This window comes from Clostridiales bacterium (genome assembly GCA_014799665.1).
In the GTDB taxonomy this organism is placed as follows: domain Bacteria; phylum Bacillota; class Clostridia; order Christensenellales; family Pumilibacteraceae; genus Anaerocaecibacter.
In genome coordinates this window covers 1-57,671 of the sequence record JAAVHP010000027.1, presented here as the reverse complement: position 1 = coordinate 57,671, position 57,671 = coordinate 1, and the positions used below count along the sequence as shown (strand labels likewise).

54 protein-coding genes (1 of these 54 running past the window's edge) are annotated in these 57,671 nt (G+C 53.3%); 41 read left to right on the top strand and 13 right to left on the bottom strand.

What is annotated here, in order from left to right:
* Both HDT28_08395 and rplQ read left to right on the top strand, forming a co-directional pair.
* Positions 1-616 carry the 3' portion of a DNA-directed RNA polymerase subunit alpha gene (locus tag HDT28_08395; GenBank protein ID MBD5132586.1) on the top strand. Its footprint begins 338 nt before the window's first position, so 616 of the gene's 954 nt are visible here — the last part of the coding sequence; the start codon falls outside the window, past its left edge; the stop codon is at positions 614-616.
* 18 nt (positions 617-634) lie between these two features.
* On the top strand, positions 635-1,147 hold the full coding sequence (rplQ, locus tag HDT28_08390) for a 50S ribosomal protein L17 (GenBank protein MBD5132585.1): 513 nt from the start codon (positions 635-637) through the stop codon (positions 1,145-1,147).
* Positions 1,148-1,439: 292 nt separating this feature from the next.
* Here rplQ and HDT28_08385 read toward each other — a convergent pair whose 3' ends face one another.
* Positions 1,440-1,655 carry a helix-turn-helix transcriptional regulator gene (locus tag HDT28_08385; protein MBD5132584.1) on the bottom strand — a complete coding sequence of 72 codons (216 nt, stop codon included), beginning with the start codon at positions 1,653-1,655 and terminating at the stop codon, positions 1,440-1,442.
* Positions 1,656-1,769: 114 nt separating this feature from the next.
* Between HDT28_08385 and HDT28_08380 the strand changes: the two genes are divergently transcribed.
* Positions 1,770-2,042 carry a hypothetical protein gene (locus HDT28_08380; GenBank protein MBD5132583.1) on the top strand — a complete coding sequence of 91 codons (273 nt, stop codon included), beginning with the start codon at positions 1,770-1,772 and terminating at the stop codon, positions 2,040-2,042.
* A 293-nt stretch (positions 2,043-2,335) separates the two neighbouring features.
* Here the strand turns inward: HDT28_08380 and HDT28_08375 are convergent, their stop codons facing one another.
* Positions 2,336-3,697 carry an aminopeptidase gene (locus HDT28_08375; protein ID MBD5132582.1) on the bottom strand — a complete coding sequence of 454 codons (1,362 nt, stop codon included), beginning with the start codon at positions 3,695-3,697 and terminating at the stop codon, positions 2,336-2,338.
* A gap of 162 nt (positions 3,698-3,859) precedes the next feature.
* Between HDT28_08375 and HDT28_08370 the strand changes: the two genes are divergently transcribed.
* From HDT28_08370 to HDT28_08310, 13 genes are all read left to right on the top strand, one after another.
* Positions 3,860-4,834 carry a choloylglycine hydrolase family protein gene (locus HDT28_08370; protein MBD5132581.1) on the top strand — a complete coding sequence of 325 codons (975 nt, stop codon included), beginning with the start codon at positions 3,860-3,862 and terminating at the stop codon, positions 4,832-4,834.
* A gap of 136 nt (positions 4,835-4,970) precedes the next feature.
* Positions 4,971-5,243 carry an ACT domain-containing protein gene (locus HDT28_08365; protein ID MBD5132580.1) on the top strand — a complete coding sequence of 91 codons (273 nt, stop codon included), beginning with the start codon at positions 4,971-4,973 and terminating at the stop codon, positions 5,241-5,243.
* Positions 5,244-5,466: 223 nt separating this feature from the next.
* Positions 5,467-6,819 carry a PFL family protein gene (locus HDT28_08360; protein ID MBD5132579.1) on the top strand — a complete coding sequence of 451 codons (1,353 nt, stop codon included), beginning with the start codon at positions 5,467-5,469 and terminating at the stop codon, positions 6,817-6,819.
* An 18-nt stretch (positions 6,820-6,837) separates the two neighbouring features.
* Positions 6,838-8,613 carry an oligoendopeptidase F gene (gene pepF, locus HDT28_08355; GenBank protein ID MBD5132578.1) on the top strand — a complete coding sequence of 592 codons (1,776 nt, stop codon included), beginning with the start codon at positions 6,838-6,840 and terminating at the stop codon, positions 8,611-8,613.
* Positions 8,604-9,461 (top strand): hypothetical protein, encoded by an 858-nt coding sequence (locus HDT28_08350; GenBank protein MBD5132577.1) that lies wholly within the window; start codon positions 8,604-8,606, stop codon positions 9,459-9,461. The genes pepF and HDT28_08350 overlap by 10 nt, the downstream gene beginning before the upstream one ends.
* A gap of 11 nt (positions 9,462-9,472) precedes the next feature.
* Positions 9,473-11,074: a replicative DNA helicase gene (dnaB, locus tag HDT28_08345; protein MBD5132576.1), complete on the top strand. Its 1,602-nt coding sequence runs from the start codon at positions 9,473-9,475 to the stop codon at positions 11,072-11,074.
* A 587-nt stretch (positions 11,075-11,661) separates the two neighbouring features.
* Positions 11,662-12,201: a hypoxanthine phosphoribosyltransferase gene (gene hpt, locus HDT28_08340; protein ID MBD5132575.1), complete on the top strand. Its 540-nt coding sequence runs from the start codon at positions 11,662-11,664 to the stop codon at positions 12,199-12,201.
* Between the two features lie 61 nt (positions 12,202-12,262).
* Positions 12,263-13,885: an NCS2 family permease gene (locus HDT28_08335; protein MBD5132574.1), complete on the top strand. Its 1,623-nt coding sequence runs from the start codon at positions 12,263-12,265 to the stop codon at positions 13,883-13,885.
* A 225-nt stretch (positions 13,886-14,110) separates the two neighbouring features.
* A complete protein-coding gene (locus HDT28_08330) occupies positions 14,111-14,647 on the top strand; it encodes a hypothetical protein (protein ID MBD5132573.1) in 537 nt (178 codons plus the stop codon).
* Between the two features lie 146 nt (positions 14,648-14,793).
* Positions 14,794-15,885, top strand: coding sequence for a glycosyltransferase (locus tag HDT28_08325; GenBank protein ID MBD5132572.1), 1,092 nt, complete (start codon positions 14,794-14,796; stop codon positions 15,883-15,885).
* A 17-nt stretch (positions 15,886-15,902) separates the two neighbouring features.
* Positions 15,903-16,994: a collagen-like protein gene (locus HDT28_08320; GenBank protein ID MBD5132571.1), complete on the top strand. Its 1,092-nt coding sequence runs from the start codon at positions 15,903-15,905 to the stop codon at positions 16,992-16,994.
* Between the two features lie 235 nt (positions 16,995-17,229).
* Complete coding sequence (locus tag HDT28_08315; protein MBD5132570.1) at positions 17,230-17,904, top strand: hypothetical protein; 675 nt, start codon at positions 17,230-17,232, stop codon at positions 17,902-17,904.
* A 50-nt stretch (positions 17,905-17,954) separates the two neighbouring features.
* Positions 17,955-18,707 (top strand): hypothetical protein, encoded by a 753-nt coding sequence (locus HDT28_08310; protein ID MBD5132569.1) that lies wholly within the window; start codon positions 17,955-17,957, stop codon positions 18,705-18,707.
* Positions 18,708-18,902: 195 nt separating this feature from the next.
* On the opposite strand, the gene HDT28_08305 is transcribed toward HDT28_08310, so the two are convergent.
* Positions 18,903-19,733, bottom strand: a complete 831-nt coding sequence (locus HDT28_08305; GenBank protein MBD5132568.1) for an ECF transporter S component — start codon at positions 19,731-19,733, stop codon at positions 18,903-18,905.
* A gap of 458 nt (positions 19,734-20,191) precedes the next feature.
* The gene (locus HDT28_08300) at positions 20,192-21,730 is read right to left on the bottom strand and encodes a zinc ribbon domain-containing protein (protein ID MBD5132567.1); all 1,539 of its coding nucleotides are present in this window, start codon (positions 21,728-21,730) and stop codon (positions 20,192-20,194) included.
* A 109-nt stretch (positions 21,731-21,839) separates the two neighbouring features.
* Between HDT28_08300 and HDT28_08295 the strand changes: the two genes are divergently transcribed.
* Together HDT28_08295 and HDT28_08290 are read left to right on the top strand one after the other, a co-directional pair.
* Positions 21,840-22,838 (top strand): DegT/DnrJ/EryC1/StrS aminotransferase family protein, encoded by a 999-nt coding sequence (locus tag HDT28_08295; GenBank protein MBD5132566.1) that lies wholly within the window; start codon positions 21,840-21,842, stop codon positions 22,836-22,838.
* Positions 22,839-22,892: 54 nt separating this feature from the next.
* The gene (locus HDT28_08290; GenBank protein MBD5132565.1) at positions 22,893-23,597 is read left to right on the top strand and encodes an anaerobic ribonucleoside-triphosphate reductase activating protein; all 705 of its coding nucleotides are present in this window, start codon (positions 22,893-22,895) and stop codon (positions 23,595-23,597) included.
* 213 nt (positions 23,598-23,810) lie between these two features.
* On the opposite strand, the gene HDT28_08285 is transcribed toward HDT28_08290, so the two are convergent.
* The gene (locus HDT28_08285) at positions 23,811-25,721 is read right to left on the bottom strand and encodes a hypothetical protein (protein ID MBD5132564.1); all 1,911 of its coding nucleotides are present in this window, start codon (positions 25,719-25,721) and stop codon (positions 23,811-23,813) included.
* A 292-nt stretch (positions 25,722-26,013) separates the two neighbouring features.
* Here HDT28_08285 and HDT28_08280 point away from each other — a divergent pair, with 292 nt between their 5' ends.
* The 5 genes from HDT28_08280 to tuf all read left to right on the top strand — a co-directional run bounded on the left by HDT28_08280 (position 26,014) and on the right by tuf (position 31,519).
* A complete protein-coding gene (locus HDT28_08280; protein ID MBD5132563.1) occupies positions 26,014-26,328 on the top strand; it encodes a hypothetical protein in 315 nt (104 codons plus the stop codon).
* Between the two features lie 256 nt (positions 26,329-26,584).
* Positions 26,585-26,956, top strand: coding sequence for a 30S ribosomal protein S12 (locus HDT28_08275; protein MBD5132562.1), 372 nt, complete (start codon positions 26,585-26,587; stop codon positions 26,954-26,956).
* A gap of 276 nt (positions 26,957-27,232) precedes the next feature.
* Positions 27,233-27,703, top strand: a complete 471-nt coding sequence (rpsG, locus tag HDT28_08270; GenBank protein MBD5132561.1) for a 30S ribosomal protein S7 — start codon at positions 27,233-27,235, stop codon at positions 27,701-27,703.
* A gap of 171 nt (positions 27,704-27,874) precedes the next feature.
* A complete protein-coding gene (gene fusA, locus HDT28_08265) occupies positions 27,875-29,974 on the top strand; it encodes an elongation factor G (protein ID MBD5132560.1) in 2,100 nt (699 codons plus the stop codon).
* Between the two features lie 342 nt (positions 29,975-30,316).
* Complete coding sequence (gene tuf / locus HDT28_08260) at positions 30,317-31,519, top strand: elongation factor Tu (protein MBD5132559.1); 1,203 nt, start codon at positions 30,317-30,319, stop codon at positions 31,517-31,519.
* A 336-nt stretch (positions 31,520-31,855) separates the two neighbouring features.
* On the opposite strand, the gene HDT28_08255 is transcribed toward tuf, so the two are convergent.
* Genes HDT28_08255 through HDT28_08245 form a run of 3 tightly spaced genes read right to left on the bottom strand, consistent with a single transcriptional unit; the run spans position 31,856 to position 33,553 of the window.
* Positions 31,856-32,764, bottom strand: coding sequence for a transglutaminase domain-containing protein (locus HDT28_08255; protein ID MBD5132558.1), 909 nt, complete (start codon positions 32,762-32,764; stop codon positions 31,856-31,858).
* A 42-nt stretch (positions 32,765-32,806) separates the two neighbouring features.
* A complete protein-coding gene (locus HDT28_08250) occupies positions 32,807-33,301 on the bottom strand; it encodes a hypothetical protein (GenBank protein ID MBD5132557.1) in 495 nt (164 codons plus the stop codon).
* A 51-nt stretch (positions 33,302-33,352) separates the two neighbouring features.
* Positions 33,353-33,553 (bottom strand): helix-turn-helix transcriptional regulator, encoded by a 201-nt coding sequence (locus tag HDT28_08245; GenBank protein ID MBD5132556.1) that lies wholly within the window; start codon positions 33,551-33,553, stop codon positions 33,353-33,355.
* Between the two features lie 112 nt (positions 33,554-33,665).
* Here HDT28_08245 and HDT28_08240 point away from each other — a divergent pair, with 112 nt between their 5' ends.
* Positions 33,666-34,040 carry a hypothetical protein gene (locus HDT28_08240; GenBank protein MBD5132555.1) on the top strand — a complete coding sequence of 125 codons (375 nt, stop codon included), beginning with the start codon at positions 33,666-33,668 and terminating at the stop codon, positions 34,038-34,040.
* Positions 34,041-34,218: 178 nt separating this feature from the next.
* On the opposite strand, the gene HDT28_08235 is transcribed toward HDT28_08240, so the two are convergent.
* On the bottom strand, positions 34,219-34,494 hold the full coding sequence (locus HDT28_08235) for a hypothetical protein (protein MBD5132554.1): 276 nt from the start codon (positions 34,492-34,494) through the stop codon (positions 34,219-34,221).
* Between the two features lie 91 nt (positions 34,495-34,585).
* Here HDT28_08235 and HDT28_08230 point away from each other — a divergent pair, with 91 nt between their 5' ends.
* From HDT28_08230 to HDT28_08205, 6 genes are all read left to right on the top strand, one after another.
* Complete coding sequence (locus HDT28_08230) at positions 34,586-34,792, top strand: helix-turn-helix transcriptional regulator (protein MBD5132553.1); 207 nt, start codon at positions 34,586-34,588, stop codon at positions 34,790-34,792.
* Between the two features lie 161 nt (positions 34,793-34,953).
* On the top strand, positions 34,954-36,018 hold the full coding sequence (locus HDT28_08225; GenBank protein MBD5132552.1) for a 6-phosphofructokinase: 1,065 nt from the start codon (positions 34,954-34,956) through the stop codon (positions 36,016-36,018).
* A 27-nt stretch (positions 36,019-36,045) separates the two neighbouring features.
* The gene (locus HDT28_08220; protein ID MBD5132551.1) at positions 36,046-37,032 is read left to right on the top strand and encodes a hypothetical protein; all 987 of its coding nucleotides are present in this window, start codon (positions 36,046-36,048) and stop codon (positions 37,030-37,032) included.
* Between the two features lie 17 nt (positions 37,033-37,049).
* Positions 37,050-39,098, top strand: coding sequence for a polyphosphate kinase 1 (ppk1, locus tag HDT28_08215; protein ID MBD5132550.1), 2,049 nt, complete (start codon positions 37,050-37,052; stop codon positions 39,096-39,098).
* Between the two features lie 17 nt (positions 39,099-39,115).
* On the top strand, positions 39,116-39,988 hold the full coding sequence (locus HDT28_08210; protein MBD5132549.1) for an FAD-dependent oxidoreductase: 873 nt from the start codon (positions 39,116-39,118) through the stop codon (positions 39,986-39,988).
* Positions 39,985-40,653, top strand: coding sequence for an HAD family phosphatase (locus HDT28_08205; GenBank protein ID MBD5132548.1), 669 nt, complete (start codon positions 39,985-39,987; stop codon positions 40,651-40,653). The genes HDT28_08210 and HDT28_08205 overlap by 4 nt, the downstream gene beginning before the upstream one ends.
* A 99-nt stretch (positions 40,654-40,752) precedes the next feature.
* Here HDT28_08205 and HDT28_08200 read toward each other — a convergent pair whose 3' ends face one another.
* On the bottom strand, positions 40,753-41,373 hold the full coding sequence (locus HDT28_08200; GenBank protein MBD5132547.1) for a hypothetical protein: 621 nt from the start codon (positions 41,371-41,373) through the stop codon (positions 40,753-40,755).
* Between the two features lie 123 nt (positions 41,374-41,496).
* Here HDT28_08200 and HDT28_08195 point away from each other — a divergent pair, with 123 nt between their 5' ends.
* The 9 genes from HDT28_08195 (at position 41,497) to HDT28_08155 (ending at position 52,862) form a co-directional block, all read left to right on the top strand.
* Positions 41,497-41,907 carry a Mini-ribonuclease 3 gene (locus HDT28_08195; GenBank protein MBD5132546.1) on the top strand — a complete coding sequence of 137 codons (411 nt, stop codon included), beginning with the start codon at positions 41,497-41,499 and terminating at the stop codon, positions 41,905-41,907.
* A gap of 27 nt (positions 41,908-41,934) precedes the next feature.
* Complete coding sequence (locus HDT28_08190) at positions 41,935-42,651, top strand: FAD-dependent thymidylate synthase (protein MBD5132545.1); 717 nt, start codon at positions 41,935-41,937, stop codon at positions 42,649-42,651.
* Positions 42,652-42,717: 66 nt separating this feature from the next.
* The gene (gene rlmB / locus HDT28_08185; GenBank protein MBD5132544.1) at positions 42,718-43,440 is read left to right on the top strand and encodes a 23S rRNA (guanosine(2251)-2'-O)-methyltransferase RlmB; all 723 of its coding nucleotides are present in this window, start codon (positions 42,718-42,720) and stop codon (positions 43,438-43,440) included.
* 29 nt (positions 43,441-43,469) lie between these two features.
* Positions 43,470-44,222: a triose-phosphate isomerase gene (locus HDT28_08180; protein ID MBD5132543.1), complete on the top strand. Its 753-nt coding sequence runs from the start codon at positions 43,470-43,472 to the stop codon at positions 44,220-44,222.
* Positions 44,223-44,480: 258 nt separating this feature from the next.
* On the top strand, positions 44,481-45,995 hold the full coding sequence (locus HDT28_08175) for a 2,3-bisphosphoglycerate-independent phosphoglycerate mutase (protein ID MBD5132542.1): 1,515 nt from the start codon (positions 44,481-44,483) through the stop codon (positions 45,993-45,995).
* A gap of 424 nt (positions 45,996-46,419) precedes the next feature.
* Positions 46,420-46,977: an ATP-dependent Clp protease proteolytic subunit gene (locus HDT28_08170; GenBank protein MBD5132541.1), complete on the top strand. Its 558-nt coding sequence runs from the start codon at positions 46,420-46,422 to the stop codon at positions 46,975-46,977.
* Between the two features lie 139 nt (positions 46,978-47,116).
* Positions 47,117-47,758, top strand: a complete 642-nt coding sequence (locus HDT28_08165) for a hypothetical protein (GenBank protein ID MBD5132540.1) — start codon at positions 47,117-47,119, stop codon at positions 47,756-47,758.
* A complete protein-coding gene (locus HDT28_08160) occupies positions 47,751-50,135 on the top strand; it encodes a type IV secretory system conjugative DNA transfer family protein (protein ID MBD5132539.1) in 2,385 nt (794 codons plus the stop codon). The genes HDT28_08165 and HDT28_08160 overlap by 8 nt, the downstream gene beginning before the upstream one ends.
* 339 nt (positions 50,136-50,474) lie before the next feature.
* Entirely contained in the window at positions 50,475-52,862 is a 2,388-nt protein-coding gene (locus HDT28_08155; protein ID MBD5132538.1) for a zinc-ribbon domain-containing protein, read from the top strand.
* Positions 52,863-52,920: 58 nt separating this feature from the next.
* Here HDT28_08155 and HDT28_08150 read toward each other — a convergent pair whose 3' ends face one another.
* The 3 genes from HDT28_08150 to HDT28_08140 are packed head-to-tail and all read right to left on the bottom strand — an operon-like array spanning position 52,921 to position 55,621.
* Entirely contained in the window at positions 52,921-53,754 is an 834-nt protein-coding gene (locus HDT28_08150; GenBank protein MBD5132537.1) for a hypothetical protein, read from the bottom strand.
* A 57-nt stretch (positions 53,755-53,811) separates the two neighbouring features.
* Positions 53,812-54,156 (bottom strand): hypothetical protein, encoded by a 345-nt coding sequence (locus HDT28_08145; GenBank protein MBD5132536.1) that lies wholly within the window; start codon positions 54,154-54,156, stop codon positions 53,812-53,814.
* A gap of 55 nt (positions 54,157-54,211) precedes the next feature.
* Positions 54,212-55,621: a glutamate--tRNA ligase gene (locus HDT28_08140; protein MBD5132535.1), complete on the bottom strand. Its 1,410-nt coding sequence runs from the start codon at positions 55,619-55,621 to the stop codon at positions 54,212-54,214.
* A 92-nt stretch (positions 55,622-55,713) separates the two neighbouring features.
* Between HDT28_08140 and HDT28_08135 the strand changes: the two genes are divergently transcribed.
* Positions 55,714-57,129 carry a M20 family metallopeptidase gene (locus tag HDT28_08135; protein ID MBD5132534.1) on the top strand — a complete coding sequence of 472 codons (1,416 nt, stop codon included), beginning with the start codon at positions 55,714-55,716 and terminating at the stop codon, positions 57,127-57,129.
* A 59-nt stretch (positions 57,130-57,188) separates the two neighbouring features.
* Positions 57,189-57,491 (top strand): thioredoxin, encoded by a 303-nt coding sequence (trxA, locus tag HDT28_08130; GenBank protein MBD5132533.1) that lies wholly within the window; start codon positions 57,189-57,191, stop codon positions 57,489-57,491.
* Positions 57,492-57,671 lie beyond the last annotated feature (180 nt).

Sequence of the window (57,671 nt, the reverse complement as noted above, 5' to 3'; positions counted from 1 at the left end):
TATCGACGTCGATCCCGAGATCGAAGTGCTCAATCCCGATCTGTATTTGTGCACGCTCGACGAGGGCGCCAAGCTCGATATGACGCTTTACGTCGGTAAGGGCAGGGGCTACGTCGTAGCCGATGAGCTTAAAGACCCGTCTCGCCCGATCGGCTATATCCCGATCGACGCCATATTCACGCCCGTCAAGTTCGCGTCGTACTCGGTCGAGCCCACGCGCGTAGGGCAGTCGATGGACTTCGACAAGCTCACTATAAACGTCAAGACCGACGGCAGTCTGTCCGCTAAGGACGTGCTCTCGCTTGCCGCCAAGGCGCTCGAAGACCACGTGAAACTGTTCGTAGCGCTGTCTGATACCATTTCGGGCATGGACATTTTGGTGTCGCGCTCGGAAGACCGTCAGGCAAAAGTGCTCGAAATGAACATCGAGGAAATGGATTTGTCCGTGCGCAGCTATAACTGCTTGAAACGCGCGGGTATCCATACCGTCGCCGACCTCACCCGCAAGACCGAGGAGGATATGCTTAAAGTCCGCAACCTCGGCAGAAAATCGCTCGACGAGGTTATCGCCAAGCTCCGCGGGTTTGGGCTTGATCTTAGGGCTTCGGAAGACTAATATAGGAGAAACGTAACAATTATGGAACAGAGAAAACTTTCCCTCCCCACCGACAGACGCAACGCGCTTTTGCGCAATCAGGTAACCGCACTGTTGTGGAACGAGAAGATTACTACGACCTACGCGCGTGCCAAAGAGGTCTCGCGCCTTGCGGATAAAATCATTCAGCTCGCTGTCGATACCGTGCTTGACGTCAAGAAAGAAGTCAAGACTTCGGTCGATAAGAAGGGCAAGAAGATCGAGGTCGAGACCATTCTCGACGGCGAAAAGCGGCTCGCCGCGCGTCGTAAGATCATGGCTATGGTCTACGATCCGCCCGAAACGCAGAAGCCCGGCGAGACCAAAGCGGCGTTCCGTGAGCGCACTAAGGACGTTCAGCACCCGCTGATCGAGAAGATCTTCAACGTGTACGCTATCCGCTATTCGCAGCGGAATATCGATACCAACAGCAGCGGCGGCTATACCCGCGTGCTTAAACTCGGCGCGCGCCGCGGCGACGCTGCCGAAGAAGCGCTTATCGAGTTAGTGTAATTTTTCCCTACTTCTTTGAAAAGAAGTAGGCAAGAAACTTTTACGTTTAATGCTAAGTAAAGAAAGCAACGTCTATCGTTATGATCGGCGTTGCTTTTTTGTTTCGTGTCTTCTTTCTTGTGAACAAGGAAGAAGCAAAGAAAACTTTAAGCGAATATGAATAAAGCCGTATCAAGCTTTTACTCTTGATACGGCTTTTTGTTTGATTGAAAAATGTGAAAAAGTCTGACGAACTCCCCCTTCCCCAAATGGGGAAGGGGGACCGCTTGCGGTGGATGAGGGCATTCTTAATTTATCCGTTATTATGCTTATCTCTACCGATAAGCTCATCAAGCGTTATGCCGTAGTAATCGGCTAATATAACACAAAAATCTATATTTGGCAAAACCTTGCCGTTTTCCCAGCGGCTGAGATTGGAATTGCTTATTCCCGTATCCGCTTCGACTTGCATTAGCGTTTTATTTCGCCGTTTTCGTTGGTATTTGAGTTCTTCACCGTAATTTTTCATAATATTTACCTATATGCATTTTACAACAAATATGTAGATTTTTCTTGACTTCTACAAAATTGTAGATTATAATATAATTATACATTTTTGTAGAAATTTTGATTTGGAGAAAACATGGAGAACGAACATAACCCCTGTTATAGATGCAAAAATCTTGAAAGGTTTTATACGAGGGGAGTAAAGCAGTTTAATAAAACAAAGGTCGGTTGGTGCTGTAAAAAGGTTGCAGTTGTTAATATTCATGACAGCTGTGAAAAGTACGAGCCGCGGAAACCTTGTAAAAGAATAAGCAGGGCGATCAAGTTTTGTTTGAATGACTTGCTAACGGATATATCGGCGATACGCGAAATAATAGAGGACGAGCGGCGTGAAAACGAAGAAGTGTAAAGACTGTAATTTTTGTAAGTGTGTTTACCGAAAAGCGGGGTATACGTTTTGGCGGAGGTATACGCATTATTGTACCTACCACGATAAATTGGTTAAGCTTGACGACTGTTGCGAGCATTTTAAAAGCAGAAAAACCGAAGTCGATTTGTCGCCACCTCGGTTTGATAGAGTAGAGGAAGATATAAAAAAGATTTGCGAATATTTAGCAGATACTAATTTGTAGAGTTTAACTATAACAAAAAAAGCGGTTGTATCGTTTTTAGGTACAGCCGCTTTTGAATTGCTACTTTTAATTATTTAATGAACGCCGCGAACGCCTTGTGCGCCGAGTAGATATCGGCTTTGCTTACGAGCTCGTTGGGGGCGTGCATACTGAGTACGGGAACGCCCATATCGACGGTGTCGATATTGTTTTTGGCGATATACTTAGCTACCGTGCCGCCACCGCCGAGATCGACTCTGCCGAGCTCACCGGTCTGCCATACAACGCCCGCTTTTTCGAACACGGTGCGAAGGTAGCCGATATATTCCGCCGAAGCGTCGTTCGAGCCGGACTTGCCGCGCGCGCCCGTGAACTTGTTCATCGTTACGCCGTGGCTGACGTGTCCTACGTTATTGTCCTCGAACGCGTTCTGGAAGGTGGGATCGTAGCCCGCGGTAACGTCCGCCGAAAGGCACATAGATTTGGAACGGAGCAATGCCGCGTTCACTCCGTAGCTTTTGGCGATCTCGTTGAGTAGGTCGTCGATAAGCACGCATTGCATACCCGTGTTGCCCTCGGAGCCGATTTCTTCCTTGTCGGCGAGTATAGTAAGTACCGTTTGGTCGGTTTCGGTTTCGAGCGTTGCGGTAATTTCGGGGTAGGCGCAAACGCTGTCGTCGTGACCGTAAGCGCCGATATACGCGCGATCGAGCCCGACGTCCTTCGCTTTGGCGGCGGGAACGGCTTCGAGCTCGGCGCTCAAAAAGTCTTCCTCGACAATGCCGTATTTCTCGTTGAGAATATTAAGCACGCCTTTCTTTATGGCGTTCTCGGTTTCGCCGCTTGCGGGAATACCGCCGACGATAAGATTAAGGTTTTCGGCTTGGAACGCTTCGCTCACCGACTTCTCGTCGTTCTTGTGCGAGAGGTGGGGAAGCAGGTCGGTGATATAGAACACGGGATCGGTGTCGTTCTCGCCGATAGCGATTTCGACCTTCTTGCCGTTTTTGAGCATGACCACGCCGTGGAGTGCGAGCGGGATCGTCAGCCAGTGATATTTCTTAATGCCGCCGTAGTAGTGCGTTTTAAGGTATGCGATATCCGCTTTCTCGAACAGCGGGACTTGTTTAAGGTCGAGCCTGGGGCTGTCGATATGCGCGACGAGTATGCGCACGCCGTTCTTGGCGATATCCGCTTTGCCAGCGCGGAGCAGGAACAGCGCCTTGCCGCGGTTGTTGTAATAGAGCTTGTCGCCCTTATTGATCTTGTCGCCAAGCGTGTACGGTTTGTAGCCGTTCTTTTCCGCCATGGCGATAGTGGTCGAAACCGCTTCGCGCTCGGTCTTGGCTGCGTCGAGATAAGCTTTATAGCCTTCGCAGTAGTCGAAAATGCGTTTAAGCTCGGCTTTGTCGCAGTCGGCGTAAATGTTCTTGCGTTTGTACGTGATATCCATATTTATTTACCTCTTGCCGTATATTATATTACTTTTTTCGCCAAAAAGCAATCAAATTAGCGGTTGCGAACTATTATAGGTGAAAATTTTTGACATAAACGACTTGCGGAAGCGGTGCGCTTCACATATAATATATGTGATATAAAATGAAAGGGGTATTATATGTGCACTGCCGCTAAGTATATTTCGGGTGATTTCTATTTCGGGCGCACGCTCGACAACGATTGCGGGTACGGCGAGGAAGTCGTTATCACGCCGCGCCGCCGCAGGCTCGACTTCACGACGGGCGAAACGCTGTCTGCGCACTATGCGTTTTTGGGCATTGCGACTGTCGCGGATAACTTTCCGCTGTACTACGACGCGTTCAACGAGAAAGGGCTCGCGATAGCGGGGCTTAACTTCGTCGGCAACGCCGTTTATCACGAAGCCTGTCCCGATAAGATCAACGTTGCGCAGTACGAGTTCGTGCCGTGGTTACTCGCTAAGTTTGCTTCGGTTGCCGAGGTGCGGCGCGCGCTCAAAAAGGTGAACATCACGCCCGTGCCGTTTTCCGACGTTTTCCCGTGCGCCGAGCTGCATTGGATGATCGCCGACAAGAGCGACTGCATAGTCGTGGAGAGCACGGCGAGCGGGCTCAACGTTTACGACAATCCCGTGGGCGTGCTCACAAATAACCCGCCCTTCCCCGAACAGCTATTCGCGCTGAACAACTACATGGCGCTGTCGCCGCGACCGCCTAAGAACAATTTTTGCGATAAGCTCAAACTCAATACTTACAGCCGCGGCATGGGCGCAATGGGCTTGCCGGGCGATCTTTCTAGCCAGTCGCGGTTCGTGCGCGCGGCGTTCACTTGTCTTAACTCGCCCGCGTGCGGCGATTGCAATGCGAGCCTTAGTCAGTTCTTCCATATCCTCGGCTCGGTCGAGCAAACGCTCGGCAGCTGTCTTATGGACAACGGTCATTACGAAACGACGATCTACACCTCGTGCTGTAACGTGGATAAGGGCGTGTTCTACTACACCAGCTACGACAACCGCCGCATTTCCGCTGTCGATATGAACAAGGTCAATCTCGAAGGCACTTCGCTGTTCAGGTACCCGATAGTCCACGGGGAGCAGGTGCTTTGGCAGAATTAGGAATTAGAAATTAGTAGTTAGGAATTAAAGAGGATAAATTTAATTAAAACACCCCGTAGGGGTCAATCATTACTAATTCCTAATTCACAATTTCTAATTATTCCTTGCCTTTATTCGCTCGGTATGATATAATCTTATCATGAAAGCAGTAGTATCGGTAGTAGGAAAAGACCGCACGGGCATTACCGCGGCGGTGGCGACGGCGCTTGCCGAGCGCGATATTAATATTGAAGATATTTCGCAGACGATTATGCAGCATAACTTCGTCATGATCATGGTCGTCGAAACGGGCGCGTCCGCCGTCGCGTTGGACAAGCTCGGCGAGGACCTGCAAAAAGCGGTCGAACACCTCGGCGTCGTCGTGCACGTGCAGAACGATGAGCTTTTCAATGCCATGCACAGAATTTGACCGCGTATGCATCGGCGGATACGAACTACGTTCGGCGCGCCGCCTCGGTCATGTAGGTGGGTCTACACTCCCTTCGTCGCGGCCACAGGCTGAATTGTTGCAATCTTCTCACAATAAATAAGTGAGAACGCAAGCAAAGCGTCGCGCAGCATTTGGCTGCTTGTCCGTCTGCGCCGCGCCTACGCAGTCAAAGCTTGACTCATAAACTTTTCTCTGAAAAACTATGTTTACCGAAAACGAAATTTTAGAAACCATAGATATGCTGGATAATCGGCATTTGGACGTTAGAACGGTCACGGCGTCGCTTTCGCTGTTGGACTGTATCGACGCGAACGCCGATAAGTGTGCTAAAAAGGTATACGACAAGATCGTGTGCACTTGTAGATCTCTCGTGCCCGTTTGCGACAGCCTTGCCGCGCGGTACGGCGTTAAGATAGTGAACAAGCGCATTGCCGTAACGCCCATATCGATAATCGGCGCGGCGTGCGGCGAATACGTGGCTTTGGCGCGTGCGCTCGACCGCGCGGGCAAAGCGCTCGGCGTGGACTTTGTCGGCGGGTACTCGGCGCTCGTGCAAAAGGGCGCGACAAAAGCGGAGAACGCGTTTTTGGACAGCATAGCCGAAGCGTTGTCCGTCACCGATATAGTTTGCTCGTCGGTAGCCGTCGCGTCGAGCAAGTCGGGTATCAACCTCGACGCGGTGAAAAAGCTCGGCGAGATAATCAAGGACTTGGCGTACCGCACGCGCGATATCAATTCGTTCGGTTGCGGCAAGCTGGTGGTGTTCTGCAACGCCGTTGACGACAACCCGTTCATGGCGGGCGCGTTCACGGGACTGACCGAGGGCGAATGCTCTATCAACGTCGGTGTGTCGGGCCCCGGCGTTGTCGAGTACGAGATAGAAAAGCATCCCGATTACGACATAACCGAGCTGTGCGAGCTCATCAAGCGCACGGCGTTCAAGATAACGCGGCTGGGCGCGCTCATAGGCAGCGAAGCCGCAAAAGCGCTCGGGCTCAAACAGGGCATAGTCGATCTGTCGCTCGCGCCCACGCCCGCAGTGGGCGATTCGGTCGCGCGCATACTCGAACGCATAGGACTTTCTACGGTCGGCGCGTGCGGCACGACTGCGTGCTTGGCGCTACTCAACGACGCGGTCAAGAAGGGCGGCGTGATGGCGGCGAGCCGAGTAGGCGGGCTAAGCGGCGCGTTCATTCCCGTATCCGAGGACGCGGGCATGATCGAGGCGGCACGTAGCGGCGCGCTCACGCTCGAAAAGCTCGAAGCGATGACCGCGGTGTGCTCGGTCGGGCTGGACATGATCGCCGTACCAGGCGACACGACGGCGGCGCAGATCTCGGCGATGATAGCCGACGAATGCGCTATCGGCATGATAAACAACAAGACCACCGCCGTGCGCGTAATACCCGTTTACGGTAAGACGGTGGGCGACGAAGTTGACTTCGGCGGGCTGTTCGGCACCGCGCCTATTATGAAGGTCAATGCGGGTGATCCGCAAAAGTTCATAGACCGCGGCGGCGTTATTCCACCGCCCATACACGCAAATAAGAATTAGTAATAAAAAGAGGTTTATATGAAACGCAACGAAATCCAAAACAAATATAAGTGGGATCTGTCCGCAATGGTCGACAGTGCGGACAAGTTCGAAAAGCTGTTCGCCGAGATAGAGAACTCGCTCTCCGTTATCGAGGGATACAAGGGCAAGCTCGGGAACAAAGCCGACGCGCTTGCGTGCTTAAAGCTGGAAGCGGAAATTGGCGACAAGCTCGAACTCATCTACGTGTACTCGCATATGTACAAGGACGAGGACGCGACCAATAACGAGGCGGTCGCGCTCGCTGCGCGTACCGATATGCTCGCCGGCAAAACCGCCGCGGCTACGTCGTTCATAGTCAGCGAACTCAGCGCGCTCGACAAGTCAGTGCTCGATGGGTATATCAAGGACGCAGCGTTCGCCGAGTTCGATTTCAGCCTTAAAGAGATCGTGCGGCAGAACGAGCATATCCTATCCGATAAGGAAGAAAAGCTTTTAGCGCTCGCCGCCGAAGCGCTCGACACTCCGTACCGCGTGGCGCACATGATGTTCGACGTGGATATGAAGTTCGCGCCCGTCAAGCGCGGCAAAAAGAAGATCGAGCTAACCAACGGCAGCTACGGCGAGCTTTTGGCAGACCCCGACAGGGAAGTGCGCAAGCAGGCGTTCGATAACCTTTACGACGGCTATATCGCTAATATTAACACTATCGCCGCCAACTACGCGGGCAACGTCAAGGCGGATAACTTCGTAGCCCGCGCGCGCGGGTTCAACGATTGTCTCGAACAATCGCTGTTCGGCGACAACGTGCCGACGAGCGTTTACGAAAATCTTATTGCGGCGGTCAACAAAAACTTCGCGCCGCTGCATAGGTATATCGCGCTGCGCAAGAAGCTTTTGGGCGTGGACGAACAGCATATGTACGATCTGTACACGCCTATCGTAAGTAACGCCGAAATGAAGCTTAGCTACGAGCAGGCGTGCGAGATCGTTAAGGCCGCGCTCGCGCCCATGGGCGACGAGTACGTCGGGCTTTTGAACAAAGCGATGACCGAGGGCTGGATAGATGTTATGCAATGCGACGGCAAGCGCGGCGGCGCGTACAGCTGGTCGGCGTACTGCGCGCACCCGTACGTGCTCCTCAACTACGCGCCGACGACCGAGGACATATTTACGCTCGCGCACGAGCTCGGGCACTGCCTGCACTCCTACTATTCGCAGAAGAATCAGCCGTACTCCAAATGGAACTACCAGATATTCGTCGCCGAGGTCGCGTCGATCAGTAACGAGACCCTGCTCGACGACTACCTCATGAAAAACGTTAAGGACGACAATATCAAGAAGTATTTGTTGAGCCTACGGCTTAACCGCTTCCGCACGACGTTGTTCCGTCAGGCAATGTTCGCCGAGTTCGAGTACAAAGCGCACAAGATGGATCTGGAAGGCAAGCCGCTCACCGTCGACGCGCTCTGCGAAACGTATCTCGATCTTAACAAAAAGTATTACGGCAAGGACGTTGTATCCGACGACCGTATCGCTTACGAGTGGGCGCGTATCCCGCACTTCTACAAGGCGTTCTACGTTTACAAATACTCGACGGGCATGACGGCGGCGACGAGCGTCGCGCACAACGTGCTTGCTCGTCCCGAATACGTGGATATCTACAAAACCAAGTTCTTGTCTGCGGGCGGACACAAATCGCCTTACGAGATCCTGTGTGACGCCGAAGTCGATCTTGCGACCGAAAAGCCGTACGACGACGCGTTCGCGTTCTTCAACTCCGCGCTCGACGAGCTGGAAAAGCTTTGCAAATAACGGCGCTGAAAAAACGGCTGCTTCGCGTTTTCGCGCTCGCCGTCATAATATGCTGCGGCGTGATGTTTACCGGTTGCGGCGCGCGCCTTACGGTGTACGATTACAACTCGGGCGGGTCGCGGTACAACGAGTACGAGCTGACTATCGATACGGCGACCGTCGAGCTTTTGGAGCAAACGGCGGCGGTCGATAGTAACGGCGAAAAGTACACCGTCGAAAGCTACTTTAACGCGTTGTTCGCTTCGTATGGGTACGAGCTGAAAAGCGCGACGAGGACTTCGAGCGAGTACACGGTCAGCTACGTCAAGCGCGTATCGAGCGCGTCCGAGCTAGACCTTATCGGCGCGAAACAGATTTTCGATACGACCTACGTCGGCACTCCGTTTATCCGCACGTACACGGCGTCCGCGCCCAATCCGTTCAACGGCGTCCGCGAGCAGTACGATAACGTCGATCCGTACAGGTCGACGAGCGTGCTCGAACGCATTAAGAACGGCGCGATCGCGCGCGACGAGTACGGCGAGTGGACGAGCACCTTCCCGTCCATATACGAAGCGTTCCCCGCGATAAACGCGCTCAACCCCGACGGGCTCATGCTCACGTACGCGCGAACGGGCTCGGCGCGAATGGAGAGCTCGGGCGATAAGAGCGAGATAGGCGGCGGCGCAAAGTACGAGTTTACGCGCTACTTCGACAGGGCGGAAACAACGGTCGATTTCAAGTACGACAGACCCGTGCCGTACGGCTGGTATCTCGCGGCAATCGCTATCGGCGCGGCAGTGCTCGCGGTAATGCGCGTCGCGCTCAACGAGAAAGAAAAGAAAAAACCGAGACTATTGGATAAGTAAAAGGAGACTGTATGCCTACGAAAGACGAACGTGAACAGTTCGCAAAAAAACATCCCAACTTAGTCACGCGCGAAACGCCCAACAGCTACGAGGCGGAAACCGCGCTATTGGGCGGTATGCTTATCGACGGGCAGACCGCGTCTAAGTTCATGCCCGAGCTTCGCGCCGACGATTTCTACACGCCCGCGCATAAGCTTATTTACGAAGCGATCGCCGAGCTGTTCACCGGCGCGAAGGCTATCGACCTTGTAACGGTTGTCGGCGTGCTCGAAAAGAGCGGCACGCTTGAAATGAGCGGCGGCGTGGAGTATCTCACTAAGCTTATCGCTTCGGTGCCGTCGACGGCGAACTCAGAATACTATTTCGACATAGTCAAAAAGTATACGCGCCTGCGCGCCATAATCGATATCGCCAAACGCATGGCGGACGAAGCGTATTCGCTCGATCCCGACGACACGGCATTGAGCCGTGCCGAAGCCGCGCTCTACGGCTTGGCGGAAACTAACCGCAGAGGCAAGCCCGAAAACCTTAACGGGTACGTGGACGAGGTGCTTAAAGACCTGCGCGAGCGCGCGACCGAAACCACGGTGTACCGCGGCGTGCCTACGGGGTTTGCCAAGCTCGATACAGTGCTAGGCGGCGGCTTCCAAAAGAGCGACCTTATAATACTCGCGGCGCGTCCCGGTCAGGGTAAAACGAGCTTTGCAATGAACTGCGCGGTCAACGCCGCGCGTCGCAGGAGACCCGACACGAACAAGCCGTACGTGGTAGCCGTGTTCTCGCTCGAAATGAGCGCCGTCCAGCTCGCCAAGCGTATACTGTGCTCGGTGGGCGAGTACGATATGTCGCGTGCAAACCGCGCCGTCGTAAGCGAGACCGAGTGGGACAGGCTGTACGCCGCCAAGAACGAGCTGTTAAACACTCAGCTGTACGTAGACGAGTCGGGCAATATCACGCCCGCCGAGATCCTAAGCAAGTGCCGTGCGCTCAAACATTCGGTCGGGCTCGACTTCATAATGATAGACTACCTGCAACTCATGCAGAGCGGCAAAAAGCTCGATAACTTCGTTCGCGAGGTCGCGGAGATCACGCGCGCCATCAAGCTTTCGGCAAAAGAACTGGACGTTCCCATTCTTCTGTTGTCGCAAATGTCGCGTAGCATCGAACAGCGCAAGGGCAACGACAAGGAAAGCCGTTTGTCGGACCTTCGTGACTCTGGCGCGATCGAGCAGGACGCGGATATAGTCCTGTTCATAGACAGAAAGGATACGCCGGGCGAAGGCGATAAAACTTCCAGACCCGAGGTCAGCGAGGTGTACCTCAACGTAGCTAAGCACCGCAACGGCGAAACGGGCAATATCAAGCTTTTGTGGCACCCGTCCACTACCACATTCTCAGATCCCGACATGGCGAGCCGCCCCGACGGTCCGCCGCCGTCGTACTCGGGTAGGTCGGTCGGGTTCGAGGAGTCCGCGCCCCCGCCTGACGATTACGAGCCCGCGCTCGATCCGCTCGCCGCGGTCATAGATAACGGCACGCCCATTGACGAAGGTCAGGGCGATAGTAGCGGCGCACCCGCCGACGCGGTAGACAGCGGACTGCTCGATGAGTAAAAACATATAGTATAATGAAAGCGGCAGGGCTTAGCTCAGCCGCTTTTATAATTGACGGTTTGCTTATTTAATCAATACTGCCCGTAATGCCCCCACCACCGCAAGCGGTCCACACCCCATGCCTCTCCCAAAGGGGGAGGTTATAAAGGCGTGTTTAGCTTAATCACTTGTGATCATACCCTCCCCACTGGGGGAGGGGTAGGGGAGGGGTATAACGGGAAAGTCGGTAGTTGCGATTAAAAAATTTAATAACGCCGCGTCAAATAATTGCTATATTTGTCGAAATGTGATAAAATTGATTACGGGTGTTCAATCTCAGGCGAAACACCCCAAGCGGGCTCTTTTGCGCTCTATCGGCGTTAAACTCGCTTGACGTAGCACCGAGGCTACGACTGCGCTCGTTTGCCTTGATATAGCTGCAAAATAGTCTCGCTTGGGGCGCAAGGCGTTTTTACGAGCAAAAATCACAAGGATAGACGTGCGAAACGGAGCGCGTCGTACTCTCTGCGGTACGGCAAGCGACGCTTCGCGCGTATAGACCGAAATTTTGCCGTAAAAATGTTTCTTTTGAGGTTGAACACCCGTACATGAATAAGGATCTTGAAAGTATCGTTCTTACCGAAGAACAAATAGCGCAGAAAGTTAAGGAAGCGGCGGCGTGGCTCGATAAAAAATTCGAGGGCACTAACCCGCTTGCTATAAGCGTACTCAAAGGCAGCGTAATGTTTTTTTGCGACCTCGTTCGCGCAATGCAGACGCCTGTCCAAATCGACTTCATGACAGTATCTTCATACGGCTCGGGCTCTAAGAGTACGGGCGTACCCAAAATCGTCATGGACCTTGCCGCATCGGTCGAGGGCCGTGAAGTTTTACTTGTGGAGGATATTGTCGACTCGGGCAACACCCTGGTGCGTATGCGCGACCTAATTATGGGCAGGGGCGCAAAGTCGTTCACCGTCGTGTCGCTGTTCGATAAGCCCAGCCGCAGGGTAGTGGACGTAAAAGCCGACTATTCGTGCTTTACTATCGGCGACGAGTTTATAGTAGGCTACGGACTCGACTACGCGCAGCAGTACAGAACTCTCCCGTACGTGGGAATTTTGAAAAGAGAAATATACGAAAAGTAATTCTCAATCTCATTCGTAACCGACCGAAATATCGGTTAAATATAATTTTAGGAGACGTCTAATGGAAACAGAAGACAAGCAACCCGTTACCGAGGAAGCGGAAACGCCCGAAGTAACGCAAGACGCAGCTGCGCCCGAAGAAACGGTCAAGACCGAATCAGACGGAACGGCTGTCGCACAAACGCCGTACAAAGGCTTTGCCGCTAAGCTCGATAAGTTTTTCGGCATCAGCGGTAAGGGCTCGACCTTCCGCAGGGAGATCGTCGGCGGTCTCGTTACGTTCATGGCAATGGTCTACATCCTCATTGTCAACTCCAATATGTTCTCGAACGACGTAGGCGGGGCGCTTGGAGTCAGCTTCGGCGCGATCTATATCGCAACGGCTATCTCGGCAGTCGTCGGCACACTGTTAATGGCGTTACTTGCCAGATTGCCTATGGCGCAAGCCAGTGGCATGGGGCTTAACGCATTCTTCGTTTTCACCATTTGCTTAACGCTCGGACTTTCTTACGCTAACGCGTTGATACTCGTTCTTATCGACGGTATCGTGTTCATACTTCTCACCGTCACCGGACTTCGCAGGGTAATATTCAACGCCATACCCAAGGTAGTGCGTATTGCCGTTCCCGCAGGTATCGGTCTGTTCATTGCGTTCGTCGGACTTCAAAACGTGGGACTTGTTGTTAAGGACGGTTCGACGGGTGTTGCGCTCGCTTCGTTCAACCTTCTTCCCGAAAGCCTGGGCGGCTCGGCAACCTACGGTTCGGTCATGCCCCTTATTGTCACTATCCTCGGTCTTATCGCAGTCGCGGTCATGGCTAAGAAGGGCGTTAAAGGCGCGGTGCTGTGGGCTATCCTCGGCGGCGCGACGCTTTACTGGATATTCATGGGCATCGGTTACGCTTACGGCGACGCTAAGTGCATGGGTGTTATCGACGGCTTTACTTTCTCCAATCCTATCGACGCGTTCAAGGCGTTCGGCACGGAATCGGTCGGCAAGGTCTTTACTGAGGGCTTCGATTTCAGCGCATACCTTTCGACGCATAACGGCGGCTCGCTCGCGCTCGTGATCATCACTTCGTCGCTCGCGTTCTGCATGGTCGATATGTTCGATACCATGGGCACGCTGTACGGCGCTTGCGCGCGCGGCAATATGCTCGAAGCGGACGGCGGCATTCCCAACATCAACAAGGCTATGCTTTGCGACGCTATCGCAACCACCGTGGGCGCTGTCTGCGGTACTTCCACCGTCACGACCTTCGTCGAAAGCTCGTCGGGTATCGGTGCGGGCGCGCGTACCGGCTTCGCTTCGCTCATTACTGCGGCTTGCTTCTTTGTGGCTATGTTCCTCAGTCCGATCGCCGAAATGATCCCTTCGTGCGCTACGGCTATCGCGCTTATCTATGTAGGCGTGCTTATGATGAACTGTGTGCGCGAAATCGAGTGGACGGACGTCGGTCAAGCTGTTCCTGCGTTCCTTACCATCGCCATGATGCCGTTCACCTACAATATCTCTTACGGTATTGCGTTCGGTATCATTTCGTGGCTGCTTATCAAAGCGATCTCCATGCTCCTCTGCGTTAGGAACAAGGACGCGCTCATGGAAGAAAAGAAAGAGCCTATCAGCGTTGTAACGATCGTTATCGCGGTGCTGTTCATATTGATGTTCTTCCTTACGCACTAAAAATTCTCGCTATCAATCGGGCGAAATTCGCTCGCTTGACTTTTTATGGAAGCGGCTGTTGTCGGTACGACAGCCGCTTTTGCGTTAGAGCGCGTATATGCTTAGTAAACCGTCGCGCCTAACTCGTATCTTTGCACTCGAATATGCTTGTAATTTTTATAAACTTGTTGACAAAATCAACAACTTGTGGTATTATCTTTTAAGATAATACCATCGGAGGTTAAAATGGGAAAGAAAGGTAACTCTAAAAGTGTGCTCGGCTTCGTTTTCGCCGCGCTCATTCTCGTCGGGCTCGTGCTCGTGATCGTCGGTATGTTCGTCGGTCAGGTCGCGGTGACTACGTCCAGCAAGCTCGCGGGTACTTCTGAAACGAAAATGCTCAATCTGTTCGACGGCGACGTGTGGGGCGTTGAAGAAGTGCTCGGCAAGAAGGTCGGCGTCAGCAACGTTTTCGGTATCATCTCGTTTATCGTTGCGGTTGTCGGTGCGGTCATTCTTGCGATCGATTGCGTGCTTAACGTATTCCTCGGCAAGAACGTAAAGATCATTCGCTTCGTCGGTATTGCCGTCACGTTTGTCGGCGCAGTACTCGTTCTTGTTGCCGGTCTCGTTATGGCTAGCCAGTGCGGCGAATATCTCAGCCTTGATTGGGGCTCTCTTGCGGAAATCAAGTACACGGCGGGCGTCGGCGTATGGCTCGGCTTTATCGGCGGGCTTGTAGCGGCTGTCGCAGGCGGACTTTCTCTCGCTTTCAATAAATAAGCTTTTCTTTGAGAAATAACAAAAAAAGCAGGTTGCATAATTTGCAGCCTGTTTTTTGTTGCCGTTTTTAATTAACGACTCACAATTGACAAAGTAAAAACATATCATGAAATAGACCGTAGACGGAAAGGAGAATTGGTTGATCAATGACGCTCGGGCTATGCATGATTGTTAAAAACGAAAGCGAGGTGCTCCGCCGCGCGCTTGACGGCGTAAAGAACCTATGCGACGAGATAGTTATCGTCGACACGGGCTCGACCGACGACACCAAGCAGATCGCCCGCGAGTATACCGACAAGGTGTTCGACTTTCCATGGTGCGACGACTTTTCGGCGGCGCGCAACTTCGCGCTCGGCAAGATCACGACAGACTATTGGCTGTGGCTGGACGCCGACGATATTCTTTCGCCACGAACGGCGAGCGCGATTTCTAAGTTCATGCGCGCGGGCGCGAACGGCGCGGACGTCATCATGCTGCCGTACGTTCTCTCGACCGACGGGCGCGGCAAGCCGACTTTTTCGTACTACCGCGAACGGATAATGAAAACGGACGGCGGGTTTCGCTGGGAAGGCAGAGTGCACGAAGCGGTCGCGCCGCACGGCAGGATAGAAAAACTGCCGTACCCCGTTCTTCACGCCAAGCCGAGCGGGCGGTCGAACGGCTCGCGCAACCTCGATATCTACCGTCGCGCCGCCGCGCGCGGTGATGTGTTTTCGCCGCGCGAAACGTACTACTACGCCCGCGAGCTGTACTTCAACGGCGACGAGGGCGGAGCGCGAAAGGAGTTCGAGCGGTTCTTGACCATGCCGGGCGGGTTCTACGTCAACAAGATCGACGCGTGCGTCATGCTGTCGCGCATATACCGTCAGGCGGGCGACAGCGAGAGCGCGCTCGGGTTCGCCGCATACAGCTTTATCTACGGTCCGCCGAGCGGCGAAGCGTGTTGCGAGCTCGGCGAGCTGTATTTCGACAAGGGCGATTACGCCACCGCGGCGCAGTGGTACGGGCTTGCCGTGCGGTTAAAGCCCGACGGGAAAGACGGCGCGTTCGTCGACGGCGAGCGGTACGGGTTCATTCCGCTGTTACAGCTCACGGTGTGTTACGACCGCATGGGCGAGCACAAGAAAGCGTTTCGCTACCACCTGCGCGCCGAACGCCGCAACCCCAACCACCCGAGCGTGGCGCATAACCGCGAGTATTTCGCGCGGTTAGGTATGTACAAGCAAAGAAACACTTAAACCAAAGGAGGTAAATCATGTTCTTCAATTTCTTCAACCGTCCTAACGATTGCGATTGCTGCGACGATTGCGAGATCGAGCACGGCTGCGAATGCAATCAGCCCGAACGCCCGCAATGCCCGTACCCGCCGCAGCGTCCGTGCTGCGTAGGTCCTACGGGTCCTACGGGCGCGCCCGGTCCTATCGGTCCGCGCGGCTATCCCGGCATTAACGGCGTAACCGGCGCGACGGGTGCAACAGGACCGCAAGGCGTACAGGGCGTTCAGGGCGTGCCCGGAATGATCGGTCCCACCGGTCCCACGGGTCCGCAGGGCGTTCAGGGTCTTCAAGGCGTACAGGGCGCGGTCGGTCCTACGGGTGCGACCGGCGCAACGGGTGCCGACGGCGCTGACGGCGTTACGGGTGCCACCGGCGCGACAGGTCCGCAGGGTATCCAGGGCGTAACAGGTCCTATCGGTGCTACGGGCGCGACAGGCGCGACAGGCGCGACGGGCGTCACGGGTCCCACAGGTCCTACCGGCGTACAAGGTATTCAGGGTATTCAAGGTATCCAGGGCGCGACGGGTCCCACGGGTCCGCAGGGTGTGCAAGGCGTTCAGGGCGTTACCGGTCCTACCGGTGTAACCGGCGTCACCGGCGCGACGGGCGCAACGGGTGCTCAGGGTGCAACAGGTCCGCAGGGCGTTCAGGGTATACAGGGCGTTACGGGCGCGACGGGTGCAACCGGCGTTACGGGTGTGACCGGACCGACGGGACCGCAAGGCATACAGGGTATCCAAGGTGTAACGGGTCCTACCGGCGTAACGGGTGTTACCGGTGCAACGGGCGCGACGGGACCGCAAGGTATTCAGGGTATCCAGGGTGTGACCGGTCCTACCGGTGCAACAGGCGCTCAGGGTATTCAAGGTATACAGGGCGTAACGGGTGCAACAGGCGCAACCGGTGCGACAGGTGCGACGGGCGCTACGGGCGCGACAGGACCTGCGGGAACGATCACTCCCGCGGCGGCGGTTGCGGACGTAGGCGCAACGCCCACTGCCGACGACGTAGGCACTACTCTCAACGAATTGCTCGCGTCGCTCCGTGCGGCGGGTATACTCGCAACCTAAAAACAATAAAAAATTAGGTACTATACCCCAGAGCAAGCTCCGGACTCGCGTGCTACGCACGCTTTCCGCAGCAAGCTGCGGGGTATTGCACCTAATTTGTCGTCGTCGCATTTTTGCCCTTGCAAGCAAGCAAAAATGCTCCTCGAATACGCAAGGCAAAAAAGCTCTCGGCACATCGTCGGGGGCTTTTTCGTTTGCGCTTGACAAAGTTCGACGTGCGCACTATACTATTCGTATGGATAAAAACGTATTCGAGCTTAAAAAACCTATTTTCGATAAGCTTATAGAGTTCGGCTTTTCGCTTAGCGGCGAAACGTATTCGTACATAACGCGGATATACAAAGGACAGTTCGAGCTGCGCGTAGAAGTGAGCGGGTCGAGCGGCGAGGTCAAGACCGAACTTATCGACCGCGCCACCGACGAGCCGTACACGCTTCATCTGGTTGCCGACGCGAGCGGCGCGTTCGTCGGTAGTGTCCGTGCCGATTACGAGCGCGTGCTGACCGAGATAAGCGAAAAGTGTTTCGAGCGCGACGTGTTCAAGAGCGCGGGCGCGCGTAAGGTTATAGAATACGTGCGCGGTAAGTACGGCGACGAATTGGAGTATCTGTGGGAGAAGTTCCCGACTAACGCCGTTTTCAGGAGAAAGGATAACGATAAATGGTACGGCGCGATCCTTGTCATATCTAAGCGCAAGCTAGGGCTTAAAAGCGACGAGGTCGTGGACGTAATCGATTTGCGTATCGATCCCGAAGTTCTTCCGTCCGTGGTCGACGGCAAAAGGTATTTCGCGGGCTACCACATGAACAAGAAGAATTGGTTTACGATTTGTCTCGACGGTTCGGTCGATATTGCCGAAGTGTGCGAGTGGCTGGATAAAAGCTACGCCCTCGCCTCGAAAAAGAAGTAAATAATTTTCGGTTATAAAATAACTTTAAATTTAGCGCGCATACTATCGCTATGGATAGTAAAGCGATCATTAAAAAACGTGCGGCGATAGTCGCGCTTGTGCTTGCGTTCGTGGCGACGGCGATCGCCGTGACCGCGATTTTTCTGCCGCGGCGAACGGTCGAGGCGGTGGCGAACGATAACGCGCTCGATAGTGACGCTATGCGCGTTTTGTCAGTTTGCAGGGAGTATGCTTTGAGCCATGATTTCGATACCGAAATGACGGGCGCGATAAAGGCGAAGGCGTTCTCTATACCGTTTTCGCAGTCCGTTAGCGGCGGGCGAAAGGTAAGGGGCGGCGGCGTTGTCGATACCGCCGAGAGCATTTCCACGCTTGTAAAGGCGGCGATAAAAAAGGAATGCTCCGCCAATAAGTACAGTGTGTCGCGCGGCGAGTATAAGAATGGCGCGTTCGTCTATTCGGGCGCTGTCGAGTACGACCGTGACGGGTATATAGCGGCTTACGGACTGCCGCCGACGGGGCTTGTCAAGTACGAGCTCGATAACGCGATTATCGGCGCGGTCAAGGTCGACGACCGCACGTATAAGTTTACGCTCGACCCGGGTGGCGGTTCGGTCTATTGCAAGAACGAGGTCAATACCGTGCTCGGCGCGAAAAAAACGGAGTACACCGCAATAGAGTTCACTTTGATAACGGACGGCAGTCGCGCGCTCGAAATAACCTCTACCGAGAAATTCGACGTAGAAAAATTCGGCGGAACGAACGTTACCGCCGAATATACCGAAAAGTTTATATATAATTAGGAATTGTGAATAAGGAATGATGAATTAGCGGATAGTTGTGACGTTTGTCATTCCGAGGGTGGCGAGGAAACTCTTGAAGCGGTTTTGTTGCTATGCAAGCTTTTTATGAAAATTTAACATTGAGTTTAGACAAAGAGAGTTAAAGATAACAGCTGTTTTCGAAATGTAAATAAACATAGTACGGGTTTTAAAGGGTTAGAACACGAAATATCTAAGTAACGCGAACAGCACCAGGAGAGCGAAAAGCGCCGAAGCAACGCAGATTATGATTATATCGGCTTTACCGAGTTTTCTGCGCGCGGGAGCGTCGGTTTCGCCGTCGTTATCGCTTACGTGCGGCGTGGGGTAGAGCTTGCGGTTGACCCGCGAGATAAGTCGCGAAATGCGTTTGTAAACGAGCAGGGTTATAAGGCTTGCGATAAGACAGCGCAAAAGATTGAAGGGTAGTACCGATACCCACAGATAGAAGACGTAGAACGTTTCCTGCGTGCACGACGGGAATAGCGGGGTCATCATGCCGATAAGCGGCTGCCAGTTCCCGCCGAAAAACACTTGAAGATAGAACGGTACGAGCACCAGCCAGTTGAACAGTATCGCAACGACCACTTCCAACAGCGTGCCTATCGCCATGCCGACGAGCGCGCCCTTGAACGAGCGGTGCTTGCTGTAAATAAGCCCCGCCGTCACGGCGAATACGCACGAGGTCACGAGGTCGCTCAGCTCGCCGACGAACATGGTAGACGTGCCCTTTATAACAAGCTTTATCAGTATTTCGATAACTACTATTATCGCGGCGGGCGCGGGACCGAGCGCGAACGCGCCTATAAGGATAGGCACGTCGGACAGCTTGAATTCGAGAAAGCTCGGGAACGCGAACGGAATGGAAAAGTTAAGTATATACAGCACGCCCGCGAGCGTTGCGAACATCGCTATGAACGCGATCATAGTCGAGCTGAAATAGCTTTCCTTTTTCTTGGTTGCGGCGGGCGTTGCTTCCGTCGCCACGGGTGTTGTGTTTTCTTCCATGGTAGAACTCCTTCAATTTTGTTTTAAAGTCGTTCTAAGTAAAAACCCCGAAGAAATATCCTCGGGGTGAAAAAACGAAGCCGTCTTTCTTTTAACATCCGGACTATACCGTCGGTAATGATAATTTTGATAAGCTCGTGCGCGGTATTGCTACCGATTTTGTCGCTAAGTGCGTTAGCGAATTATCGACGTAGCGCTGCTACGACTTCAATTCGCTGCCTTCTTAGCGGCTAAATCGCCGACGCAATCCCTGCGCGTCGCTTGTCAAAATCATCTCGGGAATTTCACCCGCTCGGGGTTAAGCAATCGCTCAACCTTCGTGGACTATAACCACCGGTGGGGAATTTCACCCCGCCCCAAAGAATGACTTTAATTGAATATAGTATATAGCGTTAAAATTTCATTGTCAAGTAAAATACGGTAATTGGCAAGCGATCTCGGAGATTCCTTGCTTGCGCTCAGAATGACATTGTTCTGATTGCCAGGTCGAAGATGGGCGCCCAAAACCAGCGGTCCTTGCCGAGACAGTTCCACGACCCCACGCCTTGCTTGCCGTCTATCGAGAAGATGAACATTACGTTATACACGCTCTGGTCGAGCGCGGCGGTCAACAGCTCGAACTTAAAGATATTGCGCGGAGTGGTCAGCTTTTGCGCTTCGCCGAACTTGGCGTTGGGGAACACGCTTTTCATCATGCCGAGCATTTTGCTCCCCGCGTCGAACACGTCGGTCTCGCTAAGCGCGCCCGTAAAATTAAGATTGAAATTGACCGTGCCGTCGGGCGTTGTATATATGTGCTTGGGCGCGTTGGCGTTGTACTTTATTCGCCGCATCGCCTCGGGCATGACGATAAAGCTTTCGGGCATGACCGCCGCAATCTTGTCGTCCGCCACGCTCGCGCGCACGAACTTGATATCGGGAAGAGTCGCGCCTATCGGCATATCCGCCTTGATATCCTCGTAGTTAATACCGAACACCCCTGCCGCGAGCGAACTGCCGTTGACCGCAAACGTAGTGCCGCAGTACGGACAGACCGCCGTCTTTCCGCCCGCGTCGATATTTACGGGCGAGCCGCACTGCGTGCACAGCAAGGCTTCCATGTCCTTGCTCTTGTGAATGACTATGCCGTCGTCCGTCTTTTCGTGCTTGCGCCCGCACGCCGTGCAAACGCCGTTATCGTCGAGCGTGCCGCCGCAGTGCGCGCAAACCGTTCGACCGAGCCGACCGTCGTCCGCCACGCGGATATCGACCTCGGCATTAGACAAAATATTAACGTGGTCGGGCGTGCCGTTCGTGCGCTGCGCTCCCGCGCCTCCGCCGAACCGATAGCAGGTGCGCCCGTCTATCTTGATCTCGCCGTACGGCACGCCGCATTTTTCGGCGATCTGCGAGATCTCCTCGGTGAGCTCGTCTTGTAACCGCGACAATGCTTTTCGCTCGTCCTTGCCGCGCAGGTACGCCACGTACACGTTATCGAACTCGGTCGCCCTGCCGCTCGGCTCGGTGATCGACAGCGCGACGATAAGCGCGCTTTTGTAATCGGGATACCCGCTGTCCTTCGTCATGCGTTCGGCGCGCACGTCCAGCCGCGAGGTTTTTCCGCGTATTGTTTCCGCTGCCCAAAAATCGATAGCCGTTCGCATAAGCCTCAGGTCGATCTTGTCGATAATATCCGCCGAAGCCTTGTACGACTTGGTCAAGCGTTTATGCGCCGCGCCGTCGTTGTCCTGCTCGATGATCGCGTACGAGAACAGCTCTTTTTCCTCGTCGGCGAATATCGAGCGTTTTTCGTACACCATTGCGCCCACGCACGCCGCGTTGCGATTGAGGTTTTTGAGCGGACCGTCAAGCCGCGCAACGTCGGCTTCGGTAAGCTCGCTCGCCTCGATCTTTCGCATTATGTAGAACACGCAAGCGTCGTCGTCGCCGTTCACGGCGAGATCGTCAAGCCGATCGATTGTGGCGTTCATGTAAAATTCTTCATCGTATTCGGGCATGGTCGCACCTCGGTTTTTTCTTTCCTCTATTATATATTACCGCGCGCAGGATGTCAACGGTCGGCGCAAAACGCATTGCCGCACCGATTTCGTCACATACTATGCGTATATGATATTTATCGACAAACACGGTGAAGCCGCGGGCGCGGTACTCGGCGCGCTCGACGGTTGGGATACGGTCATGCGGCTCGAACGCTACGCGGCGCGGCTGACGGGCAGGAACGCGGTCGCGCTGTCGACTGCCGACGCGGCGATCGATACCGCGCTCTTTCTGTGCGGCGCGGGGCGGGGCGATTACGTGTTCGTGCCGACCTTCACGTTCTATTCGTACATAGCGTCGGTTGCGCACGCGGGCGCGATCCCCGTATTCCTCGACTGCGACCCGACGACCCGATGCGTTTCGCCCGACGCGCTCGACGCGGCGTTCGTGTGGGCGGAGCTGCAAAACAAGCCGCCGAAAGCGGTTATTGTCGACAACGCGTTCGGCGCGGTCGCCGAGCTCGACATTCTCAAACCCATTTGCACGGCGCGTAACGTTCCGCTTATCGAGCTCGCGCTCGACGGGCGAGGCGGCGAGTACAACGGTAAACCCCTGGGCGCAAGCGGCGATTACGGAATAATCGGGCACGACAAACGCTTGCGCGGCGGCGGCAGTGTGCTGTTGCTCAACGCCGAGGATAGGCTTGCCGCGCTCGGGTTTTCGCGGTACGCGTACAGCGAGGGTGAGAATCACGACTATCGCATGAACGAGTTCCTATCCGCGCTGTGGCTCAACCAGGCAGAGGTATCCGACAAGCTAAGCGTCCGCGCGCACAAGAACCTACACGCGCTGTGCAAGGCACTCGACTGCGTTGCGCCGCCCACAAAAGGCGATTCCGCCGTGTATGCGTTCGTCAGGGCGGCGGGCATGATGAGCGAGCTGCGCAACGCCGGCTACGACGTTAAAAAGCCCCCGCCCGTGCATACGCTCGATAGGTATAAGGACTGTCACTACTTCGAGCACGAGCGCGGGTATTCGGTGAGCGACAGCCTTAGCGACTACTGCTTTATCGGCACGGATATGTCGGCGGGCAAGCGCAATAAGCTTATAAGAATGCTGAAAAGTTGACAAGCCTTGCGTAATTATGTATAATCTAATTATTAATTACGCGCAGGTATTATTTTGGATAAGTACGTTAAGATAAGCGGTCTGCAAAAACTGACCTTGCTCGATTTCCCCGAGCACACGGCTTGCACGCTGTTCGTTCCGGGCTGTAATTTCAGATGCCCGTACTGCCATAACAGCGAGCTGCTCGCCGCCGACGTAGAGTTCTACGACGAGCGCGAGGTTTTCGACTTTTTGAAAAAGCGTTCGGGCGTTCTGGAAGGCGTGTGCGTGACGGGCGGCGAACCGACGATCTATACCGATCTCGATAGACTGCTTCGCGAGATCAAGTCGCTTGGTTATCTCGTAAAGCTGGACACGAACGGGTTTTTGCCCGACAGGCTGAAAGCCTTGCTCGACGCCGAGCTTATAGACTACGTGGCAATGGATATTAAGAACTCGCCCGAGCGTTACGCCGAGGCGGTCGGGCTGTACGCCGACAGGTTTGACGTTGCGCCCGTGCAAAGATCGATAGAGCTTATTATGAACAGCGGGGTGGACTACGAGTTCAGAACGACGATCGCCGCCGAGCTGTTCGACGAAAAAAGCATAGAGGACGCGGCGCGCATGATTAAAGGCGCTAAACGGTATTTCCTGCAAGCGTTCGTAATGCGTGACACTGTTCCGTCCAAAACGCTAACGCCCCCGCCGCCGTCCGTTCTTTCGCGGTATTTGGAGATAGCAAAAAGATACGTTCCCAACGCGAAGATAAGAGGGGAGTAAGATAGAGTTAATAGTGAATAGATAATAATGAATAATTATCGACCGCTACGCGGTGATTAGAGAGTGTATGTTGAATGAACGATAGCCTTCCACAATTGGGGAAGGCGTAAATAAAGTTAAACACAAAAAGAGTGGTTCGGTCAAACCACTCTTTATTTTTTAACTTAAAGTTTTCTTTGCTTCTTTCTTGTTCACAAGAAAGAAGAGAAAAAACTATCTATGCGGGCGGGGTCTGCCCATCGGTCTGCGCCGTGCGGACGGCGAACCGGGTCTGCGCGGTGCGGGTCGACGCCGTGCGGCAGGGCGTGCGGGCGCGGCTTTTTTCTTAGCGGGCGCGGCTTTGCGCGTCGGTTCGATAGTCGGGCGTGCCGCCGCGGCATTGGACGCGGGCGTCATCACGTACACCTGCTTGTCTTTAATGGAATAGAACACGCCGTTGGCGAGCGGAATAAACTCACTGCCCGCGGGAATGCCGCCGTTGCCGACGGGCGCGATATCACGCGAATCGGACATCTGCACCATCTCGGGCCGAATATCCTTAACGCTGTTCTCCGCTTCCTTTTGCCTGCGGTCGAGCTCTTTCTCGCGATCGCGCAGATCCTTTTCGATTATCTCGCGCCGCATCCGTTCAAGCTCGCCTTCGAGCTTCTTGTACTGCTCGCGGTCGTCGTCGCCTCTCGGCTGTTGCTGTTGCATGAACTGCTGTTGTTGCATGAATTGTTGCTGTGCAGCCGTTGCGTTCGGGTTCTGCGCGATCGTGAACGTAAGCTTGTTCACAAGCTCGCGCATACCGTCAAGCTCGTTTTTGAGCCTGTCGACTTCCTTGATCGCGTACGGATCGGTGATAGGTACAGCGGTCGCGGCAGGCTGCTGCGCCTGCAACGCCGCATTGAACTGCGCCTGCTGCGCTTGCTGCTGGGCTTGGAACTGCGCCTGTTGCGCCTGCTGCATCATCAATTGCGCCTGGCGTATCATTTCGAGCGCGGCTTGCGCGCCGTTGTTCTCGGTAGGTGCGGTCTGTATGCCAGCTGCTTGCGGCTGCCGCGCCTGTTGCATCATCAATTGCGCTTGCCGCATCATCTCGCGCGCTGTTTCGAGCGTTGCGTTTTCCGCCGTGGACGGCTGTTGCGGTTGTTGTATCGGCGGTTGTTGCTGTTGCTGTAACGTTTGCTGTTGGGCTTGCTGTTGGGCTTGGAACTGCGCCTGTTGTTGCGCGGCTTCCGCCTGCTCCTGCGCAAACTTCGCTTGCTGCGCTTTCCACTCGGCTTGCTCTTGTGCGAGCTTCGCTTGTTCCTGCGCCAAGCGTACCTGCTCCATCATCGCCCGCGCTTCTTCCATCATGCGCCGTGCTTCCGCGGCTTCCGCGCTCGGCTGCGCCTGTGCGGGCTCGGCTGCGGGTTCGGTTGCTTGGGGCTGTTCGGGCTCGACCGCTTGGGTCGGGGTCGGTTGCTCGGCGGGCTTTTCCTCGTCGGGCGGAAGATTCATCATTTCGTCAAGCTTCGCGTCGAGATCCTGTTCGGTTTCGGTTTCGAGCGGCTTGTCGTTTAGGAGCGCTTCGAGCTCTGCGTCGAGCTGCGCCGCAGTGGGCACGTCGGACTGCTCCGTCTGCTCCGTAGGCTGCTCGGCAGGCGGCGGAGTAGTGATAACGGGCTCCGCGGGCTCGCCCATAATGATAGGCTCTTCTGCGGGCGGCGGCGCGATTATGATCGGGTCGTCCGCCGATTGCTCCGCGACCGGCTCCGTGGGCGTTAAAATAATGGGCTCGCTCGTTTCGGTAACGGGCGGCTCGGCGTTATCGTTAAGCAACTGTTCAAGCTGAGCGTCGAGATCGGGCGTAGGCTCGGTCGGTTGCGGCTCGGTTTCGACCACGGGCGGGGGCGGCGCAAAAACGGTGTCGTCGCCCGAAAGTATGATCGGTTCGACGGGGTCCTGCGCATTGATCACGCCGTCGCCTTCCAGCATCGCGTTGAGCTGAGCGTCGAGATCGGCTTGTTCGGGTTCTGCCGAGGGCATGGAAATAGGACGGGTGCTCCCGTCGGGCATGACGTACTCCGCCTCCAATTCGATAGGCGGGCTCGTTCCTTCTATAACCTGATTGCCGAGATCGGCGTTGTTGTCTTTCATAATCGATACGTTTTCCCGTGTAGTTTAATACAACCTATAATATACTATATTTTGCGCTTTTTGTCAATAGATAATCAGTAAAATTATCCTTTGGAAACTCTCGATTAAATTCGTGCGGCATTCTTGCTATCGATTTCCGCGCTACGTGCAGCTATATGTCGGGCACGTAGCGCCGCTACGAGCCCACCATATATCTTTCGTATCACGAAAATCGCTAACGCAATCTTGCTCGCGTCACTTAATCGAGAGTTTCGGCTTGCAAAAACGGCAAGTATGTGGTACAATTATAGCTATGGCTACTTCCGTTGATTTTATCGAGTTCGTGTGCGAACGCATAGACAGTAAATACGCCGTGCGGTATAAGAAAATGTTCGGCGAGTATATGGTTTACGTGAACGATAAACCGATACTTTTGGTTTGCGATAATACCGTCTACGTAAAAATGCTCGACCCGCTGAAAGAAATAATGTCGGGCGCGGAAACGGGCTTGCCGTACGAGGGCACGAAAGAGCACTATATCCTCGATATTGAAAACGCCGAGCTCACGTCGAAAGTAATAGACATCCTCGAGCCGATCACGCCGCTGCCAAAGCCGCGGAAGAAGTAAAGAATAGCTATCCAATAAAAAAGTTGGCGCAAAGCAATTTATAACGAACCGCAACTATTCGGGCGTAACAAAAAATAACCGTAAAAGTAAATACACGACACTAAAAATACTTGACAAAGGTTATATTATATTGATATAATAACAAGTACGCGTATAGGTACGCTTATTTTTTGCGTGCAACGCGTGGACTAAATTGCTCTTTATTCATTTTACTATGAGTGAGAGCGGCAATACTACTATAAGGAGGTAGAGTAATATGCCTACGATCAACCAGCTTGTTAGGAAAGGTCGTCAAAAGGTCGAGTACAAGTCGATGAGCCCTATTCTCGACAACAACCCGCAGAAACGCGGCGTGTGCTTGTCCGTCACCACGACTACGCCTAAAAAGCCCAACTCCGCTTTGCGCAAGATCGCTCGTGTGCGTCTTGTCAACAAGATGGAAGGTACGGTTTATATCCCCGGTATCGGTCACAACCTGCAAGAACACTCGGTTGTGCTCGTCCGCGGTGGGCGTGTGAAGGACTTGCCGGGTGTGCGTTATCACATCATACGCGGTGCATTGGACACTGCGGGTGTGGCAAAGCGCAAGCAAGCTCGCTCAAAGTACGGCGCGAAGAAAGCGAAGTAACGGTCAACTCGTAACACTCGCGCTTTGCCTTGCTATAATTTTCGGCGTCGGCGGCGTTAACGCTTCTCGACGTAGCGCTGCTACGACTTCGTCGCGTTGCCTTGCCGTCACTCGAAAATTACTACGCAATGCTTTGCGCTCCGTTTACTCGTCGACCTAAACTGTTCAATATGCAGTTTGGAATTTCGTTTGGCGCAAAAACGCTTTTCCTATATAATATAAAGAAAAGCGCAACGGGCTTGTTTGCCCACCTAAAAATCGAATAAGGAGATAATCATGCCTAGAAGAAGCGGGGTCCCCAAACGGGACGTTTTACCCGATCCTATCTATAACAGCAAGGTCGTGACCAAGCTTGTCAACCAAATCATGCTTGACGGCAAGAAAGGCACGGCCCAGGCTATCGTTTATGACGCTTTTTCTATTATAAAGGAAAAGATGTCGCTCGAACCCGTTGACGTGTTCAATCAGGCTATGGCTAACGTCAAGCCGCAACTCGAAGTCAAGGCGCGCCGTGTAGGCGGCTCGACTTATCAGGTTCCGCTTGAAATCCGTGCCGATCGTCAACAAACCCTCGCTATCCGCTGGATCGTCATGTTCGCACGCAAACGCGGCGAGAAAACCATGGATGAGCGTCTTGCGGGCGAGCTCATCGACGCTTACAACAATACCGGCGCGGCAGTCAAGCGCAAGGAAGAAATGCACAGAGTTGCTGAGGCGAACAAGGCGTTCGCGCACTTCCGCTGGTAGTTTTAAGCCGTATTCATCGCGCAATAGTGCGTCAGCCGTCGCGCCGCCCTCGGTCATGTACTTCGGTGTACACTCCCGTCGGTCGGCGCTCGGACTTCCTTCTCTTGCGCGCGACTACGACTTAAAACATTCCAATTTATCTAAGTTAGATATAAGTTAGAGGAAATCATTATGGCAAGACAATTTTCATTGCAAAACACGCGCAATATCGGTATCATGGCGCACATCGACGCGGGCAAGACCACGACGAGCGAGCGTATTTTGTTCTACACCGGCAAGGTGCACAAGATAGGCGAGGTTCACGACGGCGGCGCGACCATGGACTGGATGGTTCAGGAGCAGGAACGCGGTATAACCATTACTTCCGCGGCTACGACCACGCAGTGGCAGACCGCTCCCGATCAACCGATGGTGCGTATCAATCTTATCGACACACCCGGGCACGTTGACTTCACGGTCGAGGTTGAGCGTTCGCTTAAAGTTCTCGACGGTGCGGTTGCGGTATTCTGCGCCAAGGGCGGCGTCGAGCCTCAGTCCGAGACCGTTTGGCGTCAGGCGGACAAGTACGGCGTACCGCGCATTGCGTACGTCAACAAGATGGACATCAACGGCGCGAACTTCTTCAACGTGCTCAACATGATGAAGACGCGCTTGGGCGCGCACCCCGTTGCGCTCCAAATCCCCATCGGCAAGGAAGACACCTTTAAGGGCATGGTCGACCTTGTTACCATGAAGGCGGAAATCTACGAGGACGACCTCGGCAAGACCATTAACGAGACCGAGATCCCTGCGGAATACAAGGCGCAAGCCGACGAGTACCGCCAGATCCTTCTCGAAGCGGTCGCCGAAACGGACGACGCGCTCATGGAGAAGTTCTTCGCGGGCGAGGAACTCACCGTCGACGAGATCCGCACCGCCGTGCGTAAAGCTACTATCGACATGACCATGAACCCCGTGTTCTGCGGTTCGTCGTATAAGAACAAGGGCGTACAAAAGCTTCTCGACGCCGTCGTTTACTACCTGCCCAGCCCTATCGATATCGCGCATATCAAAGGCACGGACAAGGACGGCAAAGAGGCGGAGCGTAAAACGGACGATAACGAGCCGTTTGCCGGTCTTGCATTCAAGATCGCTGCCGACCCGTACGTGGGTAAGCTCGCGTTCTTCCGTTGTTACAGCGGCGTTTGCCCTGCGGGTTCGTACGTTCTCAACTCGACCAAGGACAAGAAAGAGCGTATCGGGCGTTTGCTCCTTATGCACGCCAACTCGCGTACCGATATCGACGAGGTTCGCGCGGGCGATATCTGCGCCATAGTCGGTCTTAAAGATACGACAACGGGCGACACGCTCTGCGACGCTTCGCACCCGATCATTCTCGAAAGCATGGAGTTCCCCGAGCCCGTTATCCGCGTCGCTATCGAACCCAAGACCAAAGCCGGTCAGGAAAAGATGACGATGGCGCTTATCAAGCTCGCCGAGGAAGACCCCACGTTCAAGACCTACACCGACCAGGAAACCGGTCAGACCATTATCGCGGGTATGGGCGAGCTTCACCTCGACATTATCGTCGACCGCTTGCTCCGCGAGTTCAAGGTCGAAGCCAACGTCGGTAAGCCGCAGGTCGCGTACCGCGAGACCATTCGCAAGAAAGTCGAAGCCGAAGGCAAGTATATCCGTCAGTCGGGTGGTAAAGGTCAGTACGGTCACTGTAAGGTCATTATGGAACCGCTCGAACAGGGTCAAGGCTACGTGTTCGAGGATAAAACGGTCGGCGGTTCCGTACCGAAGGAATATATCCCCGCTGTCGACAACGGCATTCAGGAAGCGCGCATGAGCGGTATCCTTGCCGGCTACGAATGCGTCGACTTCAAAGTCACGCTGTACGACGGAAGCTACCACGAAGTCGACTCGTCCGAAATGGCGTTCAAGATCGCAGGCTCTATGGCGTTCAAGGACGGTATGAAGAAAGGCGACGCGTACCTGCTCGAACCTATCATGAAGGTCGACGTTACGCTCCCCGACGAGTACCTCGGCGACGTTATGGGTAACGTTTCGTCCCGTCGCGGCACGATATTCGGTACCGACCTTGTAAACGGCAGCCAGATCATCCACGCCGAGATCCCGCTCAGCGAAATGTTCGGTTACGCAACCGACCTTCGCTCGCGCACTCAGGGTCGCGGCAACTACACTATGCAGTTCGACCACTACGCCGAAGTACCGCGCAATATTGCGGAGAAGGTTATTGGCGAGCGCGCCAAAGCCCAAGCATAAATTTTCCGTATTCATCGCGCAATAGTGCGTCAGCCGTCGCGCCGCCCTCGGTCATGTACTTTGGTGTACACTCCCGTCGGTCGGCGCTCGGACTTCCTTCTCTTGCGCGCGACTACGAAAAATTTAATACGCTAGGTTCAACAGTCCATTAAGCCTTCCCCTCAGGGGGAAGGTGGACCGCGTAAGCGGTGGATGAGGTGAATAATCTTATCCTAATATAAAACCCGCGTTCTTTAATCTCAATTTTATAAAAAATCTTTATCCAAAACGGTTGAGATTTTCCGAAGAATGTGGTAAAATAAAACAAATTAAAAAGAAATTTTTTTGGAGGACCATTATAATATGGCAAAGGCAAAATTCGATAGAAGCAAGCCGCACGTAAACATCGGTACCATTGGCCACGTCGACCATGGTAAAACCACTTTGACTGCGGCTATCACAATGGTGCTTGCGGCTAAGGGTTTGGCTGAGCAGATGCGCTACGACCAGATCGATAAAGCGCCCGAAGAAAAGGCGCGTGGTATCACCATTAACACCTCGCACGTCGAGTACCAGACGGCTAACCGTCACTACGCGCACGTTGACTGCCCTGGGCACGCGGACTATGTTAAAAACATGATTACCGGTGCGGCGCAGATGGACGGCGCTATCCTCGTCGTTGCGGCTACCGACGGCGTTATGCCTCAGACCCGTGAGCACATCGTTCTTGCGCGTCAGGTCGGCGTTCCGAAGATCGTTGTTTTCATGAACAAGACCGATCAGGTCGACGATCCCGAAATGCTCGAACTTGTCGAGATGGAAGTTCGCGAACTTCTTTCCAACTACGGCTTTGACGGCGACGGCGCGCCCGTTATCCCCGGCTCGGCGCTTAAAGCACTCGAAGCTGCGCAGGGCGGCAAGGCTGACGATCCCGCTTGCGAATGCATCATGAAGCTTATGGAAGCTGTCGACGCGTATATCCCCACGCCCGAGCGTGATGTCGATAAGCCCTTCCTTATGCCCGTCGAGGACATCTTCACGATCACCGGCCGCGGCACTGTTGCTACCGGTCGTGTAGAGCGCGGCGTTATCAAAATGGGCGATCCCGTCGAAATCGTCGGTATCAAAGCGACCCGTTCTTCGACCGTTACCGGTATCGAGATGTTCCGCAAGATGCTTGACACCGCGCAGAGCGGCGACAACGCAGGTATTCTTCTTCGTGGCGTAGACCGCAAAGATATCGAGCGCGGACAAGTTATCGCTAAGCCCGGTTCGATCACCCCTCATACCGAGTTCAAGGCTGAGGTGTACGTTCTTAAAAAGGAAGAGGGCGGCCGTCACACCCCGTTCTTCAACGGCTACCGTCCGCAGTTCTACTTCCGCACGACCGACGTTACCGGCTTGGTCGAGCTCCCGAAGGGCGTAGAGATGGTTACCCCCGGCGACAACGTAACGATGACCGTTACGCTTATCCATCCCATCGCTGCCGAGAAAGGCTTGCGCTTCGCTATCCGCGAAGGCGGCCGTACGGTCGGCTCGGGTGTTATCACCGAGATCATTAAATAAGGAAACCGTTTCCTGTTAAATAACGAAAAGCAAAAAGAACGATCTTTCACCGAAAGGTCGTTTTTTTGCTTCCTACTTCTTTGAAAAGAAGTAGGCAAGAAACTTTTACTGTCGTGTGTTTGCTTGGGTGTTTTTTTGCATTGCACCCGAGTATGCTCGTTGCGGTAACAATTGCTATACGCCGTTCTATTCAACCTCCCCCTATGGGGGGAGGAGGACCACGCAGTGGTGGTAGGGGCATAATGAAGCGGCTCGATTATGTTAGCCAAACAAAAACACGGATAACAGTCGTTTAGAACGTTGACTATTATCCGTGTTTTAATCAATTATACCGTATTATCGAATGGGCGAGCAGTCGATAGCGTTTTTCGAGATAAGCAATGTGGATTCGGTAGGAATATTTTTAGGAAGTAGCAAGTATATCTTTTCACTTTCTCCCACTGTATAATCGGTGCAGTACTGCATATATACCATGTTTTTAACGATATACAAAAAATCGCCGATATGTTTTTCTTTCAGTGCTTGCAAATCTTTTGTTTTGTCGCCGACTTCAACGGGCGTGCAAAACTCTTGCCGAGCGACTTTATCGCGTATTTCAAGAACGGATAAGGGCGTGCAGTTTTCGTCAACCCAATATTCGTTATTCGTAATATCGAGCATGACCCATTTATTAAGCGTTTTATCCCAAACTTCGTTCACTACGTGGCAGTCGTTGTCATAAGCCGAATAGGGCATTATCCAAACCTTACGCGAATAAATGCCGAGCGCTAAGCACATTTCGTTGAGTATTTGCGCTTTCGCCCTGCAATTTATGCCTTGCTTTTTGTTGTCCAAACTGTATTCCAATAAATCCAACGCGTTAAGGGGTACGTGATTATCGTAATAGCTTTCGTGCGTTAGGCGCGGGGCGTACTCATTCATAAGCCTTAGTGCCATGTCTAACTCCGTCCCGTCTTTTGCCGTATTTTCTATCTTGTATTTGCTTTTGAGTTGTTCATAGCTTCCGTGAGAGAAGTCGTAGTGAAGTTCGTAGTCCGTTCCGTCGTGAAACTCCAAATTGTTAAGGAGAATACCCGACTCCATAATATAAATCTCATCGGTGGTTTGAAGATAAGTCTCGCCCTCGATATAGCAAATTGCGTAATAAATATTATAACCGATACTTACCAATAACCCGACTGCCAACAAAACGACGCAGCAGCACAAAATAAGCACTCTTTTAGCAATGACTTTGGAGTTTTCCATAATAATTCCTTTTGATAATATTAATATGTATCGATAATAGCCTTATCTCAGTCTGTAACACTCGACTATCTCGCCCGCGAATAGGGAATGCGCTCTGCCCGTGCCGAACAGGTTTTCGGTCATGGGTGTTATGTTTTCTGGCGGGATAAGGGCGATAACGTTGCACTCGATTATCAGCCCGCATTCGCCGAGTACGTACGCGTCGATCGTGCGGGCGCGTTTGGGGTGAAGCCCGAGCGTTTCGAACTTGTTCACCTTAAAGCCCGAGATTACGTCGCATTGCGCTATCTCGTTTCGCATATCGCGCGCAGGAACGTTGAGAGCAAAGCTTTTGGTCTGCGTTACTATCTCGTATGAGTATTTGTTGCTCTTTATCGGCAGGACGAAAATCTCGCGCCCCCACATTCTGCCGAGCAGTCCGTTGTGCGTTACCATGATATTAGGCGTTGCTCTGCCGCAGGTCACGAATACGCCCGTTGCGGTAATACTGTTATTGACCGCCGCGCGGTCCTTGTCAGATAAAAATATATCGCTCATATATTAAGTATATCATTTGATTTTTCGATTTTCAATACGTTTTAAAAATTTTCAGGTAAGAATATTATCGAACGTTTCGTCAAAAATTTCGCAAAGCTTAGCGAGCAAAGTGAAGTTCGGTTCGCATTTGCCCGTTTCCCAAACGCTGATTGTACGTTTATTCACGCCAAGCATTGCGCCGAGTTCTTCCTGTGTAAGCCCCTTGCTTTTTCGTAACAGTCGTAGATTATTCCCGAAATTTATGGTTTTCATATTAATTAGAATTTACCAAAAAATTTGGTAAAATGCTTGACAAACCAAAATTTTTGGTTTAGTATAATAATAACAATTAGTCCAAAAAAATTGGACAAAAAGGAGAAACAAAATGAAGAAGAAGTTTTTGGTAGTAATGACTGCGGTCATTATGCTGCTCACCTGCGCGTTCGGGCTTATTGCTTGCGGCGGCGACAAGGTTGAAGGTACGTACTATGTGTACATGGCGGGCGAGAAGCAAGAGGGCATGAGCATGGAACTCGACGGCGGCAAAATTACCATGAATCAGTCCATGGAGGGTCAGTCCATTGCGGTTTCCGGTACGTACACTGTTGACGGCGACACCGTTAAGGTTACGGCAACCCTTATGGGTGTAAGTAGCACTCAGGAATTGACAATCGTTTCCGACGGCGTGCTCAAAGACAGCAACGGTTTGTACTACTGCCAAGACGGCAAGACCCCGCCTACGGAAGAAGCCGCGGACTAATAGTTTGTTAACGACAAAAAAGGAACGCAATACGGTGCGTTCCTTTTTTAATGCAGAATGTAGAATAATGAATAAGTGTGATATTTTAGTGGATTGCCCACATCCGCCCTTTGGACACCTTTTACAAATTTTCAGGTAAGAATATTATCGAACGTTTCGTCATGTCGTTTAATTGAACCTAATATAAAAAGCATTGTGCGGCAATCATCATTCCCAGCTTAAACCCCTCTTTGAAGTATTCTTGGGAAGCTTCGCTCTCCAAGCTTCCTTGAAGCATGGTAATATCCCACATTAGCTTATATTTTTCTTCTTCCGTCATGCCCTCGCAAAGTTTTTCAAGCTTTTGCTCAAACTCACTACTGCATTTTTTATACGTTTTGTTTTCGCCTAATTTAATTTTGTCGGCGTAACAACTTCCGCTGAAAACCAAGTCCCAAATTATTGATTTATCCATAAATACACCTCTAAAAATATTTTACCGCACAAATATGTGCAAGTCAAGTATTTTGCACAAATATGTGCGAAAATATATAGGAGGTGAATTTATGATTAACTATGGCGAGGCTTTGAGGGCGCAACGAGAAACGGCTGGACTGTCAACAGTAGAACTTGCAAAACAAATAGGTACTTCGCACCAAAATATTAGTCGATGGGAAAGCGGCAAGGTTTTACCTAATATTGATTTTTGCGTAAAACTTGCGGATTTCTATGGGATTACGGTTGACGAATTAATAGGAAGGAAAATAAGGTAATTTTTCCTTGAAATTATTTCTGGTTAAAAGCTATCAATATTCCTTATGAGAAGTGCGACTTGGCAACGATCGTTCTTTTTCTTTGCCTGAAATAATAATTGACTATCTTCGTTAAATAGGGTATACTATTAAAAGATATTTTTACAGTGAGGTCAAGGGGTATGAGGATAGGAATACTCACGTCGGGCGGGGACTGCCCGGGGCTTAACGCCGTTATTCGCGGGTTCGGCAAGTACGCGTTCGAGAACATAAAGAACGTGGAGCTTATCGGCATTGCCGACGGTTACGGCGGACTTATTCGCGGCGAGTGCCGCGAGATGAAGCCGAGCGATTTCACGGGCATACTCACGCTCGGCGGAACGATACTCGGCACGAGCCGTCAGCCGTTCAAGCTGATGACGGTAGAGGACGAGAACAGCGTGACGCGGCTCGATCTCATGAAAAAGAACTATAAAAAGATGGGGCTTGACTGCCTGCTAACGCTCGGCGGCGCGGGCACGCACAAGACGGCGGCGCTTCTTTCCGCCGAGGGCTGTAACGTTATCGGCTTGCCCAAGACCATCGATAACGATATTTGGGGCACGGACGTGACGTTCGGGTTCCATACCGCGGTCGACATTGCGACCGAGTGTATCGACCGCATTCACACGACGGCGGCGAGCCACGGGCGCACCATGTTCGTTGAGATCATGGGCAACAAGGCGGGCTGGCTCACTTTGTATGCGGGCATTGCGGGCGGCGCGGACGTTATTCTTCTGCCCGAGATCCCGTTCAATCCCGACAAGGTCGCAAAGGCGGTCGCGCGGCGCGCGGACGCGGGCAAGGCGTTCAGTATCGTAGCTATCGCCGAGGGCGCCATGTCGGTCGCCGAGAGCAAGATGAAAAAGAAAGAGCGTGCGGCGGCGCGCGGAAGCGATACGACCGCTACCAACGCGCTCGCCAAGTACGTTGCCGAAAAGGCGAACGTCGAAACGCGCGTCGTAGTTCCGGGGCATATCCAGCGCGGCGGCAGTCCGTCGGCGTACGACCGCGTGCTGTCCACGGCGTTCGGGTCGTATGCGGGCGAGCTCGCCAAAGAGGGGAAGTTCGGCGTTACCGTTGCGCTCGTGCGCGGCAAGGTCACGTATAACGCGCTCGCCGATATCGCGGGCAAGGCGAAGCTTGTTCCGCCCGAATGCCAAGAAGTGGCTGTTGCAAAGAGCATCGGCATTTCGTTTGGCGATTAATCAATTAAATATTAGCGAGGTTAAATTATGAAGTTTGCCGTAATAGACCTTAGCTCGACGGGCGTATCGATAGTGGTTGCTGAGGGCGAGAAAGAATCGGGCATATTTTCGCCCTTGTATAAAGAGCGCACGAACATAGCGGTCGCCGACTACTTCGACGGCAAGTCGATTTCGCGCCGCGGCATAGACAAGCTTGTCGACGCGCTTATCACCGCGCGGTCGACCTGCAAGGCGATGGGCGTTGACGAGTGCTATTGCATATCGACGGCGGCGCTCCGCAATATAGACAACATAAAAGAGGTCGCCGAAAAGATCCGTATGCGCACGGGCATAGTTATCAACTATCTCGACGGACCTACCGAAGCGTACTGCGATTTTGTGTCAAACCGCAAGTATGCCGCATACGATGAAGTTATACTTATCGACATAGGCGGCGGAAGCGTCGAGCTGTGCGATTTTTCCAAAGAGAGCCGCGACGAAATGGTATGCCTTGACTTTGGTCCTATCAAGCTCAGGAACAAATACGTTACCGACGTTTACCCGACCGAGGAGCAAGCCAAGCATATCAAAAAGTACGTGCGCAAAAAGACGGACGAGGGCTTGGGCGGAAAGGTCAAGTTCAAGACCGCCGTGCTCGTCGGGTCTATCAATGACGCGATATACTCGGTTTACCGCGAGTTCTGCGAAAAGGAGAATCTCGGCACCGATTTCGACTACGGCAAGTTCAAGCAGTTCTGCCGTTGGCTTATGACTTCGTCCGACCGCACGCGGCTCATCATGAAGGTTGCGCCCGAAAAGATTCACGTATTGCCCGTAGCGACTATCGTGCTCAAAGAATTGCTTAGGCGGTTCAAGCCCGAGAACGTGGTCATCAGCGACAGCGGCGTTAAGGAAGGGTATATGACCCTCGTCGCGACCGGCGCGGAAACGGGCGTGCCTATCGATCTTAAATCGACGGTGCCGACCTACGCACCCGTTGAGCCCGAGAAGAAGACTAAAAAGAAGAAACAATAATTAATTAGGTATTAATAATGGCGGACAGTGAAATCAAGTTCATAAAAGGCGAATACATGAACCGCGAATATTCGTGGTTACTGTTCAATAAGCGCGTGCTCGATCAGGCGGTGGATAAGACCAATCCGCTCTTGGAGCGTTGCAAGTTTTTATCGATATTCCATTCCAACCTCGACGAGTTTTTCATGGTGCGTATCGGCAGTCTGCAAACGGACGCGGGACTGGACAACGGCAAGGAGAACAAGACGGGGCTCACTTCGCGCGAGCAGGTCGAGGGCATACTCAAACTTGTTAAATCCGCGTACCGTGACGCCGACCGCGTGTATCTTTCGCTCAAAAAAGAGCTCAATAAAGCGGGCTTGCGCATAAAGGCGGGCGCGGAGCTGTCGCAAAAGCAATACGCCAAATGCAAGGACTATTTCGATAAGCACGTAATGCCGTTGCTGTCGCCCATGGTGCTCGACGCCAAGCATCCCATGATACGGTTCGAGAACATGAACTGCTATATGCTGTACGAGCTGACCAAGTCCGAGCGGCTCATGTACGGCGTTATGGCGATAAGTCCCAAGCTTCCGCGCGTGTTCCAGATCGACGGCGGAAAAAAGGTCAATATCATCACCGTCGAGGAGCTCATAAGGACTTTCGGCGGCACGGCGTTCGACGGCTATAAGATACGCAGTCAGGCGATGGTGCGGCTGACCCGCAACGCCGATTTCGACGCCAACGTGGATGCCGACATAGAACGCGATTTCGATTTTTCCAAGTTCCTCAAACAAAAGGTGGAGCTGCGCGGCACGCAGGACGCAGTTCGGCTTCAAATCGACGAGTGCTCCGACGGTATCAAGGCGTTCGTGCTTAAAACGCTCGGGCTCAAAAAGCAGTATTGCTTTACGACGGCGCACGCATTCGATTACAAGTTCATGAGCTCGCTTTCGGGGTATCTGCCTAAGGATACCGCAGACGCGCTTAAATACGCCAAGCCCCGTCCGCTGCCCCCGCCCGTTCCCGAGGGTGCACCCGTCATGCAGACGGTCATGAACCGCGATATTTTCATGGCGTACCCGTTCGACAGCATGGACACGCTCGTAAGGCTTCTTTTCGAGTGCACGGAAAGTCCGTCGGTCGCGTCGATCAAAATAACGATTTATCGGCTCGATCACCGTTCGCGCATTGTCGAAGCGCTAAAAAAGGCGAGCGAGAACGGCAAGGAAGTGACAGTCGTCATCGAGCTTTGCGCGCGGTTCGACGAGGAGAACAATCTGTATTTCTCTGAGGTTCTGCGCGAAGCGGGCTGTACGATAATCTACGGCATGGGCAATTATAAGGTCCACTCGAAAATCATTTCCATCGTGCTCACCGACGGCGACGATATCAAGTATATCACGCACCTCGGCACGGGCAACTATAACGAGGTCACTTCCAAGCTCTATACCGACCTTAATATCATTACGAGCGACGAGGCTATCGGGCGCGACGCGGTTGCGTTTTTCAGGAACATTGCGATTTGCAATACCGACTACGCCTACGAGAAGCTGCTCATTGCGCCCAAGTCGCTCAAAAACGGCATTATCTCGTACATAGAACGCGAGACCGAAAAGGCGAAAAACGGCAAGCCTGCATATATTAACGCAAAAATGAACAGCCTTACCGATAAGGCGATAATCGACAAGCTGATTGCGGCGAGCAAGGCGGGCGTTAAGATCAAGCTCGTTGTGCGCGGCATTTGCTGTCTTATCCCCGGCATTAAGGGCAAGACCGAAAACATCTCGGTCATTAGCATAGTAGGGCGGTTCTTGGAGCATTCGCGCATTTACTGCTTCGGCGACGGCGACGACCGCAAGCTGTTCATAGCGAGCGCCGACCTCATGACGCGCAACACAGATAAGCGCGTGGAGATAGCCACGCCCGTGCAGGATGAAGCGATAGCCGATAAGATCTATGGTATGCTTCAAGTCATGCTCGCGGATAACGTCAAGGCGCGCGAGCTCAACAATCGCGGCGAATACAAGGTGCGCGAGATCATCGGCGAAGAAGTGAACAGTCAGGAAAAGTTTTTGAAAGGTTAGAGAATAATAAATAATATATGTACGACGTTATAATAATCGGCGGCGGACCCGCGGGCGCGTCGGCGGCGCTGTACGCCGTGCGCGGCGGGCTGAAAGTCGCCGTTATTCACAATAACGCTTCGGCGCTTCATAAAGCCGAGCGTATTCAGAACTACTACGGCACAGGCGAGGTTTCGGGCACGGCTTTGTATGCAAGCGGTATCGAACAGGCGCGCTCGCTCGGCGCGGAGATAATAGAGGATCAGTGCGTGTTTGTTGCGCTCGCCGATATCGGTTTTACCGTTACGACGGCGAAAAACGAATATATCTCGCGTGCGCTCGTTATAGCGACGGGTGCGGCGCGCAAGACCCCGAACATAAACGGGCTTAAAAGCTTCGAGGGCAGGGGCGTCAGCTATTGCGCCGTTTGCGACGCGTTCTTTTACAGAAAGAAAACCGTCGCGGTGCTCGGCGCGGGCGAGTATGCGGCGCACGAGCTTGCTACCTTAAAAGCGGTAGTCGGTAAGACGTATCTTCTCACCGACGGACAAACGCCTAGCTTCGAGCCGACTGCCGACGGGGTTTACACAGCTAAGATAGCTGAGGTCGAGGGCGACGAACGGCTTAGCAAAATAGTTTTCGAGGACGGAAGCGAGCTTCAAGTCGACGGGCTGTTTATCGCGCTCGGTACTTTGGGCGGCGGCGGTCTTGCCGCGTCGCTCGGCATACTGACCGACAAGGCGACGGGCGCGATCAAGACCGACGAGCACGGCGCAACGAATATCCCTAACCTTTACGCAGTGGGCGACTGTACGGTCGGCGTTAAGCAGGTGGCGCGCGCCGTTGCGGACGGCATGGCAACGGGTTATCAGCTTGTTAAAACGTTAAAAGGCGGAAGCACGGCACAATGACCGATAGATCGACTTTGAACGGAATAAAGGCGGCGGTGTTCGATTTGGACGGCACGCTGTTCGACTCGGTCGGGCTGTGGCACAGGATAGACGACGAGTTTTTGGGTAAGCGCGGGTTCGTCCCGACCGACGAGTACAAGCACGGAATTTCCGCGCTCGGCAATCGTGAGGTTGCGCTGTTCACAATTAAGTTCTTCGGGCTGAAAGACACGCCCGAACAGCTGATGGATGAGTGGGCAGGCATGGCGCGCAAAGCGTACGCGCACTCGATACCGCTTTTGCCGCACGCGAAAGAATATCTCGACGAGTGCAAATGCGCTGGGCTTAAACTCGCGGTGGTGACAAGCCTTGCCGACGAGCTTGCCGAAGCGGGGCTTAAAAACAACGGCATATACGATATGTTCGACGAGATAGTCACCGCCGATAACTGCGGACTGAGTAAGTCGGCGGCGGAAATATATTTACATACCGCGCGCAATATCGGCGTTCAGCCGGACGAATGCGTGGCGTTCGACGACGTACTGCCTGCGCTCGTTTCGGCAAAGGCGGCGGGCATGATAACCGTCGCTATCGAGGGCAAAATGCTAAGTAGGCAAAAGGCGGCGGGGTTTGTCGATTACGTGATTCCCGATTTTTCGCACGCGCCGAAGTTGATTAGAAATTAGAAATGCCCTCATCCACCGCAAGCGGTCCCCCTTCCCCATTTGGGGAAGGCGAGAATAAGGTTAATTAAAAAAGCACGGCGTGTTTGCCGTGCTTTTTAGCTACGATTTATATTTGATTTCTGTCGCGGTGATCTTGCCGCCGCAGTCGGGGCAGGGCGCGCGCGCGGTCAAGCCCTCGAACATGAAGCCCATATTCGCTTCGTTGACGAGCGTGAGCTCGCTGTTGCACGTTTGGCATTTCTGATTGAACATATACGTGCGTTCCTTTTTGTCCTCGACCGAACGGACTTTTAGGAACATACCCTGCGTGAGCTTTTTGCACTTGCGGCAGTAATAGATCGCATTGAACGCGATAAACCCGTCGCTGTTCAGTGCGTCCGACCACATAGCCATGCTCTTGTTAAGCCTGTCGATCTGGTCGGGCGTGTACTTGGCGTACAGCGCTTTCGTTTCCTCGGCGTTGAACAGAGTGAGCGATTGCCCGCACAGGTCGTAATTGATCATGGACAGTGCGTCGGCTTTGTTGATCGTCATGAACGACGTGCGCTGCGCCTCGCTCTTGTTCATAAGCATACGGTTGACCGCTTCGAGAAGCTTCTCGGCGTCGCGGTCGGGGAGTTTATCTACGGCGTCTTGGAGCGTGGCGATATCGCACGCGCCGATGGTGAACGTATGGTCCTTGCCGCATTTATTGCATTTGAATGTTACAGTCTTTACCATCACAGCCTCATTTACATAAATCTACAATTATATTATAACACGGTTGTTTGGATATTTCAAGCGTTTTTTAATTAAGCATGAAATTTGTTGACTTATTTCGGCGCAAAATGGTATAATGGAAGCGTGGAAACGAGCCGTATCGATAGACTTACGCCCGTAGCGCTGGCGTTTATAGGCGACGCCGTGTACACGCTGTACGTTCGCGAACGGGTATGCGCCGAGCACGACGGCGTGACGGGTACGCTTCACACCATGGTGTCCGCGGTCGTCAACGCCAATATGCAGGCTGCGGTGTTCGGCGCGCTCTGTGAAAGCGGCGAGCTGACCGAGGAAGAGAGCGATATCGCGCGTCGCGCCAAGAACGCGCATTTGCACTCGCGCGCCAAAGCCGCCGACAGCACCGCCTACCACAAGGCGACTGCGCTCGAAGCGATCCTCGGGTTCGTTCATCTTTCGGGCGACGGCGAACGCGAAAAGAGCTTGCTCGATAAGTGCTACGCGCTCGCTCAAAGGTTTTTGCAATCTCGTGCTTAACGCACAATTTACATAAAGGACAACGTTATGCAGGTCACACCCAAAGTAAAACTTATCCGCTACACCGCCGATCCCGAAGCCACCGTCGCGCTTGCCGCCAAGCTGTGCTATTCGGACAAAGAGCTCGACGAGCTCACCGACAATATTATGGCGGGCGATAACAGCACGTTTATCAATCGGCTCATGGATATGGGGCATCTTTCGCCCACCGAGCACGCGTCGTTTACGTTCTCGGTCGAGGGCGTGTCGCGCGCGTTCCTTGCGCAGATCACGCGCCACCGCATAGCGTCGTTCTCGGTACGGTCGCAGCGTTACGTGTCCGAAGCCGATTTCAATTACGTTATTCCGCCCGCGATCGCCGAGCTCGGCGAAGCGGCTGTCGCGCGGTATAAGGGTCAGATGGATACGATTATGGACTGGTACCACGATTGGCAGGGCGCGCTCGGCAGGGGCGAAAAGTCCAACGAGGACGCGCGGTTCATACTTCCTAACGCGTGCGAGACCAAGATGATAGTCACCATGAACTCGCGCGAGCTCATGCACTTCTTCGACCTGCGTTGCTGCAATCGCGCGCAGTGGGAGATCCGCAGCGTGGCGTGGCTCATGCTTAAAGAGGTGCTCAAAGTCGCGCCTAACCTGTTCAAGGACTGCGGTCCCGGCTGCTTGCGCGGCGCGTGCCCCGAAGGGAAAAAGTCGTGCGGCAAGTCTGCGGAAGTTAAAAAGCACCGCGACCAACTTCTTTAAGTAAAGAAGTTGGCAAGAAACCTTTAAGTTGAGAGCGTTTCGTTTCTTTAAAAATTACGTTTAGTCATTTTGAAAATTTTCGGTAAAAACGCCGTTTTGGAACGGCTTAACAGTGGCGGCGGGTTCATTCGCATAGAACTTCTCGACGGCGTAAAGGGCGACGGTCGGGTAAAAACAATACTCGATAAAGCCAAGGCGGCAGGCGTGCCTGTTCGGTTCGTCGACCGCAAAAGCCTCGATCGAGCCGCCGACGGTGCGGCGCATCAGGGCTGTATCGGGCACTGCACCGACTTTAAGTACAGCGAGCTCGACGATATACTGAGCGCTGCCCAAGAAAAAGGCGAGCCGCCGTTCATTATTATCCTCGACGGGATCGAGGACCCGCACAACTTTGGCAGCATTCTTCGAACGGGCGAGTGCGGCGGCGTTCACGGCGTAGTGATCGGCAAGAACAGACAGGTAGCCGTGACCGATACCGTTATCAAGGTCGCCGAAGGCGCGGCGGAATACGTCAAGGTCGCGCGCGTGGTCAATATCAACGACGCTATTCGAGAACTCAAAGACCGCGGCGTGTGGGTGTACGCGCTCGACATGGGCGGCGAGAATATTTACAACAGCAACCTAAGCGGACCGATTGCGCTCGTTGTCGGCGCGGAAGGTAAGGGCGTTTCGCGACTTACCAAGGAACTGTGCGACGGCGTGCTGTCGCTGCCTATGTTCGGCAAGATAAACTCGCTCAACGCGAGCGTTGCGGCGGCGCTAGGCATATACGCAGTAAAAAATTCGTAATAAATAACTTGTAAGGAGTTACAAATATCATGAGAAAACCGATCATCGCAGGAAACTGGAAAATGAACAAAACGGCGGCGGAGTGCCGCGAGCTCATAACCGCGCTTGCGCCCAAAGTAAAGGACGCTAAGTGCGACGTGGTCGTGTGCGTACCGTTTACCGATATTGCGCTCGCCGCGGAACTTTGCAAGAAAACCAATATTGCCGTCGGCGCGCAGAATATCGCGTGGGCGGAGAGCGGCGCGTTCACCGGCGAGATCTCGGCGGCAATGCTCAAAGAAGCGGGTGCGACCTACGTTATCATCGGACACAGCGAACGCCGTCAATACTTCGGCGAAACCGATAAATCGGTCAACGCGCGGCTTACCCGTGCGCTTGCCGACGGGTTGAAGCCTATCGTTTGCGTGGGCGAGCTTCTCGCCGAGCGCGAAGGCGGCAAGACCGAGGAAGTGTGCCGCACGCAGGTGGTCGGCGCGTTCGAGGGCGTGTCGGCGGCTGACGCTCAAAACGTAGTTATCGCGTACGAGCCGGTCTGGGCTATCGGCACGGGCAAGACAGCAACCGACGAGCAGGCTAACGAGACTATCGGATATATCCGCTCGGTCGTTAAAGAGCTTTACGGCGCGGCGGTCGCTGACGGTATGCGCATTCAGTACGGCGGCAGCATGAACGCCAAGAACGTGGCTGGACTCATGGCTCAGCCCGAGATCGACGGTGGGCTTATCGGCGGCGCAAGCCTTAAACCCGACGACTTCGCCGTTATCGTTAATACCGCTAAGTAAATTAGGTATTATACCCACGGAGCAAGCTCCGTGTCCGCGTGCTTTGCACGCTATTTCGCTACAAGCAGCGAAGTATAACACCTAATTTGTTCTCGTCGCATTTTTGCCCTTGCAAGCAAGCAAAAATACTCCTCGAATAATTCGGTCGATATTCGACAGAAAATATTTAATACTTCTTTTCACGGATAAATATACTAATTGAGGGCGGACGAGTTCTCCCTCGACGCGACAAATTCCTTTATACGGAAGGAGAATAACATGAACGCATTAATAATTCTTGACGGCTTCGGAAAAAACCCGAGCGAATACGGCAACGCAATCAAAAAAGCGAAAAAGCCGTTCTTCGACAGCCTTATGACAAAGTACCCGAACACGCTAATAAACGCGTCGGGCTACGCCGTGGGACTTCCCGAAGGTCAAATGGGCAACAGCGAGGTAGGTCACCTCAACCTCGGCGCGGGCAGGGTCGTGTATCAGGATATTACGACTATCGACGACGCTATCAAGAACGGCACGTTCAACGACAACGCGGCGTTCAACGAAGCGATAAATGCCGTTAAAGCTAACGGCAGCGCAATGCACCTTGTGGGATTGCTCAGCAACGGCGGCGTGCATAGCATGAACACGCACCTCTATGCACTCCTCGAACTGTGCAAGGCGCGCGGCCTTAAAAAGGTGTACGTGCATTGCATCACCGACGGCAGAGACGTTCCGCCCGACAGCGGCAGGGCGTTCGTGCGCGAGCTCAGCGACAAGCTTGAAGAGATCGGCGTCGGTGAGATAGGTACTATCGTCGGCAGATATTATTATATGGACCGCGACAACCGCTGGGAGCGCGTGTCGCGCGGCTATAACGCGGTGTTCGCCGGCGTGGGCAAGCATTTCAGCTCGCCCGATTCGGCAATGGCGTCGAGCTACGCTGCGGGCACTATGGACGAGTTCGTCGAGCCCGTCGTTATCGGCGACTACAAGGGCGTAAATGCGGGCGACGGCATGATATTCTATAACTTCCGCGCCGACCGCGCGCGCCAGATCTCGCACGCGATCACCGAGCCGGACTTCGATAAGTTCGAGCGCGTAGGCGGCTACAAAAAGATAACCTACGTCGGCATGACCCAGTACGACGTTACGCTCACCAATATTCTGACGGCGTTCCCGCCGAGACATCTTAAAAACACGCTCGGCGAATACCTCGCCGTCAAGGGCTTGAAGCAGGCGCGCGTTGCCGAAACCGAAAAGTACGCGCACGTGACCTTCTTCTTTAACGGCGGCGTCGAGCAGCCCAACGAGAACGAAACCCGTGTGCTCGTCGCAAGCCCCAAGGTAGCGACCTACGACCTTCAACCCGAAATGAGCGCCTACGAGGTCGCCGATAAAGCGGTCGAACAGGTCAAGAGCGGCAAGGACGTTTTAATACTCAACTTCGCCAACTGCGACATGGTTGGGCACACTGGCGTATTCAACGCGGCGGTCAAGGCGGTCGAAGCGGTAGACGAGTGCTTAAAGAAAGTCGTTGAAGCCGTTTGGGCGACGGGCGGCACTGCGATAGTCACCGCCGACCACGGCAACGCCGAGGTCATGCAGTTCGAGGGCGGCTCGCCTTGCACCTCGCATACGACCAACCTCGTTCCGCTTATCGTTGCGGGCGAGAAGTACGTCGGCAAAACGCTCAAAAGCGGCAAGGCGCTCTGCGACGTCGCGCCTACTCTGCTCGATATAATGGGCGTGGAAAAACCCGCCGAGATGACGGGCGAGAGCATTATAAACAATTAAGAATTATGGCGGCTTTACCGATAACTTCGGCAGAGCCGCTTTTTTATCAATTGTAAATCAAAACATATAGTGTTTTTGCAAAAATATTTTAATAAAAATTTTTCAAAAAAGTCTTGACAAAAGGAAAATTATACGATATAATTCTATTCCAATATGGGAGGTGTATCAAAGAATACTTATAGTTTTAGAGTTGATTAGTTTATAGGAATATAAATGTATCAATTTTGTTTAATTGTTTTTTAGGTTAGAGTTACAAGCACAGCCGAATAATCGCCTATATTAAATATAAACGATTATTCAGAATAAGTTCGAATTAAATAAATATTATGCGCAGGCGCAAAAAATTAAACCCGTGAATATCGGTCGTTTTTAACGACTGAGTTTTTGGGCTCTTTTGTGCTCTTTTGCGCAAAGGAGTTTTATTATGGAAAAAGAATACACACCGTTATATCCGCTTACTCAAGGCATCGTCAATATCACGGGCGAAATCACTTCCGAAAAGGCGGAGTCTATCGTCAACCAAATGCTGTACCTCGATAAAACGGGGCACGACCCGATCATTCTCATGATCGACAGCCCTGGCGGCAGCGTGTCGGCGGGTTTCAAGATTTACGACACTATCAATTCCGTGCGCGCAAAGGTTCGTACTATCGCCGTCGGGCTTGCCGCGTCGATGGGCGCGTTTTTGCTCTCGGCGGGAACTTACGGCGAGCGCATGGCGTACCCCAACGCCGATATTATGATCCACCAACCGTTGTGCGGTATGGAAGGTCAGGCGTCCGACATAGAAATACAATGGAAGCACCTGCACCGCATTAAGCAAAAGCTTAATCATATCCTTGCCGAGAACACGGGCAAGCCCGTCGAAACGATTGCCGCCGATACCGACCGCGATTACTTCATGACCGCCGACGAGGCGCGCGAGTACGGTTTAATAGATACCGTTATACAGACGACAAATAAAGCAAAGCGAGGTAATTGAAAGTACATTCATCGCGGGATACGGGCTACGTTTGGTTCGGCGGCTTGGTCATGTAGGTGGGTACTCCCGTCGCCGCCTCGCGAACTGTTACCCGTCTGCCGCGCGATTGTACTTTCAAAAAAGGAGGTAAAATAAGATCATGCAATACATAAAAGAAAGGGCGTTATACTACACGCTGTTTATATCGGAGCTTACGGGCGACGCGCCCAGCAAGGTTTTCGTCGCGCTTGCGCCTATATTCCTGCTCAAAAAGACGGACGCGGCAATGCTCGGGCTTTTGTCCGACGAAACGCTGTGCGCGCTGTCGAGCGCGGCGTCGATAGAGATATACCGTAATTATATCCGTGCGTTCTGCGGCAATAAGAACGCGTTCGGGCGGTTGCCTGACGAGCAACGCGCGCTCGAAATAAAGAGCGGCGTTATTAAGGCGGCATCCGAGTTCGACACTGCGTTCGCCACAAACCGACTTATGGTACTTGCCGAAAACTACGACAGGCTCAAACTCGGCGTGGTGTACGCGCTCGCGCTGTTCTATTGCAACCGCGAAGCGGGGCGCACGGTCACGCAGCTTTTGCAGCGCGCCGCCGCCGACGCGGACGGTATCGACGCGTGCGTTGCGCTCATGTATCTGGAAAAGAATACCGCGGGCGAGCGGTTCGCTTACCTTAAAGCCAATCCCGCGTTCGAAATGTATCCCGATCTTAATAAGGCGCTCGCCAAGCGTTACGGGCTCAAAGATGCGCCTTCTACCAAGGGCCTATGGGAGGTGTACCATGGATAACGAAAAGAAAACTCTTTCGGGCAAGGAGTGGGATATCTTTTGCGAGATAGCCCGCAACGAGCCCAACAAGGAGCATACCGAGCTCAGGTCTGTGGCGCAGGCGGCGGCGAGCGAGCTTTACTGCACATACCGCTACGGCGACACGCCGCCCGAGGACGCGCGCGGTTGCACGCTCATGTCGTTCCGTAACACGCAGGGCGAGCTCATGATCACCAAGATGAAACAGCGCAAGCACGAGCTAGTGGTGGCAATGTCGGGCGCGGGCAAAACGCAGGGCTGTATACTCAACGAGGCGCTCAATATGGACGGAAAGACCTCGTACATATTCACTGATCCCAAGGGCGAAGTGACCGAGCGCACGTACGAGTACGCAGTAAAGCGTTACGGCAAGGACAACGTTATAATCGCCAACTATATGCAACCGCAGTTCTCGCACGTAAAGATCAATCCGCTTATCAAGCTCGCGCGGAAATGGCTCATGGTCGAGAACGCGCCCGATCATATCAAGCGACAGGTGCGCGACAATATAATTACCGAGATAACCAAGTTTTTGGAAGTGACATTTGTCATTAAATCGGTCAAGGATCCGACCTGGGAAGAAACGGCGCGCAACTTTATTTTCGCCATAATCATGGGGCTGATAGAGGATCTCACGCTCACGCCCGAACAGGAAGCGTCGACCCGTCGCGTGCGCACATACCCCGAGCAGGTCAATTTTGCGACAGTGCTCAAAATCTTCAATTCATTCTCGTGGGAACGGTCTATGGAAGATCACGGGTTTTTGAGTAAGCGCGAACACCGCTCGCTCGCATACCAGAACTCCAAGGCGGTCATCAACAACGCCAACAATACTCGCGCGAACTACCTTCAATTCGTAGAAAATTTTCTTCGCCCGTTCGTCGAGCCCAAGATCAACCAAATGTCGAGCAACGACACGTTCGACTTCGAGAGCATGGCTACCACGCCCAAGGTGCTGTTCGTCATTTACGACCTAAGCGACGTTAATGTGCGCGAGTGGGTGAACAACGTTTTGGCGGACAGCCTGCAAACGCTTTTGGCGTTCAGCCACAAGACTTCCAAGCCCTTCGACGTGCCCGTCGTGTTCGCGTGCGACGAGTTCCCGTCGCTCCAACCGCATAAGATCTATCCCACAATACTCGAAACCGGCAGGGGATCGAATTTGTTCATGATGCTGTCGGTGCAGTCGCTCAGCCAGATCCAAGCGCGCTATCCCGACGACTACGTATCCATGCTCGAAAACTGCGCCGTGCGCGTGTTCCTCGGCACTAACGACACCAATACCGCCAAGGCATTTATAGACAACATGGGACAGACGACAGTGCCGAGCGCGAGCGCGTACTTGCACGGAAGGTACTCGTCCGAGGCGGTCAACGTCGTTACGACGGACGAGCTAATGCACCGCATGAGCTACGGCGAAAGTTATATTTGCGTCGACCGCGAAATGCCCATACACGGCAACTACGAACTGTACTACTCTACGCCGGAGTACACGGCAAACGGCATGACGCCCAACGACAGCCACGGACCGCTCACGCTAATTCAAGCGCCGAGCGAATACTACGCGAGCTGGTTGGATGGCGACGATGACGACGATGATGAAGACGATGACGACGGACCGTTCTTCCGCCACAGCAAGCCCAAACCGTACGGAAAAAAGAAAGCCGAGTATAAGCCCGGACCTAAGCCGATTAAGCCTAACGAGTTCAAGGACTTGTACAAGGACCTATACGACCCGAACGTGGTCGATACCGCTTTCGAAAAGCCGTACGTAGAGCTTTTGGTCTATCCCGAAAGTAAGGACACGCGGTGGAAGGAAGCAGGCGCGGACGGAATACTCGTTGCCGGCGGCGCTCGTCCGACCTACTCGGTGGTCATAACCGAAAACAAAGGAGTTCAGCGCCCGCACGAGTTGGCGATAGTCGCGTGCGCGATCGACAAGCCTATCCGCGAGACGCTCGCGCTCGTTACGGGAAGCTTGCCCGTGCGCGTGTGCGGCGGACTGTCCCTTATCAAGGCGACGCGCGTTATCCGTGCGCTCCGCGAGTGCAAGATAGAAGCGGCGCTCGTGTACGACCTGCCGTACGGCGAGATAACCGACGTCGATAAACGCTACAACACTGCCGACAATCCCGACCGAAAGTGCATGGATATTATCGAGCTTGTGGCGGCGTTTGACAGAACGCAAACGCGTCAGCAGGCGATAGAAAAGGCGAAAGAGCTCGCCGCGCTCGCCAAGGAGCAGGGCTTACCGCAAAAAGAGCAGGAAATCTACGACCGCGTAGTTACCGAGTTCGAGAAATCGTCCGACCGCGATTTCGAGATTATGCGCGACACGCTTGCGATTATGGCGGGGTGATGGGGAATTAGGAATTAGAAATTAGGAATTAAAGGTGATATAGCTCGACTACCCGAAAAAGCCACCCTCCCCTTTGGGGGAGGGGTAGGGGAGGGGCATAGCGAAAACGTTGGTAATTGCAGTAAACTACAATAACGAACAATCCCATTATGCCCCCACCACCGCGAGCGGTCCCCCTCCCCAAAGGGGGAGGTTAGTAAAGCGCGTTCGGCTTTTACTTTCTTAATTACCCCATAGGGGTCGATCCCTAATCCCTTTTCTCTATTTTTCCCAAATATCTTGACAAACCACCGCGTATGTTTTATACTATATAAACTACTACAATAGTTGGAGACAGTGATGAAGAAGTGCAACAATTGCGGACACGAAAATAGCGACGACGCGTTGTTTTGCGGCAAGTGCGGGCAAGGTCTTACCGAAGATAAGCCCGAGCTTTGCTCTGTGTGCGGCGCGCCTATTGTTAAAGGTATGCGCTTTTGCGTTAAGTGCGGACACGACAAAAACGCGCCCTCCCCTCTGAAAGAATACTGCGCCGTATGCGGTGCGGAGATAAAAGAGGGCGGGAAATTTTGCTCCAAGTGCGGACATAGCACAACGCCCCCGCCCCAAAAGATTTTCTGCGCTATTTGCGGCGCGGAGATAGAGGGCGGCGAGGACTTTTGCTCCAAGTGCGGAACCAAGGTCGGCACCGAGCCCTACCGTGGCGAGCCTATAACCGATTTCTCGGCATACGAAAGATGTCCCGACTGCGGCGCGGTCCTCGAAAAAGACAGCGCGTTCTGCTTGTCCTGTGGACGCAATCTTTCGAGCGGTAAAGGCGTATCTTCCGCGAAAAAGAGCGGTGCGGCGAAAGCTAATGTGCGCGCTAAGTTCGACAAGCACTCGCACTATATAGTAAATGCGTTTATTATCGCGCTCGCGGTCGCGATGATTCTTATATCGTTATTATGTCCGGTTAAGATTGCAATGCCTGCGCCTGACCTTAACGATTTGATTTCGAGTTCGAGCTACGAGGACGTCGATTGCGAAATGATGGAAATATCGCAAAGCCCGTGGCAAATCTTAGGCGCGCTCAAATACGTATCTTTCGATATGAAAGATAAAGACGCTCAAAAGACTATCGACGATTTCGAAAAGGAAATGAACGCTGCGGCAACCGCCACCGAGAAGGAATTTAAGAAGTGGTATGAGATCCATGAGAACACCGCTACCGTACAACAAGCGTTAGACAAGCTTTACGAGATTACGGCTAAATATATGTCCGATATAAATCTTCTTGGTTGGGAATTTGTATATACTGCCGTAGGTGCGGCGGACTATTACACCGACATTAAGAACTTCGAGAAAAATCATACCGACGAGCTTATCGTCGAGCGTGATGAAGCAATAGTCACGCTTATAGCATCGCTCGTTGCGGTAGGTTTACAGCTCGGCATAGCCGCAGTATCGCTTGTATTCCTTATACTTGCAATCGTTGGCATGATCAAACGCAAAAAGTTCGGCGTTATAGCTATGTCGGCAGTTATTATGCTTATGGCGGGAATAGGTTTGATCGCTCTGTCGGTTGCACCCGTTTTAGCGCCGTCCGGTGCGTTGCTCGTGCTCGCGATTATTGCGGCGGTATCCTTCTTTGTATTCGGGCTTACCCGTGCGATTCTCGACGGAAAGAGTCCGGTGTTTATCGCCAAGCGCGTTATAACCGCAGCGTTTGTATTGCCCGCATTCTTCATGCTATGCACTCATTTTATTAAAATTACCGAGATTACGGAAACAAAGTCGTCGACTAGCGCCGTCAGACTTAAATCGCCGCTCGGCTACGTGTTTGGCACGATTATAAGCACATTAGAGATAGGGAAGATAGGAAGTTCAAATGTCATTTATTCAAGCGCAAGCACGGTTAACGGTATAGTGACATTTGCGCTCGGCATACTGTCGGTAATTTTCCTGCTTGTCACGGCGTTCATCGCATTACGCAAGCTCGCGTATAAAACCGAAAAGAACGACAGGTTCGATACGTTTGCGCTCATTTCTTCGATACTTCTTATCGCGCTCGCTATCGCGCCCGCTATTATCGGCGCGGTAGATAAAGAAGCGCTTATATCGGGTTCGGATGCCGGTATTCAGTACAAATTTGCGGCAGGCGCGCTCGTGTACGTTTCTATGGCGTTCGCCATCGCTGCGTTCGTGTTCGAGCTTATATTTAACGCGGGGCGTTTTGCGAATAGACCGAAGCCCGTAACCGCGCCCGCTTCGCCTGCGGCACCTGCGACGGAAAGCGCACCGCAAGCGGAAACTTCGACTACGGTCGAAACCGTGACAACGACCGAAACCGTAACGGTCACCGAAACCGCGGCGACTGTTCAGCCGAGCGAGGAAAAAGCTCCCGCTGCGCCCGTAGACGAGCTCGCCGAGCCGACCGTCACGCCGACGGACGCGCAGGTCGAGCCGAACGTGCCCGAACAGCCCGAGGCAGTGGTTATCGAGCCGCAAGCGGAAGTCGAAGCGGCAAACGAGGAACCTAAGCTCACTACGCCCAAGGCGCCCGCCACCAAAACGGGCACGGCTAAAAAGCCCGCGCCGAAAAGCACGGGCAACAAAAAGCCGACGGCTAAGAGCACGGCGGGCAAGAAACCGTCGACCGGCACCGCCGCCAAAAAATCGACGAGTGGCACGACCGCCAAAAAGTCGACCGCCAAGAAACCGGCGGACAACCAAAAAACCGAATAAAAATAAGCCCAAGCACGAAGAAATGCTTGGGCTTTTCTATTGAAATTTTACTTATAAATTAAAGCTTAAAGCCTTTCATGACCGCTTCGAGGTTGCCTGCGTCGGACACGTAGAACTCGGTAGCGTGTAAATGATTTAACAACGCTTGTATCACGATCGCGCCGTAGGCGAGCGTATCGGCGCGCTTTTCGCACACGGGGCGAAGGGTAGAGAGCCGCTCGCTCATACATATCGGCATAAAGTCGTCCAGCTCGCGCGCGGTGAACTTAGTTGTTACCGCTTTTTTGTCGTACACTCTAAGATTTAGTATTCCCGCGGCGATAGTGCACGCGCTACCACCCGACATAACCACCGCGCGGCGGGGAACTGCGCCGTACTCCTCGACCAGGCTCGGCATTTCGTCTATCGCTCTGCGGTAGTTGCCGCTATATCTGTTTTTCATTACGACCGCGCCGAGCGGCAGGCTTTTTATATAGTCGGGGGTCTTGCCGTCGGGCGAGGAGATGACTTCCAAGCTTCCGCCGCCGAGATCGCAAACCGTAACTGCGCCGTCGGGCTTGTCCGCGCCGAACAGCGCGAGCGCCGCTTCCTGCTCGGGCGAGAGCAGCTTTATTTCGAGTCCCGTTTTTTCTTTTACCGTTTTTATGAACTCCGCGCCGTCGGCAGCTTTCCGCACCGCTTCGGTAGCGAAGGGGATGACCTCATCGCAACCGTGTTCGCGGCAGGACTTTGCGTAACGATCGAGCGCGTCGAGCGTTGCCGCAATTCCCGCGGGCGACAGCCTGCCCGTAGCCTGTATGCCGTCGGCGAGCTTTGTGATCGTCGATATGCTTTCGCCGTTCGGGAGAGCCAATCGAATTGAGTTAGAGCCTATGTCTATTGCTGCGCGCATTGTTATTTCCTTTTAAAGAAGTAAACCCGCCTTTGACGTGCGGGTTTATAATGATTATTATTCTTCTTCGCTGCCGCCGATAACGATTTCGCCGCGGTAGGTCATGTCCAGCCATTCGCGTGCATATTCCTCGACGAACTCGGTCGACGAGCAATACTCGATCATGTCGGCGTTGGTCGCGATTATCTGTTCGAGCTGAGCGTTCTGCTGCTCGAGCGCTTTCTTGCGGCTGTTCACCGCGCCCAGCCTTACGAGATTGACTATGAGCGCGATCACCAAAAGTACCATGAACAGCGTCATTGCCGCAACCAGTATGTTGCGCTTCATAACGCTATTGTTCGCGGTCGTGCCGCTCGTTCTCGGCTTTTCGGTGTTCTCGACTTTTTGTTTCTTTGTAGCCATACGCTAATTTTACCACCCGAAAAATATAATGTCAAGTGTAATTTGATTTAACAGATTATTTAAGCCGCGCTTTTACTTCTTTGAGCCTGCGGATAGCTTCGGTCTTGCCGAACAGCTTTACCATTTCCGCGCCGCCGCCAGGGGTCGCCGCCGCGCCCGTGAGCGCAATGCGGTGTATCCACAGCACCTGACCTTTCTTCAAGCCCTTGCTCTCCGCTAGCTTTTCGAGCTCGGCGTTGAGGTCGTCCGCCTCGGTCGCTTTTATACAGTCGTCGATAAGCTCTTTCGCCATGTCGACCGTCGTTTTCCACTTTTTATTGACGAACAGTTCGAGGTCGAACCCGTCGAACGCGTCGAGGAACGCCGCGCGCTCTTTTATGTCCGCAAGCACCTCGCAGCGCGACTGCAAAAGCTCCGAAAGGTACTTATAGTCGATATTCTTGCCGGGGCAGTACTGCTCGTAGAAAGGAAGCGCCGCCTCGTGGAATTCGTCGACCGAGAGTTCCTTAATATACAGCGAGTTGAGCCAGCGCATCTTGGTTTCGTCAAATATGGACGACGACTTTTGCAGGCCTTCTATCGAGAAGCTGTCTATAAGCTCATCCATCGACATCTTTTCGATGTTGTTTTTGGGGTTCCAGCCGAGCAATGCAATATAATTGACGATGGCGTGGGGAAGGAAGCCTTTGCGCAAAAAGTCCTCGAAGCCTGCGTCGCCGTCGCGCTTAGAAAGCTTGTGCCGCTCGTCGCGCATTATCGGTTGAAGGTGAATATACACGGGGCGTTCCCAGCCGAGCGCGTCGTACAAAAGATTGTACTTGGGCGTGGACATTAGGTATTCCACACCGCGTATGCAATGGGTGATCCCCATAAGGTGATCGTCGATAACGTTTGCGAAGTTGTAGGTCGGCATACCGTCGGACTTGATGAGGATATTGTCCTCCAAATCCTTGAACTCTACGGTCACGTCGCCGAACACCTCGTCGTGATAGGTGGACGAGCCGCTTTCGGGAATGTTCTGGCGGATAACGTACGGCTCGCCGCGCGCTATGCGTTCTTGCGCTTCCTTCTTGCTTAGTTTAAGACAGTGCTTGTCGTACTTGGTCGCGCCCTTCTCGTGAATCTCGTTGAGCCGCTCTTTGGTGCAGAAGCAGTAGTACGCGTCGCCGCTGTCAATAAGCTTTTGCGCGTAGTCGAGGTATATCTGTTTGCGCTCGGACTGAACGTACGGACCGCAATCGCCGCCGACGATAGGACCCTCGTCGTAGTGAATGCCCGCCTTGTCGAGCGCCGAAATTATAATATCCACCGCACCCTCGACCTCGCGGGTCTGGTCGGTGTCCTCTATGCGAAGAATAAATTTGCCGCCGTGCTTTTTGGCGAAAAGATAGGCGTAGAGCGCGGTGCGCAGACCGCCTATGTGTAGGTAGCCCGTGGGGCTTGGTGCAAATCTTGTGCGAACCATATTCTCTCCTTGACAATCGGTTTTGCTCTTGGTATAATATCCATAATATTATAATGTTTTTGTTTGCAAATAGCAAGTAAAAAGGAAGTGTTATGGACGAAAGGTTATCAAAAAACATACTCGACGATCTCGCCGAAATCGTGGCTATTCCCAGCGTTTACACAACCCCCGAAGAAGGCGCGCCTTACGGTAAGCCCTGCCGCGACGCGCTCGATTGGTTCGTGAAAAAGGCTAGGGGCTACGGGCTTAAAGCCGATATAATAGACGGCGCGTGCGCTTACGCCGAGGTCGGCGAGGGCAAGGAGTGCATAGGCATTCTCGCGCATCTTGACGTTGTGCCCGCAGGAAACGGCTGGGCGACCGACCCGTTCAAGATGGTCGAGGAAAACGGCAAGGTGTACGGCAGGGGCGTGGGCGACGACAAGGGCTCGGCGGTCGTGTGCTTGCACGTGCTCAAAACGCTCAAAGAGAACGGGCAAAAGCTCAAACGACGCGTGCGGCTTATCGTCGGCGCGGATGAGGAGCGCGGCAGCTCGTGCATACGCACCTACTTATCAAGCGGCGGCGAGGTCCCCGCTATGTCGTTCGTGCCCGACTCGGAGTTCCCGATCATCAACAGCGAAAAGGGCATAACGCATATTGTGTTCTCGTTCAAGGACGAAGCGCTCACGAATAATATCGACTATATCGACGGCGCGGCGTGTGCCAACGCGGTGCCCGACCGTTCGACCGTTAAAATAATAAAGGACAGCCCGCTCTACAACGCGCTTTATAAAGCGTGCGGCGGCGCGCCCACCGCCGAGATCTTCAAGACCGCTCCGCTCGCCGAGCGTATCGTGTCCGACGGCAACGGCTTCGGCGATTTCGAGATAGTAAACGCGGCGGACGGCGTTCGGCTGACCGCAAACGGCACGGCGGAGCACGCGTCCACGCCCGAAAAAGGGGATAACGCGTTGTGGAAAACTCTGGGCGTTCTCGAAGCGCTTAACGGCGTTATCGGCTCTAAGTATTTACCCGCTATTTACGAAAATATGTGCACGACGCTCGCCACCGAAAAGCTCGGTATTTATATCGACGACGAAAAGAGCGGCGACACGACCATGTGCTTGTCGCAGGCGTGGATAGAGAACGACACGCTTTGCCTTATGGTTGATTACCGCTTGCCGCTCGGTCAAACCGCCGAGGCTGTGGCGAGTGCGGTCTGCAAAAAGCTCGGTTGCACGGCGGATATCAAGTCGTACGCCAAGAACCTTTATATTGACGAGAACGCGCCGCTTATCAAAACGCTTCTCGGCGTGTATAGGCGGATCACGGGCGACATGACGGCGCCCATCAAGTCGGGCGGCGGCACGTACGCGCGCGAGCTTCCCAACGCAGTGGCGTTCGGCTGCACGCCTATCGATTTGGATATAAATATGCACCGCGCCGACGAGAACTTCCCCGTTGCGCAGCTTTTCAAGAACTACGAGATATATCTCGCGGCAGCTGTCGAGCTTGCCAACTTATAACCCGAAAAATTTACCGTGTTTTTGCACACACTATCCGTATAGATAAAGGAGATACTATCATGATAAAACTCAACCCCACCGTGGAAGAATTTAACGATATTACCGCTAGCGGCAAAACGCTCGTGGACTTTTGGGCGAGCTGGTGCGGCCCGTGCCGTATGCAAGCGCCTATCGTGGAAAAGCTAGCCGAAACCACCGACGTAAAGGTCATAAAAATCGACGTCGATCAAGACGATATCCTGCCTATGGATTTTCAGGTGAGCAGTATTCCCACACTCGTGCTGTTCGAGGACGGTATCGTCGTGGAAAAGTTTATAGGACTTACCGATATCGACGAAATAAAAAAAGCGTTCGGAATATAAAATTGTTTGACAATTTATCGAATTTTGTGATAAACTGTAAAAACCTATATTATTAAGGTTAGACAAAGGCGTCATGGGGGATTTACCATGGCGTTTTTTGTTAAAAACAAAGAAAATCCCCCCTATTAAAGGAGCAAGAGTTATGGACGAGAGCAAGAAACGCAAAAAGAAAGCGCTAGG

Coding starts and splice junctions, on each gene's coding strand:
- HDT28_08160 (MBD5132539.1), top strand. CDS start 47,751: ATGGATAACGAAAAGAAAACTCTTTCGGGCAAGGAGTGGGATATCTTT.
- HDT28_08315 (MBD5132570.1), top strand. CDS start 17,230: ATGGATAAAAACGTATTCGAGCTTAAAAAACCTATTTTCGATAAGCTT.
- HDT28_08250 (MBD5132557.1), bottom strand. CDS start 33,301: ATGAGCGATATATTTTTATCTGACAAGGACCGCGCGGCGGTCAATAAC.
- HDT28_08335 (MBD5132574.1), top strand. CDS start 12,263: ATGGAAACAGAAGACAAGCAACCCGTTACCGAGGAAGCGGAAACGCCC.
- HDT28_08380 (MBD5132583.1), top strand. CDS start 1,770: ATGGAGAACGAACATAACCCCTGTTATAGATGCAAAAATCTTGAAAGG.
- HDT28_08275 (MBD5132562.1), top strand. CDS start 26,585: ATGCCTACGATCAACCAGCTTGTTAGGAAAGGTCGTCAAAAGGTCGAG.
- rpsG (MBD5132561.1), top strand. CDS start 27,233: ATGCCTAGAAGAAGCGGGGTCCCCAAACGGGACGTTTTACCCGATCCT.
- fusA (MBD5132560.1), top strand. CDS start 27,875: ATGGCAAGACAATTTTCATTGCAAAACACGCGCAATATCGGTATCATG.
- HDT28_08255 (MBD5132558.1), bottom strand. CDS start 32,764: ATGGAAAACTCCAAAGTCATTGCTAAAAGAGTGCTTATTTTGTGCTGC.
- HDT28_08240 (MBD5132555.1), top strand. CDS start 33,666: ATGAAGAAGAAGTTTTTGGTAGTAATGACTGCGGTCATTATGCTGCTC.
- HDT28_08310 (MBD5132569.1), top strand. CDS start 17,955: ATGGATAGTAAAGCGATCATTAAAAAACGTGCGGCGATAGTCGCGCTT.
- HDT28_08170 (MBD5132541.1), top strand. CDS start 46,420: ATGGAAAAAGAATACACACCGTTATATCCGCTTACTCAAGGCATCGTC.
- HDT28_08140 (MBD5132535.1), bottom strand. CDS start 55,621: ATGGTTCGCACAAGATTTGCACCAAGCCCCACGGGCTACCTACACATA.
- dnaB (MBD5132576.1), top strand. CDS start 9,473: ATGCCTACGAAAGACGAACGTGAACAGTTCGCAAAAAAACATCCCAAC.
- HDT28_08150 (MBD5132537.1), bottom strand. CDS start 53,754: ATGCGCGCAGCAATAGACATAGGCTCTAACTCAATTCGATTGGCTCTC.
- pepF (MBD5132578.1), top strand. CDS start 6,838: ATGAAACGCAACGAAATCCAAAACAAATATAAGTGGGATCTGTCCGCA.
- HDT28_08190 (MBD5132545.1), top strand. CDS start 41,935: ATGCAGGTCACACCCAAAGTAAAACTTATCCGCTACACCGCCGATCCC.
- hpt (MBD5132575.1), top strand. CDS start 11,662: ATGAATAAGGATCTTGAAAGTATCGTTCTTACCGAAGAACAAATAGCG.
- HDT28_08385 (MBD5132584.1), bottom strand. CDS start 1,655: ATGAAAAATTACGGTGAAGAACTCAAATACCAACGAAAACGGCGAAAT.
- HDT28_08330 (MBD5132573.1), top strand. CDS start 14,111: ATGGGAAAGAAAGGTAACTCTAAAAGTGTGCTCGGCTTCGTTTTCGCC.
- HDT28_08295 (MBD5132566.1), top strand. CDS start 21,840: ATGATATTTATCGACAAACACGGTGAAGCCGCGGGCGCGGTACTCGGC.
- HDT28_08230 (MBD5132553.1), top strand. CDS start 34,586: ATGATTAACTATGGCGAGGCTTTGAGGGCGCAACGAGAAACGGCTGGA.
- HDT28_08175 (MBD5132542.1), top strand. CDS start 44,481: ATGAACGCATTAATAATTCTTGACGGCTTCGGAAAAAACCCGAGCGAA.
- HDT28_08155 (MBD5132538.1), top strand. CDS start 50,475: ATGAAGAAGTGCAACAATTGCGGACACGAAAATAGCGACGACGCGTTG.
- HDT28_08280 (MBD5132563.1), top strand. CDS start 26,014: ATGGCTACTTCCGTTGATTTTATCGAGTTCGTGTGCGAACGCATAGAC.
- trxA (MBD5132533.1), top strand. CDS start 57,189: ATGATAAAACTCAACCCCACCGTGGAAGAATTTAACGATATTACCGCT.
- HDT28_08285 (MBD5132564.1), bottom strand. CDS start 25,721: ATGAAAGACAACAACGCCGATCTCGGCAATCAGGTTATAGAAGGAACG.
- HDT28_08375 (MBD5132582.1), bottom strand. CDS start 3,697: ATGGATATCACGTACAAACGCAAGAACATTTACGCCGACTGCGACAAA.
- HDT28_08300 (MBD5132567.1), bottom strand. CDS start 21,730: ATGCCCGAATACGATGAAGAATTTTACATGAACGCCACAATCGATCGG.
- HDT28_08370 (MBD5132581.1), top strand. CDS start 3,860: ATGTGCACTGCCGCTAAGTATATTTCGGGTGATTTCTATTTCGGGCGC.
- HDT28_08325 (MBD5132572.1), top strand. CDS start 14,794: ATGACGCTCGGGCTATGCATGATTGTTAAAAACGAAAGCGAGGTGCTC.
- HDT28_08135 (MBD5132534.1), top strand. CDS start 55,714: ATGGACGAAAGGTTATCAAAAAACATACTCGACGATCTCGCCGAAATC.
- HDT28_08200 (MBD5132547.1), bottom strand. CDS start 41,373: ATGGTAAAGACTGTAACATTCAAATGCAATAAATGCGGCAAGGACCAT.
- HDT28_08205 (MBD5132548.1), top strand. CDS start 39,985: ATGACCGATAGATCGACTTTGAACGGAATAAAGGCGGCGGTGTTCGAT.
- tuf (MBD5132559.1), top strand. CDS start 30,317: ATGGCAAAGGCAAAATTCGATAGAAGCAAGCCGCACGTAAACATCGGT.
- HDT28_08245 (MBD5132556.1), bottom strand. CDS start 33,553: ATGAAAACCATAAATTTCGGGAATAATCTACGACTGTTACGAAAAAGC.
- HDT28_08165 (MBD5132540.1), top strand. CDS start 47,117: ATGCAATACATAAAAGAAAGGGCGTTATACTACACGCTGTTTATATCG.
- HDT28_08220 (MBD5132551.1), top strand. CDS start 36,046: ATGAAGTTTGCCGTAATAGACCTTAGCTCGACGGGCGTATCGATAGTG.
- HDT28_08225 (MBD5132552.1), top strand. CDS start 34,954: ATGAGGATAGGAATACTCACGTCGGGCGGGGACTGCCCGGGGCTTAAC.
- HDT28_08320 (MBD5132571.1), top strand. CDS start 15,903: ATGTTCTTCAATTTCTTCAACCGTCCTAACGATTGCGATTGCTGCGAC.
- HDT28_08180 (MBD5132543.1), top strand. CDS start 43,470: ATGAGAAAACCGATCATCGCAGGAAACTGGAAAATGAACAAAACGGCG.
- HDT28_08210 (MBD5132549.1), top strand. CDS start 39,116: ATGTACGACGTTATAATAATCGGCGGCGGACCCGCGGGCGCGTCGGCG.
- ppk1 (MBD5132550.1), top strand. CDS start 37,050: ATGGCGGACAGTGAAATCAAGTTCATAAAAGGCGAATACATGAACCGC.
- HDT28_08305 (MBD5132568.1), bottom strand. CDS start 19,733: ATGGAAGAAAACACAACACCCGTGGCGACGGAAGCAACGCCCGCCGCA.
- HDT28_08145 (MBD5132536.1), bottom strand. CDS start 54,156: ATGGCTACAAAGAAACAAAAAGTCGAGAACACCGAAAAGCCGAGAACG.
- HDT28_08360 (MBD5132579.1), top strand. CDS start 5,467: ATGTTTACCGAAAACGAAATTTTAGAAACCATAGATATGCTGGATAAT.
- HDT28_08235 (MBD5132554.1), bottom strand. CDS start 34,494: ATGGATAAATCAATAATTTGGGACTTGGTTTTCAGCGGAAGTTGTTAC.